The organism is Streptomyces sp. NPDC056161, assembly GCF_042268025.1.
In the GTDB taxonomy this organism is placed as follows: domain Bacteria; phylum Actinomycetota; class Actinomycetes; order Streptomycetales; family Streptomycetaceae; genus Streptomyces.
On sequence record NZ_JBHJUV010000011.1, the window covers coordinates 114,880 to 172,140 of the forward strand.

48 protein-coding genes (1 of these 48 only partly in view) are annotated in these 57,261 nt (G+C 72.1%); 29 read left to right on the top strand and 19 right to left on the bottom strand.

What is annotated here, in order from left to right; genetic code table 11:
- Nucleotides 1–102 precede the first annotated feature (102 nt).
- On the bottom strand, nt 103–1,446 hold the full coding sequence (locus tag ACFC09_RS12880; protein ID WP_376526581.1) for an amidase: 1,344 nt from the start codon (nt 1,444–1,446) through the stop codon (nt 103–105).
- Nucleotides 1,447–1,779: 333 nt separating this feature from the next.
- Here ACFC09_RS12880 and ACFC09_RS12885 point away from each other — a divergent pair, with 333 nt between their 5' ends.
- Nucleotides 1,780–4,152: an alpha-L-fucosidase gene (locus ACFC09_RS12885; RefSeq protein ID WP_376526584.1), complete on the top strand. Its 2,373-nt coding sequence runs from the start codon at nt 1,780–1,782 to the stop codon at nt 4,150–4,152.
- Nucleotides 4,153–4,360: 208 nt separating this feature from the next.
- Here ACFC09_RS12885 and ACFC09_RS12890 read toward each other — a convergent pair whose 3' ends face one another.
- A complete protein-coding gene (locus tag ACFC09_RS12890) occupies nt 4,361–5,407 on the bottom strand; it encodes a LacI family DNA-binding transcriptional regulator (protein WP_376526587.1) in 1,047 nt (348 codons plus the stop codon).
- A gap of 250 nt (nt 5,408–5,657) precedes the next feature.
- On the opposite strand from ACFC09_RS12890, the gene ACFC09_RS12895 reads away from it, so the two are divergent.
- The 5 genes from ACFC09_RS12895 to ACFC09_RS12915 all read left to right on the top strand — a co-directional run bounded on the left by ACFC09_RS12895 (nt 5,658) and on the right by ACFC09_RS12915 (nt 13,383).
- Complete coding sequence (locus ACFC09_RS12895) at nt 5,658–6,950, top strand: ABC transporter substrate-binding protein (protein ID WP_376526589.1); 1,293 nt, start codon at nt 5,658–5,660, stop codon at nt 6,948–6,950.
- Between the two features lie 6 nt (nt 6,951–6,956).
- A complete protein-coding gene (locus ACFC09_RS12900; protein ID WP_376526592.1) occupies nt 6,957–7,853 on the top strand; it encodes a carbohydrate ABC transporter permease in 897 nt (298 codons plus the stop codon).
- Nucleotides 7,850–8,755, top strand: a complete 906-nt coding sequence (locus tag ACFC09_RS12905) for a carbohydrate ABC transporter permease (RefSeq protein WP_376526595.1) — start codon at nt 7,850–7,852, stop codon at nt 8,753–8,755. The genes ACFC09_RS12900 and ACFC09_RS12905 overlap by 4 nt, the downstream gene beginning before the upstream one ends.
- Before the next feature lie 44 nt (nt 8,756–8,799).
- Nucleotides 8,800–10,056 (top strand): glycosyl hydrolase, encoded by a 1,257-nt coding sequence (locus ACFC09_RS12910; protein WP_376526597.1) that lies wholly within the window; start codon nt 8,800–8,802, stop codon nt 10,054–10,056.
- A 306-nt stretch (nt 10,057–10,362) separates the two neighbouring features.
- Nucleotides 10,363–13,383: an alpha-mannosidase gene (locus tag ACFC09_RS12915; protein WP_376526600.1), complete on the top strand. Its 3,021-nt coding sequence runs from the start codon at nt 10,363–10,365 to the stop codon at nt 13,381–13,383.
- Between the two features lie 236 nt (nt 13,384–13,619).
- Here ACFC09_RS12915 and ACFC09_RS12920 read toward each other — a convergent pair whose 3' ends face one another.
- A complete protein-coding gene (locus ACFC09_RS12920) occupies nt 13,620–14,336 on the bottom strand; it encodes a FadR/GntR family transcriptional regulator (RefSeq protein ID WP_376526603.1) in 717 nt (238 codons plus the stop codon).
- Between the two features lie 162 nt (nt 14,337–14,498).
- On the opposite strand from ACFC09_RS12920, the gene ACFC09_RS12925 reads away from it, so the two are divergent.
- From ACFC09_RS12925 to ACFC09_RS12955, 7 genes are all read left to right on the top strand, one after another.
- A complete protein-coding gene (locus ACFC09_RS12925; RefSeq protein WP_376526606.1) occupies nt 14,499–15,578 on the top strand; it encodes a sugar ABC transporter substrate-binding protein in 1,080 nt (359 codons plus the stop codon).
- The gene (locus ACFC09_RS12930; protein WP_376526608.1) at nt 15,575–17,077 is read left to right on the top strand and encodes a sugar ABC transporter ATP-binding protein; all 1,503 of its coding nucleotides are present in this window, start codon (nt 15,575–15,577) and stop codon (nt 17,075–17,077) included. Before ACFC09_RS12925 ends, ACFC09_RS12930 begins: the two co-directional genes overlap by 4 nt.
- Entirely contained in the window at nt 17,070–18,095 is a 1,026-nt protein-coding gene (locus tag ACFC09_RS12935; protein ID WP_376526610.1) for an ABC transporter permease, read from the top strand. The genes ACFC09_RS12930 and ACFC09_RS12935 overlap by 8 nt, the downstream gene beginning before the upstream one ends.
- 33 nt (nt 18,096–18,128) lie before the next feature.
- Nucleotides 18,129–19,469, top strand: a complete 1,341-nt coding sequence (locus ACFC09_RS12940; RefSeq protein ID WP_376526613.1) for an enolase C-terminal domain-like protein — start codon at nt 18,129–18,131, stop codon at nt 19,467–19,469.
- Complete coding sequence (locus tag ACFC09_RS12945; protein WP_376526616.1) at nt 19,466–20,230, top strand: SDR family NAD(P)-dependent oxidoreductase; 765 nt, start codon at nt 19,466–19,468, stop codon at nt 20,228–20,230. Before ACFC09_RS12940 ends, ACFC09_RS12945 begins: the two co-directional genes overlap by 4 nt.
- Complete coding sequence (locus ACFC09_RS12950) at nt 20,227–21,192, top strand: aldo/keto reductase (protein ID WP_376526619.1); 966 nt, start codon at nt 20,227–20,229, stop codon at nt 21,190–21,192. Before ACFC09_RS12945 ends, ACFC09_RS12950 begins: the two co-directional genes overlap by 4 nt.
- Nucleotides 21,193–21,309: 117 nt before the next feature.
- The gene (locus ACFC09_RS12955) at nt 21,310–22,149 is read left to right on the top strand and encodes an amidohydrolase family protein (RefSeq protein ID WP_376526622.1); all 840 of its coding nucleotides are present in this window, start codon (nt 21,310–21,312) and stop codon (nt 22,147–22,149) included.
- On the opposite strand, the gene ACFC09_RS12960 is transcribed toward ACFC09_RS12955, so the two are convergent.
- Complete coding sequence (locus ACFC09_RS12960) at nt 22,137–23,558, bottom strand: lipase maturation factor family protein (RefSeq protein ID WP_376526625.1); 1,422 nt, start codon at nt 23,556–23,558, stop codon at nt 22,137–22,139. The genes ACFC09_RS12955 and ACFC09_RS12960 overlap by 13 nt on opposite strands.
- Before the next feature lie 161 nt (nt 23,559–23,719).
- Here ACFC09_RS12960 and ACFC09_RS12965 point away from each other — a divergent pair, with 161 nt between their 5' ends.
- The 3 genes from ACFC09_RS12965 to ACFC09_RS12975 all read left to right on the top strand — a co-directional run bounded on the left by ACFC09_RS12965 (nt 23,720) and on the right by ACFC09_RS12975 (nt 27,247).
- Nucleotides 23,720–24,202, top strand: a complete 483-nt coding sequence (locus ACFC09_RS12965) for a hypothetical protein (RefSeq protein ID WP_376526628.1) — start codon at nt 23,720–23,722, stop codon at nt 24,200–24,202.
- Nucleotides 24,203–24,264: 62 nt separating this feature from the next.
- Nucleotides 24,265–26,352, top strand: a complete 2,088-nt coding sequence (locus tag ACFC09_RS12970) for a SpoIIE family protein phosphatase (RefSeq protein WP_376526630.1) — start codon at nt 24,265–24,267, stop codon at nt 26,350–26,352.
- A gap of 31 nt (nt 26,353–26,383) precedes the next feature.
- A complete protein-coding gene (locus ACFC09_RS12975) occupies nt 26,384–27,247 on the top strand; it encodes an Fpg/Nei family DNA glycosylase (RefSeq protein ID WP_376526633.1) in 864 nt (287 codons plus the stop codon).
- 109 nt (nt 27,248–27,356) lie between these two features.
- Here ACFC09_RS12975 and ACFC09_RS12980 read toward each other — a convergent pair whose 3' ends face one another.
- From ACFC09_RS12980 to ACFC09_RS12990, 3 genes are all read right to left on the bottom strand, one after another.
- Entirely contained in the window at nt 27,357–28,010 is a 654-nt protein-coding gene (locus tag ACFC09_RS12980; protein ID WP_376526636.1) for a zf-HC2 domain-containing protein, read from the bottom strand.
- A 238-nt stretch (nt 28,011–28,248) separates the two neighbouring features.
- Nucleotides 28,249–28,761, bottom strand: a complete 513-nt coding sequence (locus ACFC09_RS12985; protein WP_376526638.1) for a hypothetical protein — start codon at nt 28,759–28,761, stop codon at nt 28,249–28,251.
- Between the two features lie 134 nt (nt 28,762–28,895).
- Nucleotides 28,896–29,444, bottom strand: coding sequence for a sigma-70 family RNA polymerase sigma factor (locus ACFC09_RS12990; RefSeq protein WP_376526641.1), 549 nt, complete (start codon nt 29,442–29,444; stop codon nt 28,896–28,898).
- Between the two features lie 231 nt (nt 29,445–29,675).
- Here ACFC09_RS12990 and ACFC09_RS12995 point away from each other — a divergent pair, with 231 nt between their 5' ends.
- Entirely contained in the window at nt 29,676–30,833 is a 1,158-nt protein-coding gene (locus ACFC09_RS12995; protein WP_376526644.1) for a CapA family protein, read from the top strand.
- A 46-nt stretch (nt 30,834–30,879) separates the two neighbouring features.
- Here the strand turns inward: ACFC09_RS12995 and ACFC09_RS13000 are convergent, their stop codons facing one another.
- Nucleotides 30,880–32,292, bottom strand: coding sequence for an amino acid permease (locus tag ACFC09_RS13000; RefSeq protein ID WP_376526646.1), 1,413 nt, complete (start codon nt 32,290–32,292; stop codon nt 30,880–30,882).
- A 141-nt stretch (nt 32,293–32,433) separates the two neighbouring features.
- Nucleotides 32,434–32,904: a universal stress protein gene (locus tag ACFC09_RS13005; protein WP_376526649.1), complete on the bottom strand. Its 471-nt coding sequence runs from the start codon at nt 32,902–32,904 to the stop codon at nt 32,434–32,436.
- Between the two features lie 303 nt (nt 32,905–33,207).
- Between ACFC09_RS13005 and ACFC09_RS13010 the strand changes: the two genes are divergently transcribed.
- Nucleotides 33,208–34,047 (top strand): polysaccharide deacetylase family protein, encoded by an 840-nt coding sequence (locus ACFC09_RS13010; RefSeq protein WP_376526652.1) that lies wholly within the window; start codon nt 33,208–33,210, stop codon nt 34,045–34,047.
- A gap of 30 nt (nt 34,048–34,077) precedes the next feature.
- Here the strand turns inward: ACFC09_RS13010 and ACFC09_RS13015 are convergent, their stop codons facing one another.
- On the bottom strand, nt 34,078–34,749 hold the full coding sequence (locus ACFC09_RS13015; RefSeq protein WP_376526655.1) for a class F sortase: 672 nt from the start codon (nt 34,747–34,749) through the stop codon (nt 34,078–34,080).
- A gap of 334 nt (nt 34,750–35,083) precedes the next feature.
- Between ACFC09_RS13015 and ACFC09_RS13020 the strand changes: the two genes are divergently transcribed.
- Nucleotides 35,084–35,668 carry a hypothetical protein gene (locus ACFC09_RS13020; protein WP_376526658.1) on the top strand — a complete coding sequence of 195 codons (585 nt, stop codon included), beginning with the start codon at nt 35,084–35,086 and terminating at the stop codon, nt 35,666–35,668.
- A gap of 175 nt (nt 35,669–35,843) precedes the next feature.
- Here the strand turns inward: ACFC09_RS13020 and ACFC09_RS13025 are convergent, their stop codons facing one another.
- Complete coding sequence (locus ACFC09_RS13025) at nt 35,844–36,416, bottom strand: hypothetical protein (RefSeq protein WP_376526661.1); 573 nt, start codon at nt 36,414–36,416, stop codon at nt 35,844–35,846.
- 252 nt (nt 36,417–36,668) lie between these two features.
- Nucleotides 36,669–37,433 carry a hypothetical protein gene (locus ACFC09_RS13030; RefSeq protein WP_376526802.1) on the bottom strand — a complete coding sequence of 255 codons (765 nt, stop codon included), beginning with the start codon at nt 37,431–37,433 and terminating at the stop codon, nt 36,669–36,671.
- 1,682 nt (nt 37,434–39,115) lie between these two features.
- Between ACFC09_RS13030 and ACFC09_RS13035 the strand changes: the two genes are divergently transcribed.
- Entirely contained in the window at nt 39,116–39,931 is an 816-nt protein-coding gene (locus ACFC09_RS13035) for an SAM-dependent methyltransferase (RefSeq protein WP_376526664.1), read from the top strand.
- Complete coding sequence (locus ACFC09_RS13040; protein ID WP_376526666.1) at nt 39,928–42,072, top strand: putative bifunctional diguanylate cyclase/phosphodiesterase; 2,145 nt, start codon at nt 39,928–39,930, stop codon at nt 42,070–42,072. The genes ACFC09_RS13035 and ACFC09_RS13040 overlap by 4 nt, the downstream gene beginning before the upstream one ends.
- Before the next feature lie 220 nt (nt 42,073–42,292).
- Here the strand turns inward: ACFC09_RS13040 and ACFC09_RS13045 are convergent, their stop codons facing one another.
- Nucleotides 42,293–43,180, bottom strand: a complete 888-nt coding sequence (locus ACFC09_RS13045) for a LysR family transcriptional regulator (RefSeq protein ID WP_376526669.1) — start codon at nt 43,178–43,180, stop codon at nt 42,293–42,295.
- 119 nt (nt 43,181–43,299) lie between these two features.
- Between ACFC09_RS13045 and ACFC09_RS13050 the strand changes: the two genes are divergently transcribed.
- The 5 genes from ACFC09_RS13050 (at nt 43,300) to ACFC09_RS13070 (ending at nt 48,922) form a co-directional block, all read left to right on the top strand.
- Complete coding sequence (locus tag ACFC09_RS13050; RefSeq protein ID WP_376526804.1) at nt 43,300–43,971, top strand: succinate dehydrogenase; 672 nt, start codon at nt 43,300–43,302, stop codon at nt 43,969–43,971.
- Nucleotide 43,972: 1 nt separating this feature from the next.
- Nucleotides 43,973–45,931, top strand: coding sequence for a fumarate reductase/succinate dehydrogenase flavoprotein subunit (locus ACFC09_RS13055; protein WP_376526672.1), 1,959 nt, complete (start codon nt 43,973–43,975; stop codon nt 45,929–45,931).
- Nucleotides 45,928–46,677 (top strand): succinate dehydrogenase/fumarate reductase iron-sulfur subunit, encoded by a 750-nt coding sequence (locus ACFC09_RS13060; protein ID WP_376526675.1) that lies wholly within the window; start codon nt 45,928–45,930, stop codon nt 46,675–46,677. Before ACFC09_RS13055 ends, ACFC09_RS13060 begins: the two co-directional genes overlap by 4 nt.
- Nucleotides 46,678–47,294: 617 nt before the next feature.
- Nucleotides 47,295–48,065, top strand: coding sequence for a GNAT family N-acetyltransferase (locus ACFC09_RS13065; RefSeq protein ID WP_376526678.1), 771 nt, complete (start codon nt 47,295–47,297; stop codon nt 48,063–48,065).
- The gene (locus ACFC09_RS13070; protein ID WP_376526681.1) at nt 48,065–48,922 is read left to right on the top strand and encodes a lysophospholipid acyltransferase family protein; all 858 of its coding nucleotides are present in this window, start codon (nt 48,065–48,067) and stop codon (nt 48,920–48,922) included. Before ACFC09_RS13065 ends, ACFC09_RS13070 begins: the two co-directional genes overlap by 1 nt.
- Nucleotides 48,923–49,105: 183 nt before the next feature.
- On the opposite strand, the gene ACFC09_RS13075 is transcribed toward ACFC09_RS13070, so the two are convergent.
- Nucleotides 49,106–49,297, bottom strand: a complete 192-nt coding sequence (locus ACFC09_RS13075) for an antitoxin (RefSeq protein WP_376526683.1) — start codon at nt 49,295–49,297, stop codon at nt 49,106–49,108.
- Nucleotides 49,298–49,452: 155 nt separating this feature from the next.
- On the opposite strand from ACFC09_RS13075, the gene ACFC09_RS13080 reads away from it, so the two are divergent.
- Nucleotides 49,453–51,930, top strand: a complete 2,478-nt coding sequence (locus ACFC09_RS13080) for an ATP-dependent Clp protease ATP-binding subunit (RefSeq protein ID WP_376526686.1) — start codon at nt 49,453–49,455, stop codon at nt 51,928–51,930.
- Between the two features lie 30 nt (nt 51,931–51,960).
- Here the strand turns inward: ACFC09_RS13080 and ACFC09_RS13085 are convergent, their stop codons facing one another.
- Together ACFC09_RS13085 and rpmF are read right to left on the bottom strand one after the other, a co-directional pair.
- Nucleotides 51,961–52,974: an LLM class flavin-dependent oxidoreductase gene (locus ACFC09_RS13085; RefSeq protein ID WP_376526689.1), complete on the bottom strand. Its 1,014-nt coding sequence runs from the start codon at nt 52,972–52,974 to the stop codon at nt 51,961–51,963.
- 151 nt (nt 52,975–53,125) lie between these two features.
- Nucleotides 53,126–53,296: a 50S ribosomal protein L32 gene (rpmF, locus tag ACFC09_RS13090; protein WP_376526693.1), complete on the bottom strand. Its 171-nt coding sequence runs from the start codon at nt 53,294–53,296 to the stop codon at nt 53,126–53,128.
- 85 nt (nt 53,297–53,381) lie between these two features.
- Between rpmF and ACFC09_RS13095 the strand changes: the two genes are divergently transcribed.
- The gene (locus tag ACFC09_RS13095) at nt 53,382–53,894 is read left to right on the top strand and encodes a hypothetical protein (RefSeq protein ID WP_376526696.1); all 513 of its coding nucleotides are present in this window, start codon (nt 53,382–53,384) and stop codon (nt 53,892–53,894) included.
- Nucleotides 53,895–53,922: 28 nt separating this feature from the next.
- Here ACFC09_RS13095 and ACFC09_RS13100 read toward each other — a convergent pair whose 3' ends face one another.
- A complete protein-coding gene (locus tag ACFC09_RS13100) occupies nt 53,923–54,138 on the bottom strand; it encodes a dodecin (RefSeq protein WP_376526699.1) in 216 nt (71 codons plus the stop codon).
- Nucleotides 54,139–54,385: 247 nt separating this feature from the next.
- Here ACFC09_RS13100 and ACFC09_RS13105 point away from each other — a divergent pair, with 247 nt between their 5' ends.
- The gene (locus ACFC09_RS13105) at nt 54,386–55,642 is read left to right on the top strand and encodes an extracellular solute-binding protein (RefSeq protein WP_376526807.1); all 1,257 of its coding nucleotides are present in this window, start codon (nt 54,386–54,388) and stop codon (nt 55,640–55,642) included.
- A 1-nt stretch (nt 55,643) separates the two neighbouring features.
- Here ACFC09_RS13105 and egtD read toward each other — a convergent pair whose 3' ends face one another.
- Both egtD and egtC read right to left on the bottom strand, forming a co-directional pair.
- Nucleotides 55,644–56,606, bottom strand: coding sequence for an L-histidine N(alpha)-methyltransferase (egtD, locus tag ACFC09_RS13110; protein WP_376526702.1), 963 nt, complete (start codon nt 56,604–56,606; stop codon nt 55,644–55,646).
- Nucleotides 56,603–57,261 carry the 3' portion of an ergothioneine biosynthesis protein EgtC gene (egtC, locus tag ACFC09_RS13115; RefSeq protein ID WP_376526705.1) on the bottom strand. Its footprint extends 118 nt past the window's final position, so only the last 659 of its 777 coding nucleotides appear in the window; its start codon lies beyond the right edge, outside the window; its stop codon occupies nt 56,603–56,605. The genes egtD and egtC overlap by 4 nt, the downstream gene beginning before the upstream one ends.

The window sequence follows — 57,261 nt, forward strand, 5'->3', positions numbered from 1 at the left end:
GCGCTCGGCTGAACGGGACGGGCGACGTCCGCGCCCCCGGCCGGGGAGTGCCGCGCCCTCGGCGTCCGCGGGTGCCTTCGCACCGGTCGCGCCCCGCCCCGCCTACCCGAGGGGCGCCGTCCGCCGCCACGGGCGTACCTCCTCCAACTCCTGCGCGAGGGCCAGCAGATCACTCTCCGTTCCCGGACGGCCGACCAGTTGTACGGCGCAGGGCGCGCCCGAGGGCAGGGTGCCGAACGGGACGGACATCGCGGGCCAGCCGGTCAGGTTCCAGGTCCCGGTGAGCGGCGCGTACCGCCCGTTCACGAGGACGTTGCGCAGCCAGCCCCGCTCGTGCCACGGCCCGGCCGGCGGTGAGTGCCGGGCGAGCGCCGGGGTGAGCAGGATGTCGTGCCCGGCGAAGAACTCGGTCATCCGGGCGCGCAGACGCTCGCGCCCGTCGTCGCCCGGGACCGAGCCGGCGAACCGGTGGCCCATCGCCACCTGCACCCGGGTGCGGCGGGCCAGCCGCGCCGGATCGAGGCCCTCGGCGTCCTCCGCGGTGCCCGCCGTCCAGTACCGCAGCGCGGTGACACCCAGCGAGGCCGGATACGGCGGCTCGGCGCGCCGCACCTGATGGCCCGCCCCGGCCAGCAGGTCCGCCGCCGCGCGGACCGCGTTCGTATACGGTCGGCTGACGAGGACTCCGGCGAGCGGGCTGCGCAGCGACACCGCGATCCGGCGCGGCACCGGCGCGCCCGGGGGCGGGAACGGCACGTCCGCGAGGACGGAGAGCGTCAGCCGCAGATCGCCGACCGTGGTTGCCAGCGGCCCGTTCTCCGCCATGCCGAACCAGTCGCCGCGGCCGATGCCCGCCGGCACCACCCCGGGTCCGGGCTTCAGTGTGACCAGTCCGCAGTTGGCCGCCGGGATGCGCAGTGAACCCATGCCGTCGTTGCCGAGCGCGACCGGTGCCATCGCGGCGGCGACCGCGGCCGCGCTGCCGCCCGACGAGCCGCCCGCCGTGCGCGTGACGTCCCAGGGGTTGCGGACAGTGCCGTGCACGCCCTCCGTGGTGCCGAAGACGCAGAGTTCCGGCACGTTGGTGAGGCCCACGACCAGGGCGCCCGCGGCGCGCAGCCGGGCGACGGTGAGATGGTCCTCGGCGGCGGGCGTGTCGGCAGTGGCGGCGGAGCCGTTGCGGCTCGACTCGCCGCGCACGGCGAGGTTGTCCTTGACGGCCAACGGCACACCTGCGAGCGGGAGTTCGGTCAGATCGGAGCGGGCCTCCAGGTGTTCCGCCTCCGCCAGGACGGCCTCGGCGCGCACCGTCCGGAACGCGCCGATCCGGCCGTCCAGCCGTTCGATCCTGGCCAGGTGCTCGGCCACCACCTCGCGGGGCGTGGCCCGTTTCTCCCGTACGGCGGCGGCGATCTCGGCGGCGGTGCTTCCGACCCAACTCGTCACGGGCTCTCCTGGGGTCCGGGGGCGATGCGGATGCCTACTCGTGAGTACGCACAGAGCACTGTGCCCCGTCCGGGGCTCCGCGTCGAGAGGCCGTGGACCCCGGACACCTGCCCTGTCTGCTGGTTTCGCGCGCCAGGACCGGCGGCCGGCACCGTTCCGACGGCCGGTCACCTGTCGGACGTCCCATGGTCCTCCACCGACCGGCTGTCGATGGTCTGCCGGCCGGTGCGCTGGTCATCCGATCAATGGCTCAACTGCTATGGCTCCAGTACCCATTGACAGTCATCCAGAACCCGCTCAATCATCAGACATCCGATGAATGGGGAGCCGCTCATGAGTACGTATCCCAGACGTCAAGTTCTCGGCGCCACGGCGGTGGTCGCCGCCTCGGCCGCCCTGCCGCTCACCGCCGCCCCGCAGGCCCGAGCCGCTACGCAGGCCCCAGCCGACACGCAGGCCCGCGCCGACGGCCCGCCCGCCCCCTGGGGCACCGTCCCCGACCCGCTGACCGTGCCGCTCACCGGCCTCTTCGACAACGACGGCATCGACACCGCCGCCGCCCGGGGCGGTGACTTCGACGGCTCGGGCTACACCTTCCCGGGCGAGGAACTGCCCGCAGGCCGGGTCGAGGTCGACGGGGTGCCCTTCGACTTCCCCGCCTCGACCGCCGGCACCCCGAACAACGTCGTCGCCCGCGGCCAGCGCGTCGACCTGCCCGCGGGCCGCTACCTGTCCGCCGTCTTCCTCACCGCAGGCAGCTACGGCAACGCCTCCGGCCAGGCCACCGTGCACTACGCCGACGGCACGACCACGACCGCCGGCCTCGGCGGCGCCGACTGGTACGCGGCGGCCGGCTCGCTGTCGGCGCCCTACCGGTACCAGCCCGACGGCACGAAGGACGAGCACAGCGTCGGGATCGGGACCTCGGACGTGTGGATCGACCCGCAGCGGGACGCGGTCGCGATCACCCTGCCGGTCACCGGCCCGGCCGAGGAGGGCAGGACGGCCCTGCACGTCTTCGCGCTCAGCCTGCAACCGGTCGCCCAGGGACGGGCGCTGATCCTGCGGGACGCGCGCTCCACCCAGTCCCTCCTGGAGTCCAGCGGCGCCCAGAGCGTCGAGGCCACCGTCCTCAACGCGGGCACCGTCGCCGTCCTCGCGGCCGACGACGTCGCCGTGCGCGTGGACGTGCCGGGCGCCCGCACCGTCGAGCCCGCCCGCATCCGCCGCCTGGGCCCCGGCGAACAGGCCCGGGTCCGCGTCGGCATCCGCAACGGCGCGGGCACCGCACCCGGCACCGTGCAGGACGGCACGGTCCGCGTGCAGGGGCGGGGCGCCCAGGCCGCCGCGTTGCAGCGGAAGCTGACCCTCGGCACGGCCGACTACCAGGCCACCGACACCTCCCTCGCCGGTCACCAGGCGCCGTACTGGTTCCAGGACGCCAAGTTCGGCATCTTCATCCACTGGGGCGTCTACTCCGTGCCCGCCTGGTCGCCGGTCGGCAAGCAGTACGCCGAGTGGTACTGGAACCACATGCAGGACCCGGCCAACGCCGTCCACGCCTACCACCGGGACACCTACGGCGAGGACTTCGCCTACGACGACTTCATCCCGCACTTCACGGCCGAGAAGTTCGACCCCAGGTCCTGGGTGGAACTGTTCCGGGACGCCGGCGCCCAGTACCACGTCCTCACCTCGAAACACCATGAGGGCTTCGCCCTGTGGGACACCAAGGTCTCCGACCGCAACTCCGTGCGGATGGGCCCGAAACGGGACCTGGTCAGGGAACTCTTCGAGGCGTCCAGGCGCTACACCCCCGAACTCCACCGCGGGCTGTACTTCTCCATGCCCGAGTGGTTCAACCCCGACAACCCCTGGATGGGACACGCCCCGCGCAACCCGTACACCCTCCAGTCCGTCCCGTACACCGGCTACACCGCGGGCAAGGACTACGTGCGGGACTACCAGGCCGCGCAGATGCTGGAGCTGATCCGCGGCTACGACCCGGCGATCATCTGGTGCGACATCGGCGGCGCCAACGACAGCCTGCGGGTCCTCGCCGAGTACTTCAACCACGCCAAGGACCGCGCCCGGCCCGTCGAGGTCGCCGTCAACGACCGTTCGGGCATCTCCTTCCACGACTTCACGACCCCCGAGTACACGACGTACGACAGCACGGTGGTCGCCAAGTGGGAGGCCAGCCGCGGACTCGATCCGCGCAGCTACGGCTACAACCGGGCGACCCCGGACTCCGCCTACATGACGACCGAGGAAGTCGTGCACAGCCTCGTCGACATCGTCTCGAAGAACGGCAACTTCCTGCTCGACATCGGCCCCCGCGCCGACGGCACCATCCCGGAGATCATGCAGACCCGGCTGCGGGAGACGGGCCAGTGGCTGCGGGTCAACGGCGAGGCGATCTACGGGACGACGTACTGGTCGTCGATGGCGCAGCTCGGCGAGGACCTGCGCTTCACGGTCCGCCCCGACGACGCCTTCTACATCCACTCGCTGGCCGAGCCGGGCGCGAAGCTCACCGTCGATGCGCCGGTGCCCGTCCGCAGCGGCGACAAGGTGACGATGCTGGGCCACGACCGGCCCCTGACCTGGCGCGTCAGCAACGGCGCCCTGGTCGTCGACGTCCCCGCGGCCGCCCGGAAGGCGGGCCGGCACGCCTGGGTCTTCAAGGTGGAGTGGCGCAGCTGAGCGCAGGGACAGACCCTCGCGGCCGAGCACCGCGGGCAAAACGGCGGGCCGGCGGCGTTCTCGCCGTCGGCCCACGCGCCGGGACACGGCCCGCCGCCCGGCGCGCACGGCCCGGCTCCTGACCCCGCCGACCCGAGCCGCACGGCCCGGCCGCCGCCCGCCGCGGCGCGTGCACCCCGCAGCGCGTGCACCCCGCGGCGGGCCGGACTCAACCCGCCCGTACGACCGCCGTGCTGTCCCGCTCGATCAGCCGCGGCACCGGGACCCGTACGGTCCGCGCCGGGCCGCCGTCGAGCAGCGCCAGCAGCTCCCGCGCCGCCGTGCTCCCGAACTCCACGCTGTCCCGTGACAGCGCGGACAGCCACGGCTTGACGATGCGGCACAGCGCCGAGTCCTCCCAGGCCACCACCGACAGATCGGCCGGCACCGAGAAACCCAGCTCGGACGCGGCGGCCACGCCGGCGACCGCCATCACGTCGTTGTCGTAGACGAGCGCGGTCGGCGCGGCGGCGGAGTCCAGGACCCGGCGCGTGACGGCGGCGGCCTCCGTGTCCGAGTAGTCGGTGGTCACCGACTCCACCTCGCCGAGGCCGCGCCGCTCCGCCTCCGCCCGCAGCGCGCGGATACGGCGCCGGGTGTGGGCGAGGTCCCGCAGCCCCGCGATGTGCACGATCCGGCGATGCCCCAGCGCGGTCAGCTCGTCGACCACCGAGGCCATCGCGCCCGCGTCGTCCGCCCAGACGGTGGACAGACCCTGGTGACCCTCGTCCGGCGCCCCGCCGATCAGCACCGCGGGCAGGCCGAGCTCGTTGAGCAGACCGGGGCGCGGGTCCTCGGCCCGCGGGTCGACCACCAGGACACCGTCCACCCGGTGCTCCGCCCACCAGCGCCGGTACACCGCGCACTCGTCGCCGATGTCCTCCACCACCTGGAACAGCAGCCCGAGATGGCGTTCCGCCAGCACCTCCTGGATGCCGGAGACCAGTTGCAGGAAGAACGAGTCCACGCCGAGCGTGTGCGCGGGCCGGGCCAGGACGAAACCGACCGTGGCCGCGCCCTCGCCGGAGAGCGCGCGGGCCGCCGTGTTCGGCCGCCAGCCCAACTGCTCGGCGACCCGCTGCACCCGGGCCCGGGTCGTCTCGGAGACCCCGGGTCTGCCATTGAGCGCGAAGGACACCGCGCTCTCGGAGACCCCGGCGCGGCGCGCGATGTCCTTCATCGTCGGCCGGCGCGCCGGTGTCCGCTTGGCTGGCACCCTGCCCCCTTCTTCGCCGACGTCCGCACGGCGATCCACTAATGCGCTTGAGCGCAAGCACTCTAAAGCGCATTAGCGATCGTGGCAATCCCCTTCGTGTACCGGCGGATGTGCCGCTGACAGCGATGTGACCAGGAGCATCCGGCAACTAATGAATTTAGCTGGCGAAATCCGTTGACTTGCTCGCCGAGCGGCGTGCAATGTCTGGCCGGGCAACTTCGGTCCATCCACTGCAAAGGAGCAACGGACTGTGCGCATCTCCCGCAGAACCTTCACGGCGGCCGCTGTCGCCGCTCTCGTCCTGCCGCTGAGCGCCTGCGGATCGGGCGGCGACGGCGGCGGTTCGACCGACGCCTCGGGCAAGGTCGAGGGTGACATCACCTTCCAGACCTGGAACCTGCGCGCCAACTTCAAGTCGTACTTCGAGGGCGTGATCACGGACTTCGAGAAGAAGTACCCGGGCACCCACGTCAAGTGGATCGACCAGCCGGCCGAGGGCTACCCCGACAAGCTCAGCGCCGACGCGGCCGGCGGCACCCTGCCCGACGTCGTCAACGTCTCTCCCGACCTGCTCGCCCCGCTCGCCAAGGCGGGCCTCGCCCTCGACCTCGACAAGTCCGCCGGCCAGTACCGGAAGGAGTACCTGGACGGCGCCTGGGCCGGTAACCGGATACCGGGGTTGACCGGGACGTACGCCTTCCCCTGGTACCTGAACACCGGCCCGATGTTCTACAACAAGTCCCTCTTCGAGCAGGCGGGCCTCGACCCGGAGCAGCCCCCGAAGACCTACGACGAACTCTTCACCGACGCACTGAAGATGGCGGAGCAGAGCAAGGGCAAGGTGGCCACCCTCGCCAATGTGCCCACCATCGAGGACTTCGGCCGCTACGGTGCCCAGCTCATGAACGACCAGGGCACCGGCTTCGCCTTCAACGACGCAAAGGGCGTGGAACTCCTCACGAAGTACAAGGAGTTGTTCGACGCGAAGGCCCTCGACCCGCAGGCGCTGACCGCGACCCCGGAGTCCTCGGGAAAGAAGTTCCTCACCGAGGCCGTCGCCATGAACCCCGGCAGCGCGCTCGACCTCGGAAACTTCAAGAAGAACGCGCCGAACCTGTACAAGAACATCGGCATCACCGACCAGATCACCAGCACCGGCCACGTCAACATGTACGTGATGGGCCTGATGGTCAACTCCCGCACCAAGCACACGCCCGCCGCCGTCGCCTTCGCGCACTACGTGACCGACGCGCAGAACCAGATGTCGTTCGCCAAGCAGGTCGCCATCTTCCCGAGCACCGCGGGCTCCCTGGACGACCCGTACTTCACCAAGGAGGACGGCAGCGACGACACCCGGGTCCGCGTCGCCGCCGCCAAGTCCCTGAAGAACGCCGTCAATTACACACCGGTCCTGTTCAGCGACCAGATGAAGACGGCACTCGGCAACGAGGTCGCCAAGGCGCTCCAGGGCAAGGAGAGCCCCAAGGCGGCTCTCGACAACGCCGTCAAGACCTGCGACCAGCTCCTCACGCAGCAGGGCTGAGCGGACATGGCGAATCTCACGGTACGGATCCGGGTACGGCGCCATCTGCCCACCAGCCCCTGGCTGTTCGCCGCCCCGGGGCTGCTGGTCGCCGGCGCCTTCGTGCTCTACCCGTTCCTCTCCACGCTGGTCAACGCCTTCACCGACCGCCGCACCCTGATCCCGGGCCGCTTCGTGGGCCTCGCCAACTTCCGCGAACTGCTCCACGACGACACGTTCTGGATCGCGCTGCGCAACAGCGCGCTGTACGTCGCCGTCGTCGTCCCGGCCCTGGTCGTCCTGCCGCTGTTGCTGGCGTTGCTGGTGCAGAAGAACATCCCCGGCATCGCCTTCTTCCGGTCCGCCTTCTACACCCCCGTCGTCGCCTCGATCGTCGTGGTCGGGCTCATCTGGGTGTGGATGCTGGACGACCGCGGCCTGATCAACTCCCTCCTGGAGACCGTCGGGCTCGGCAAGGTCGGCTTCCTCAGCGACCAGTGGCTGCTCCTGCTGAGCGCCATGGCCGTCACCGTCTGGAAGGGCCTCGGCTACTACATGATCATCTACCTGGCCGCGCTGGCGAACGTGCCCCGCGAACTGCACGAGGCCGCCGCCGTCGACGGCGCGGGCGCCGTGCGGCGCTTCCGCACGGTCACCGTGCCCGCCGTACGTTCCACCATGGTCCTGGTCGCCGCCCTGTCCTCGGTCGCCGCGTTCAAGGTGTTCTCCGAGGTGTACCTGATGGCGGGCCCGAACGGCGGCCCAGCCGGCGAGGACACCACCCTCGTCATGCTCGTCCAGCGCACCGGCACCGGGCTGACCGGCCGGGTCGGCTACGCCTCCGCCCTGTCCGTCGTGGTCTTCGTGGTCACCGTCGCACTGATGCTGCTGGTCATGCGCGCCGACCGGAGGGAGGAGTCATGAGCGCCACCGAGAAGGCACCGGCCGGGCCACGGCCCGCCACCGCCCGGCCGCCCCGGATCACCGACGAGCACGGTCGCCGGATCCCCGGCTGGGAACTCGTCCTGCGCTACGTCCTGCTGCTGGTCGTCCTGGCCGTCACCGTCGGCCCGTTCGTGTGGCAGCTGTCCACCTCCCTCAAGGGCCCCACCGAGGACATCTTCAGCTCCCCGCCGAAGTTCCTGCCCGGCCACCCCACCCTGCACAACTACACCCGGGTCGCCGACACCATCCCCGTCTGGGACTACGCCCTCAACTCGCTGAAGGTCGCGGCCGCCAGCGTCGTCACCAACTGCGTGGGTTCGGCGCTCGCCGGATACGCCCTGGCGCGGCTGCGCTACCGGGGCCGCCGGGTGGCCGTCCTCGTCTTCGTCCTGGCGATGCTCGTGCCCGTGGAGGGCATCATCATCGCCCAGTTCACGACCATGCGGGACCTCGGCCTGAACAACACGCTGATCGGCGTCCTGCTGCCCGGCTGCGTCAACGCCCTGAACGTCCTGCTGATGCGCAACGCCTTCCGCAACCTCCCCTACGAGATCGAGGAGGCGGCCTTCGTCGACGGCGCCAACGCCTGGCAGCGCTTCCTGCGCATAGCCCTGCCCGCGGTCAAGGGCACCCTCGCCGTCGTCGCGATCTTCGCCTTCATGGGTGCCTGGGACGACTTCCTGTGGCCGCTCATCGTGCTCAGCGACCCGTCCAAGTTCACCCTGACCGTCGGACTCAACTACCTGCACGGCACCTTCGCCAACGACGAACGCCTCGTCGCCGCCGGCACGGTCATCGCCGTCGCCCCGCTGATCGCCCTGTTCGCCTGCTTGCAGCGGTACTTCTTCCGCGGTGTCGGCGAGGGCGCGGTGAAGGGCTGAGACACCCGAACTCCCCACGTACGCACTAAAGAACCGGGAACTCCATGTCCTCTGCCGTGCGCTTCGGCGTCAACTACACGCCCAGCGAAGGGTGGTTCCACCACTGGCTCGACTTCGACCCGGACTCCGTGCGCGCCGACCTCGACTCGATCGCCGCGCTGGGCCTGGACCACATCCGCGTCTTCCCGCTGTGGCCCGTGTTCCAGCCCAACCGCACCCTGATCAGGCCGCGCGCCGTCGAGCACCTGGTGGCGCTCGCCGACGCCGCCGCCGAACGCGGGCTCGACGTCAACGTCGACGGGCTCCAGGGCCATCTGTCGAGTTTCGACTTCCTGCCCGCCTGGACCCGGACCTGGCACCGGCGCAACATCTTCACCGACCCGGACGTGGTCGAGGGCGAGGCCCACTACCTGCGTACCCTGGCCGCCGCCCTCGCCGACCGGCCGAACTTCATCGGCATGACCGTCGGCAACGAGGTCAACCAGTTCGCCGCCGGGCCGCACCCCGACCCCGACCGCATCACCCCCGACCAGGCGGAGCGCTGGCTGACCCGGCTGCTCGCGGCCTGTGCCGAGGGCGCCCCGGACAAGCTGCACCTGCACGCCTCGTACGACGCCGCCTGGTACCAGGACGACCAGCCGTTCACCCCCGCGCACTCGGCCCGCGTCGGCGACCTGACCGCCGTGCACTCCTGGGTGTTCAACGGCACCGCCCAGCGCCACGGACGGGTCTCCGTGCCGACCGAGCACCACGCCGCCTACCTGGTCGAGCTGAGCAAGGCATGGGCCGCCGACCCGCACCGCCCCGTCTGGCTCCAGGAGGTCGGCGCCCCCGCCCCGCTGATCCCGGCCGAGCACGCCGCCGCCTTCACCGAAGCCACGGTCGCGAACGCGCTCGACTGCCCCGGTCTGTGGGGTATCACCTGGTGGTGCTCGCACGACGTCTCCCGTGACCTCGCCGACTTCCCCGAACTCGAATACGGGCTCGGCCTGCTCACCAACGACCGGCGGCCCAAGGACCTCGCCCGCGTCCTCGCGGCGGCGGCCCGGCAGCCGCGGCCGGCGCCCGCCACCCGCGCCACCGCCCTCGTCGTCCCCGCCGATCCGGCCCGGCGTTCCCACTGCGCCCCCGGCGGGCCCGTCTTCGACGCCTTCTTCCGGCTGGTCGCCGACGGCGCCCGGCCCACCACCGTGCTCGACGAGCGCGCGGACCACCGCGACCACCTGGCCGCGCGCGGCATCACCGAAGTCGTCACTCCCGATCAGGTACTCCCCACCCCGCCACGAGGCCCCCGCTCGTGAACCCCACCGGACGCGCCGTCCTGCTCGCCGACCACGGCGGCCCTGGCGCCCGCCCTGCCCGTGGCGGCGGCGGCCCCACGCATCGCCGCCGCCACCGCGCCGTACGCCGCCCACCGGTACCCGGCGCTTTCCCGGCGGCACCTGCCGGCGGGCATACTTCGTGACCGGCCTCCAGTCCGACCAGGGCGAGCGGGGGGCACGATGCGCAGTGCGTGCCGTGGGGGAGCCGTACTCCTCGTCGGCCCCCGCGACCGCCACCCACACCTGGTGACCACCAGCTGACGTACGACCTACGGAGCACCCCGTATGCATGACGACCGAAGCCTCGTAGAGGGCCGTCTCAAGCGCGTCCTCGACGAGCGCATCCGTCCCGCCGTCCACCCCGAGTCCGTGCCGCTCCAGGTCGCGGTCTGGCATGCCCCCGGCGAACCCGTGCCGGTCGAAGAGGGGCTTGCCGCCGAGCCCGAGCCGATCGAGGTGGGCGCGCGATGGGGTGCTCCGTGGGGCACCAGCTGGTTCCGGGTGACCGGGACCGTGCCCGGGACCTGGGCCGGGCACACCGTCGAGGCACTGCTCGACCTCGGCTTCGACGAGAACATGCCCGGCTTCCAGTGCGAGGGCCTGGTCTACCGGCCGGACGGCACCCCGGTGAAGGGCCTCAACCCGCGCAACCAGTGGGTCCGCGTCGGGGCGCCCGTCGCGGGCGGCGAGGAGGTACGGCTGCACATCGAGGCCGCCTCCAACCCCGTCATCCTCGACTACCACCCCTTCCTGCCCACACAGCTCGGCGACAAGGAGACCGCGGGCAGCGAGCCGCAGTACACCCTCACCCGCATGGACCTCGCCGTCTTCGACGAGACGGTGTGGCACCTGGTCATGGACCTGGAAGTGCTCGGCGAGCTGATGGCCGAGCTGCCCGTGGAGTCGGCCCGCCGCTGGGAGATCCTGCGGGCGGTGGAGCGCGCCCTCGACGCGGTCGACCTCCAGGATGTGGGCGGCACGGCGGCCCGCGCCAGGGAACAGCTCGCCGGGGTGCTCGCCGCCCCCGCCGTGCCCTCCGCGCACCGCATCAGCGCCGTCGGTCACGCGCACATCGACTCCGCGTGGCTGTGGCCGCTGCGCGAGACGGTCCGCAAGGTGGCCAGGACCACGTCGAACATGACGGCCCTGCTGGAGGACGAGCCGGACTTCGTCTTCGCCATGTCCCAGGCCCAGCAGTGGGCGTGGATCAAGGAGCACCGGCCCGAGGTGTGGGCGCGGGTGAAGAAGGCGGTCGCGGACGGCCGGTTCGTGCCGGCCGGCGGCATGTGGGTGGAGTCCGACACCAACATGCCCGGCTCGGAGGCGATGGCCCGGCAGTTCGTGCACGGCAAGCGGTTCTTCCTGGACGAGTTCGGCATCGAGAACGACGAAGCCTGGCTGCCCGACACCTTCGGCTTCGCCGCCGGCCTGCCGCAGATCATCCGGGCCGCGGGCGCGACGCGGCTGCTCACCCAGAAGATCTCCTGGTCGCAGACGAACAAGTTCCCGCACCACACCTTCCAGTGGGAGGGCATCGACGGCACCCGGATCTTCACCCACTTCCCGCCGGTCGACACCTACAACTGCTCCATGAAGGGCAGCGAGATCGCCCACGCGGCCCGCAACTTCAAGGACAAGGGCGTCGCCCGGCACTCCCTCGCCCCCACCGGCTGGGGCGACGGCGGCGGCGGCGCCACCCGCGAGATGGTCGCCAAGGCCGCCCGCATGCGCGACCTCGAAGGCTCCGCGCAGGTCGTGTGGGAGACACCGCAGGCGTTCTTCGACAAGGCCGAGGCCGAGTACCCGCAGCCGCCGGTCTGGGTCGGCGAGCTGTACCTGGAGCTGCACCGGGCCACCCTCACCAGCCAGGCGAAGACCAAACAGGGCAACCGGCGCAGCGAGCACCTGCTGCGCGAGGCCGAGCTGTGGGCGGCCACGGCCGCAGTCCGCACCGGGTTCCGCTACCCGTACGAGGAACTGGACCGGATCTGGAAGACGGTGCTGCTGCACCAGTTCCACGACATCCTGCCCGGCTCCTCCATCGCCTGGGTGCACCGCGAGGCGCGCGAGACCTATGCGCGCCTCGCCGGGGAACTGACCGGCATCATCGACGCCGCCCAACGCGCGCTGGCCGGCGAGGGCACGGTCCCGCTGGTGTTCAACGCGGCCCCGCACGCGCGCGCCGGGATCCCCGCGGGCGGCGCCGGTGCCCCGCGGGCGACGGGCGGCACCCGGCTCACGCCCCGGCCGGACGGCGGACACGTCCTCGACAACGGCCTGCTGCGCGTGGAGATCGACGAGCGGGGCCTGGTGGTGTCCGCGTACGACATCGAGGCCGGTCGCGAGAGCGTCGCACCCGGCTGCGCCGCGAACCTGCTCCAACTGCACCCGGACTTCCCGAACATGTGGGACGCCTGGGACGTGGACGAGTTCTACCGCAACACGGTGGTCGACCTGACCGACGCGGACGCGGTCACGGCGGGCGAGGACGGCGGTTCGGTGCGGATCGAGCGGTCCTTCGGTGACTCCCGTGCCGTCCAGGTGCTGTCCCTGCCGCCGGGGGAGCGGCGCCTGGTCGTGGACACCGAGGTCGACTGGCACGAGACGGAGAAGTTCCTCAAGCTGGCCTTCCCGCTCGACGTGCACGCCGAACGGTACGCGTCGGAGACCCAGTACGGGCACTTCCACCGGCCCACCCACACCAACACCTCGTGGGAGGCTGCCAAGTTCGAGGCGTGCAACCACCGCTTCGTGCAACTGGCCGAGCCGGGCTGGGGCGTCGCCGTCGTCAACGACTCGACGTACGGCCACGACGTGACCCGTACGGTCCGCACCGACGGCGACCGCGGCACCACCACCACGGTCCGGGTCTCCCTGCTGCGCGCCCCGCGCTTCCCCGACCCGGAGACCGACCAGGGCGTCCACCGCTTCCGGCACGCGCTGGTGCCGGGCGCGGACATCGGTGACGCGGTCCGCGAGGGCTGGCGGATCAATGTGCTGGAGCGCCGCGTCGAGGGCGCGGGAGAGGTCGCGCCGCTGGTGACGGTGGACGACGACGCGGTCGTCGTCACCGCGCTCAAGCTGGCCGACGACGGCAGCGGGGACGTGGTGGTCCGCTTCCACGAGGCCCACGGGGGGCGGGCCGCCGCCACCCTGACGGCCGGTTTCGAGATCGCTGACGTCGAGGTCACCGACCTGCTGGAGCGCCCGCTGCCCGAGGCGACCGCCCCCGTCCGGGACGGCGCGCGCATCACCGTACGGCTACGCCCGTTCGAACTGATGACGCTCCGCCTGCGACGAGCCTGAACACCGGGGCCGTGGGCCACACCCCACGGCCCCGCACGCACCCCCCCGCCAGAGACACGCCCCATCAGGGACGCGGGGAACTGCGCGCCTAGCCACGACGCGCCCGCGCCCGACGGAGGACCGTCAGCGTTTTAGGGGCGCGGGGAACTGCGCGCCAAGCCACGACGCCGCCGCGCCCGACGGAGGACCGTCACCTCCCACCCGGAGGAACTGCCACGCCTCACCCGGAGGGACTGTCACGCCTCACCCAGCGGAGCGCGCAGCTGGGCCCGCAGCCACTCCTCCACCTCGCCGACGTGCGCCGCCGCCGCGGCCCGGGCCGCCTCCGGGTCGTGGGCCGCCAGCGCCCGGTGGATGGCGGCGTGCTCACGGCGGGTACGAGCGAACGCGCCCTCCTCCTGGTACCCACGCCAGACCCGGGCCCGGAACGTCCGGGAGGACAGGCCGTCCAGGATCGCGGCCATGGTCTCGTTGCCCGCCGCACCCACGATCTCCCGGTGGAAGGCCAGGTCGTGGGCGAGGATCTCCTCGGGGTCGTCGGTCGCGTTCATCGCCGCCAGGTGCTTCTCCACCTCGGCGAGCCGGTCCGGCGTGATGCGCGCCGCGGCCATCGCGGTCGCCGTGGACTCCAGGATCCGGCGCACCTCCAGGAGCTCCACCAGGCGCGGGCCACGGGACAGGTCGGCGACCACCCCGAAGGTCTCCAGCAGGTCGCCGGCCTCCAGCGCGGTGACGTAGATGCCCGAGCCGTGCCGGGCCTCCAGGACGCCGAGCACCGTCAGCGCCCGGATCGCCTCCCGCATCGAACTGCGGGACATGCCCAGCTGGGCAGCGAGATCGCGCTCCGTGGGCAGCCGCTCGCCCGGTTCCAGCCGGCCCTCGGCGATCATCGCCTTGATCCGCTCGATGGCGCGCTCGGTCACGGTGCCCTTCTGCGGGGCTGTCTCGTCCACGCCACTCCTCCTGTCACCGGTGCGCCGCAGTCTAATCACTGATGTGGTCGGACCACTATGGCCGTTCTACGGGAAAGTCAGCGGCGCAGGGGTGTTGTGGATGCCGAGTGGTCTGATAAGTATGCGGGCATCGGCCAGACGACGTCGACTAGGAGCCAGCAGATGCCCGGCGGAACACTGAGGTCACCGAGGAAGCGGAACCGGACCCGGATCATCGGCGCGACGGCCCTGGCCGTCGGTGCCTCGCTCGCGCTCGCCGCGTGCGGCAGCACCAAGGACGACGGCGCCTCCGGCGCCGCAGGCGGCGGCACCGGCAAGGTCGGCGTGATCCTGCCGCTGCTGACCTCGCCGTTCTGGCAGTCGTACAACGACTACGTGCCGAAGATGGCGAAGTCCGAGGGCGTCGACGTGCTGAAGACGGTCAACTCCAACAGCGACCCCTCGCAGCAGATCACCGACATCAACAACGAGCTGAACCAGGGCGTCAAGGGCCTGGTCGTCGCGCCGCTCGACAGCGCCGCCATCGAGGCGGGGCTCGACCAGGCCGAACGCAAGGGCGTGCCGGTCGTCGCGGTGGACGTCGCCCCGGACAAGGGCAAGGTCGCCATGGTCGTCCGCGCCAACAACGTGGCCTACGGCGAGAAGGCGTGCGACTACCTGGGGCAGCACGTCAAGAGCGGCAAGGTCGTGCAGATCATGGGCGACCTCGCCTCGGTCAACGGCCGCGAACGGTCCGAGGCGTTCCGCTCCTGTGTGAGCAAGAAGTACCCGGACCTGAAGGTCCTGGAGATCCCCGCCAAGTGGGAGTCCGACACCGCGGCCTCCAAGCTGGACACACTGCTGAACGCCAACCCCGACATCAAGGGGATCTACATGCAGGCGGGCGGCGTCTACCTGGCGCCCACCCTGCAGACCCTCAAGTCCAAGGGCATGCTGAAGACGGCGGGGCAGCAGGGCCACATCGCCATCGTCTCCAACGACGGCATCCCGCAGGAGTTCGACGCCATCCGCAAGGGCGAGATCGACGCCACCGTCTCCCAGCCGGCGGACGCCTACGCCAAGTACGGCCTGTACTACATCAAGGCCGCGATGGAGGGGAAGACGTTCGACCCCGGGCCGACCGACCACGACTCCACCATCGTCAAGCTGCCCAGCGGCATCCTGGAAGATCAGTTGCCCGCCCCGCTGGTCACCAAGGACAACGTCGACGACCCCAAGCTGTGGGGCAACTCGGTCAAATGAGCACCCCACTCGCCACCCCCCTCGTGGAAGCCCAGGGCATCGTCAAGCGCTACGGGCCCACCGTGGCCCTCGCCGACGGCCGGCTCACCGTGCTGCCCGGCGAGTCGCACGCCCTCGTCGGCCGCAACGGCGCGGGCAAGTCCACCCTGGTCAACGTCCTCACCGGCCTCCAGGCCCCCGACGAGGGCACCGTCCGCTTCGACGGCGAGCCCGCACCCCCGCTCGCCGACCGGGACGCCTGGCGGCGCCGCGTCGCCTGCGTGTACCAGAAGCCCACGGTCGTCCCGGAACTGACGGTCGCCGAGAACCTCTTCATCAACCGGCAGCCGGCCAGCCGGGGGTTCATCAGCTGGCGCCGGCTGCGCGCCGAGGCCACCACCCTCCTGGACACCTGGGACGTGCGGGTCGACCCCGAGGCACGCACCGCCGACCTCAAGGTCGAGGACCGCCAGATGGTGGAGATCGCAAGGGCGCTCAGCTTCGGCGCCCGGTTCATCGTCCTCGACGAGCCGACCGCGCAGCTCGACAACCGGGAGATCGAGCGGCTGTTCGCCCGGATGCGCACGCTCCAGGAGTCCGGCGTCACCTTCCTGTTCATCTCGCACCACCTCCAGGAGGTGTACGAGGTCTGCCAGACCGTCACGGTGCTGCGCGACGCCCGCTGGATCGTCACGGCCCCGGTGGCCGAACTGCCGCGCGCGGCCCTCGTGGAAGCCATGGCCGGGGAGTCGGTCGCGGCCCAGGAGAACACCCGCGACACGGTGGCCGCGGACGCACCCGTCGTGCTCGACGTGCGCGGCCTCACCTCCGCCGCGTACGACGGCATCGACCTCACGGTCCGCCGCGGCGAGGTCCTCGGGATCGCCGGCAGCAGCGCCAGCGGCAAGATCGAACTGGCCGAGTCGCTCGCCGGACTGCACACCCCGACCGGTGGCTCGGCCCGGATCGACGGGCGCGACCTCCCGTTCGGCGACGTACGCGCCGCGCTGCGCGCCGGGGTCGGCTGCGTGCCCCGGGACCGGCACGAGCAGGGCCTGGTCCCCGGCATGACCATCGGCGACAACACCACCATGAGCGTCCTGGACCGGCTCGGCCGCCTCGGCTTCGTCGGCACCGACCGCAAGCGGGGTTTCGCCGGCGAGCTGATCGAACGCCTCGACATCCACGCCGAGGGCCCCGAACAGCCCGTCTCCGACCTGTCCGGCGGCAATGCGCAGAAGGTCGTCATGGCCCGCGCCCTCGCCTCCGAGCCCCGCCTGCTCGTCCTCATCAATCCGACCGCGGGCGTCGACGTGAAGTCCAAGGAATCCCTGCTGACCCGCATGGACAGCGCCCGCGACGACGGCACCGCCGTGCTCGTCGTCTCCGACGAGCTGGACGACCTGCGCCGCTGCGACCGCGTCCTCGTCCTCTTCCACGGCCGCATCGTCGCCGAACACCCGGCCGGCTGGCGCGACCACGAGCTGATCGCCTCCATCGAAGGAGTGGACCATGGCTGACACCAAGGCCGTGCCGGTGGCGCCGGCGCGCGCCGCCGACCCGCGCACGGCCCGGACGGTGCTGCTCCGCCGGGCCCGCGAACTCGCCCTCGTCCCGGCCCTGCTGCTGCTCCTGGTGCTCGGCGCGGTGGTCAACGACTCGTTCCTCACCGAACGCAACCTGATCTCCATCCTCGGCGCCTCGGCCGCGCTCGCGATGGTCGTCCTCGCCGAGTCGCTGGTGCTCATCACCGGCAAGTTCGACCTGTCCCTGGAGTCGGTCGTCGGCATCGCGCCCGCGGTCGGCGCCCTCCTCGTCCTGCCCGCCGCCCAGTCCGGCTGGGGGACGGAGTTCCCGGCGCCGCTCGCCCTGCTGGCGGTCCTGGTGGCCGGCGCGCTGGTCGGCGCCTTCAACGGCGTCCTGGTCGTGAAGTTCCGGCTCAACGCGTTCATCGTGACGCTGGCGATGCTGATCGTGCTGCGCGGCCTGCTGGTCGGCGCGACCAAGGGCAAGACCCTCTTCGGCATGCCGGACAGCTTCTACTCGCTCGCGACCACCACCTTCCTCTCCGTCCCCCTGTCCGTGTGGCTCGCCGCCGTCGCCTTCGCGGTGGCCGGACTGGTGCTGAGGTACCACCGTGTCGGCCGCGCCCTGTACGCCATCGGCGGCAACGTGGAGGCGGCCCGCGCGGCGGGCATCCGCGTCGAACGGGTGATGCTCGGCGTGTTCGTCGTCGCGGGCGTCCTCGCCTCGGTCGGCGGCATCATGCAGACCGGGTACGTCGGCGCGATCAGTGCCAACCAGGGCAACAACATGATCTTCACGGTGTTCGCGGCGGCGGTCATCGGCGGCATCAGCCTGGACGGCGGCAAGGGCACCATGTTCGGCGCGCTGACCGGTGTCCTGCTGCTCGGTGTCGTCCAGAACCTGCTCACCCTCGCCCAGGTGCCCTCGTTCTGGATCCAGGCCATCTACGGCGGAATCATCCTGCTCGCCCTCATGATCGCCCGCGTGACCACGGGCCGGGCCCAGGACTGACCCCCCCACCCTCCACCGACCGAAAGGCATTCTGTGTCCCCGACCCCGGCCCGCGTCATCGCGGTCGACACCCACGACATCCGCTTCCCGACCTCGCGCGAGCTGGACGGGTCCGACGCGATGAACCCGGACCCCGACTACTCCGCGGCGTACGTCGTGCTGCGCACCGACGCCGCCGACGGACACGAGGGGCACGCGTTCACCTTCACCATCGGGCGGGGCAACGATGTCCAGGTCGCCGCGATCGAGGCACTGCGGAACCACGTGGTCGGCCGCTCCGTCGAGGAGATGTGCGACGACCCGGGATCCCTCTTCGCGGACCTGATCGGGGACAGCCAACTGCGCTGGCTCGGACCCGAGAAGGGCGTGATGCACATGGCGATCGGGGCCGTGGTCAACGCCGTGTGGGACCTCGCCGCCAAGCGGGCCGCGAAGCCGCTGTGGCAACTGCTCGCGGACGCCGACCCCGAGTGGATCGTGCGGCAGATCGACTTCCGCTACCTCACGGACGCGCTCACCGCCGACGAGGCGCTGGCCCTGCTGCGCCGCGGCCGGGCCGGCGCCGAACAGCGCCGGGCCCGCCTCCTGGAGCGCGGCTACCCGGGCTACACCACGTCCGCGGGCTGGCTCGGTTACGACGACGAGAAACTCACCCGGCTCGCCTCCCAGGCCGTCGCCGACGGCTTCCGGCAGATCAAACTGAAGGTCGGCGCCGACCTCGACGACGACGTACGCCGCTGCCGCGCGGCCCGCGCCGCCGTCGGACCCGGCATCCGCCTGGCCGTCGACGCCAACCAGCGCTGGAACGTCGACGAGGCGATCCGCTGGACCCGGGCGCTCGCCGAGTTCGACCCGTACTGGATCGAGGAGCCCACCAGTCCCGACGACGTCCTCGGCCACGCCGCGATCCGCCGGGCGGTGGCCCCGGTCAAGGTCGCCACCGGCGAGCACGTGCACAACCGCATCGTCTTCAAGCAACTGCTCCAGGCCGACGCCATCGACATCGTGCAGATCGACGCGGCCCGGGTCGGCGGCGTCAACGAGAACCTGGCGATCCTGCTGCTCGCGGCCAAGTTCGGCGTCCCGGTCTGCCCGCACGCGGGCGGGGTGGGCCTGTGCGAACTCGTCCAGCACCTGTCGATGTTCGACTACCTGGCGGTCTCCGGCACCACCGACGACCGGGTCATCGAATACGTCGACCACCTGCACGAGCACTTCCTCGACCCGGTGGTCGTCCGCGACGGCCACTACGCGGCCCCCACCGCGCCCGGCTTCTCCGCCGCCATGCGGCCCGAGTCCATCGCGCGCTACACCTACCCCGGCGGCACCTACTGGGCCGCCGACCCCGAAACCCGGAAGGGACACGCGGCATGAACGACTTCGAGGGACTGACGGCCCTGGTGACCGGCGGCGCGTCCGGGATCGGCCGGGCCACCGCCGAACTCCTGGCCGCACGCGGCGCCCGGGTCGCCGTCCTCGATCTGGACCCGTCGGCGGTCGACAAGCCGCTGCTCGGACTGCGCGCCGACGTCACCGACGACGCCTCCGTACGCGCCGCGGTGGACGCGGCGGCGGCGGAACTCGGCGCCGACGGCGTCCTGGACGTGCTGGTCAACAACGCGGGCATCGGCGCCCAGGGCACCGTCGAGGACAACACCGACGACGAATGGCACCGCGTCTTCGACGTCAACGTCGTCGGCATGGTCCGCACCGCCCGCGCCGCCCTGCCCCACCTGCGCCGCTCCCGGCACGCCGCCATCGTCAACACCTGCTCGATCGCCGCCACCGCCGGCCTGCCCAGGCGGGCCCTGTACGGCGCCACCAAGGGTGCCGTCCTCTCCCTGACCCTCGCCATGGCCGCCGACCACCTCCCCGAGGGCATCCGCGTCAACTGCGTCAACCCCGGCACGGCCGACACCCCGTGGATCGGCCGGCTGCTGGACTCCGCCGCCGATCCGGCGGCCGAACGCGCCGCCCTGGAAGCCCGCCAGCCCACCGGCCGGCTCGTCTCCGCGGCCGAAGTCGCGGGCGCCATCGCCTACTTGGCGAGCCCGCTGTCCGGTGCCACCACCGGCACCTCCCTCGCCGTCGACGGCGGCATGCAGGGGCTGCGGCTGCGCCCGGAGGCCCGGTGAACACGCTCGGCCGCAGCGGCGTCCAGGTCAGCGCCCTGGCCCTCGGTACCGCGAGCCTCGGCAACCTGTACACCGAGGTCGGCGACGAGCAGGCGCACGAGGCGGTCGCCGCGGCCTGGGAGCGGGGCGTCCGCTACTTCGACACGGCCCCGCACTACGGCCTCGGCCTGGCCGAACGCCGCCTCGGCGCGGCCCTGCGGGAGCTGCCCCGCGACCAGTACACCATCTCCACGAAGGTGGGCCGGCGCCTGGAGCCGTCGACGGCGGGTGGCGACGACCTCGCCCACGGCTTCGCGGTGCCCGCCACCCACCGCCGCGTCTGGGACTTCAGCGCCGACGGCGTCCGCCGCAGTCTGGAGTCCAGCCTGCGACGGCTCGGCCTCGACCGGGTCGACGTGGTCTACCTGCACGACCCGGACCACCACGCCGAGCAGGCGTTCCGCGAGGGCTACCCCGCCCTGGAGGAACTGCGCGCGCAGGGCGTGGTGGGCGCGATCGGCGCCGGCATGAACCAGGCGGAGATGCTCACCCGTTTCGTCCGCGACACGGACGTGGACGTGGTGCTGTGCGCGGGCCGCTACACCCTCCTCGACCAGCGGGCCCGGACCGAACTGCTGCCGGCCGCCGCCCGGCGGGGCGTGTCCGTCGTCATCGGCGGCGCGTTCAACTCCGGTCTGCTGGCCGACCCGAAGCCCTCCGCGACCTACGACTACGCCCGTGTGCCCGCCGAACTGCTCGACCGGGCGCTGCGCATGAACGCGGTCGCAGGCCGGCACGGCATCACCCTCAGGGGCGCCGCCCTCGCCTTCTGCGCCGCGCACCCGGCCGTCGCCGCCGTCCTGGTCGGCGCCCGCTCGGCGGCCGAGGTCCGCGACACCGCCGAGCAGTTCGGCATCCCGGTGCCGGACGCGTTCTGGCACGAACTGCGCGACACCGGCCTGCTGCCCGAGGAGCCGTCGTGACCGCCCGCACCGGCACGAGAACCGAGAAGGAGCCGTCTTGAGAGCCGTCCCGCACACCGAGGTCCACCCGGACCGGACCGCCGCCGCGCCCGAGGCCGCGCACGTCGGGGAGCTGCCGTGACGGTGGACGCCCACCATCACGTGTGGGACCTCGCTGTGCGCGACCAGGAATGGATCACCGGGCCGGAACTCCAGCCGATCCGGCGCACCTTCACGGTCCAGGACCTGGAACCGGAGGCACACGCGGCCGAGGTGGACCGCACCGTCCTGGTCCAGACCGTCACCGCGGCCGAGGAGACACCGGAGTTCCTGGCCCTCGCCGACCGGCACGAGCTGATCGCTGCGGTCGTCGGCTGGACCGACCTCACCCGACCCGACGCCGCCGACGAACTCGCCCGGCTGCGCGCACTCCCCGGCGGCCGGTACCTGAAGGGCATCCGCCACCAGGTCCAGGGCGAACCCGACCCCGAGTGGCTGCTGCGCCCGGACGTCCAGCGGGGCCTCGCGGCGGTGGCCGACACGGGCCTGGTCTACGACCTCGTCGTCCTGCCCCACCAGCTGCCGGCCGCGGTCCGGGCCGCGGCGGCGCTGCCCCGGCTGACCTTCGTCCTCGACCACCTGGGCAAGCCGCCCGTCGCCTCGGGCGGGGCCGGGTCCTGGACGGCGGACCTCCGGGCGCTCGCCGCGCTCCCCAACACGGTCGCCAAGCTCTCCGGACTGGTCACCGAGGCCGACCCGGCGTCCTGGACGACCGATGACCTGCGCCCGTACACCGACACGGCGCTGGCCGCCTTCGGTCCCGACCGGCTGATGTTCGGCTCCGACTGGCCGGTGTGCACCCTGGCGGCGTCGTACGGAAGGGTGCTCGCCACGGCCCGGGACCTGACCGCACAGCTCGCGCCGGCCGAGCGCGCCGCGGTCTTCGAGGGCACCGCCGCCCGGGTCTACGGCATCTGAGCGGTCGCCGCCAGCCGGGTCGGCGGCAGGAACTCGCGGACGTACGTGCGCTCCCAGCAGGCGCCCGTCGCCCGCAGTTCCTGCCAGGTCGTGTAGCGGTAGCGGAAGAGGCGGGCGCGGACGTAGCGCGGCGGCCGGTCCGCCGGGAACGGGGAGCGGCGCAGCAGCCGCAGCGTGTCGCGGTCGTTCTCCAGCAGCCGCTCCACCAGGCCGCCGAACCACTCCCCGGCGTAGGCGGGCGACAGCGCGGCGAACCACATCAGCCAGTCCAGCCGCAGATGGTAGGGGGCGAACTGGCGCGGCCAGCGCCGTGGATCACTCGGTTTGCCCTTGAACTCGTACTCCCGCCACCCCTCGTCCGCGCGCGGTACGGCGTCCAGCGTGCCCTCGACCACCACCTCGTAGCGGATCCGGCTCACGCTGCCGAAGGCGCCGTAGGTGTTGACCAGGTGCAGCGGGTCGAAGGAGCGGTTCATCACCTGGCGCCGGGAGACCATGTTGACCACCGGGCGGTGGCTGAGGAACACGACGAGCGCGGCGGCGGCGAGCACCACGCCCACGTACCAGAGCGGGGCCGCGGGCACCCGCGGGGGTGTGCCCGGGTACCGGATCGCGGAGAGCGCCAGCACGATGGTGATCCAGTTCAGCCAGGAGAAGTTGCCGGACAGCACCAGCCACAGCTGCGTGACGATCATCAGCGCCGCCGCGGCCGTCGCCACCGGCTGCGGGGTGAACAGCAGGACGGGCAGCACGAGTTGGGTGACGTGGTTCGCCGCCGCCTCCACCCGGTGCAGCGGCCTCGGCAGCCGGTGGAAGAACCAGCTCAGCGGGCCCGGCATCGGCTGGGTCTCGTGGTGGTAGTAGAGGCAGGTCAGCTTCCGCCAGCACGGATCGCCGCGCATCTTGATCAGACCCGCGCCGAACTCCAGCCGGAACAGGATCCAGCGCAGCAGGAACAGCACCACCACCGGCGGCGCGACCTCGTCGTTGCCGAGGAACACGGCGAGGAAACCGACCTCCAGCAGCAGCGACTCCCAGCCGAACGCGTACCAGGTCTGGCCGACGTTCACGATCGACAGGTACAGCGCCCAGGGGACCAGCCACAACAGCATCGCGCCAACCAGCGGGAGCCGGGAGTCCAGGCCCGCGAGCAGCGCCGCCGACACGGCGCAGCCCGTCCAGCAGCAGGCGGCGAAGAAACGGTCCGAGTAGTGCAGGTGGAAAAGGCTCGGCGCGCGCCGGAACGGCACCCGCGCCACGAACCGGGGGACCGGCAGCATCCCGCGCTCGCCCATCAGGGCGCGGAACTGGCGGACGGCCGTCAGGAACGCGACCAGGTACACGGCGGCCAGAGCCCGCTGGAACACCAGTCGGCTCAGCCAGTACTCGGGTGCGGTGAACCAGTCCACGGCCGTGCGCTCCTTCCTCCAGTGTCGCCCGCGGGCGACTACCCCACTCGCCGTACCGCACTCTCCGTACCGCACCACTCCGCTTGCGTGACCCGGCGGAGTGACGCAGACAATGGTCACGAAATGCCCCGAACAGTGCCAGAACGAGGTCGGAGAACGCGGTGCGGATACCCACCGGAACCATCGTCACGGTCAGTGTGCTCGCGGTGCGCCCGGCGGCGCCGCTCCTCGCCGGCCCCGGCGGCGGTGCCGGCCGGGTCACCCGGTCGGGCGGCCCGGCCCGCCCGGAGCCGTCGGACGCCCCGGTACCCGGTCCGTCCGCGGACTCCACGGCCACCGCGCCGCCGCCCCCGCTCACCCGGACGGCCCAGCCGGGCCGCGCGGACGGCGCTCCGGCCGCCCGCCCGATTCCCCCGGCGGCCCGCCGGGGGACTCCGGCCGGCCGCCCGGCCACTTCGGGTGCCCGTCCGGTTCCGTCCGCGCCCCGTCCGCTCCCGGCCCCCGCGGCCGAGCAGGCAGCCGCCCCGGGCCGCCGCGGCGGCCCGGACGCGCCCGTCCGGCCCGCAGGCGCCGGCCCGGAGCCGGACGCCGGCACCGTCGTCGGCAGCATCCTCGACGGCCCCGCCGGCGCCCTCGGCCGCTGAGCGTCGCCGTGGCCGCACCGGCACCACTCGAAGAATCGGACGAATCCTGGCAAGGTGGCCCCATGGCTGATCGGGGAGCGAGCGCCCTGTCAGTCCCGGACGACTGGCCGGCCCACCCGGATCCGTTCCTGGCGCTCAACCGCATGGGCACCTTCGACTGGGACCTGGGCACCGGTCTGTACCACATGGATGCCCAGGCATACGAGGTGTTCGACCTGCTCCCCGGGGAATTCGACGGGCGCCTGGAGTCGCTCGGCCTCCGGATCCCCCAGACGGAGGCGAGCCGGATCGACGCCGTGATCTCCCGGGCCATCAAGGACGGCAGCGAGAACTACGGAGCGTACTTCCGCATCCGCCGCCGGGACGGCCGGTACCGCTGGACGCACACTCAGGGCTACATCCGGCGCGACGACACCGGCAGGCCGCGCCGCGTCATCGGCATCGTCCGCGACGCCACCCAGGAGCTGGAGGACAGCGAGGGACGCCGTCTGCGGGTCGCCCAGGAGGCCGCCTTCCGCAGGCAGAGCAACGTCGTGCAGGTCATCACCGCCGCCCTCTCGCACGCCCACAGCGTCCAGGACGTCATCGACGCCCTCAAGGACTCCGACGGCGTACGCCACCTGGGCGCGGCCAGCCTGGTGATGGGCCTGGTGGAGGCGGGCCGCATCCGGCTGGTCGCCGAGGGGCCCGAGGGCAGCTTCGTGCCCGGCACCCTGCTCACCGGGATCGACGAGCAGTACCCGATGAGCGAGGCGGTGCGCATGCTCAGCCCGCGCTTCATCGAGTCGCCGGAGGACTTCGCCGCGAACTACCCGATCCTGTGGCCGCACATCATCGGCCTCTCCATCACCTCCGCCGCCTATCTGCCGCTCATCGCCCAGGGCCGCCCGATCGGCGCCATGGGACTCCTCTACAGCGACCGCCGCGGCTTCTCCACCGAGGAGCGGTCCGTGCTGATCGCGCTCGGCAGCAGCATCGCGCAGAGCCTGCAACGGGCCATGCTCTACGAGCAGGAGCGGGACCTCGCCCAGGGCCTCCAGCAGGCCATGCTGCCGCGTACCATCCCGAGCGTGCGCGGCGCCGACGTCGCCGTCCGCTACCGCGCCGGCTCCGCCGCGGGCTCCCTCGGCCGGGACATCGGCGGTGACTGGTACGACCTGATCCCGCTGCCCGGCGGCCGGGTCGGCGCGGTCATCGGCGACGTCCAGGGGCACGACACGCACGCGGCGGCCGTCATGGGCCAGTTGCGCATCGTGCTGCGCGCCTACGCGGCCGAGGGACACACCCCGGCGGCGGTGATGGCCCGCGCCTCCGTCTTCCTGCACGAGCTGGACACCGACCGGTTCGCCACCTGCCTGTACGCGGAGGCCGACCTGGCCACCGGGGTGGTCCAGGTGGTCCGGGCCGGGCACATCGACCCGCTGATCCGGCACACCGACGGGAGCTGCCGCCGGGTGCCGGTCGACGGCGGGCTGCCGCTCGGGCTGTCCGCCGAGTTCGGGCAGCTCGAATACCCGGTCGCCACCCTCGAACTGGACCCCGGACAGACCCTCCTGCTGTGCACCGACGGCCTGGTGGAGCAGCCCGGCGCCGACCTCGACGACGGCGTGCGGGCCCTCACCGCGCTCATCGCCACCGGCCCGGATGATGTGCGTGCGCTGGCCGACCGGCTCATCGACGTCGCCGAGGAGCGCGGCGGCGACGACGACGTGGCCCTGCTTCTGCTGCGCCGCCGGAGCCCGGACGCCGCCCGGGGCGGCGGCCGGCTCCAGCAGCACGTGGCCCCCGGTGACCCGGACGCCCTGGCGATGGCCCGGCACATGATCCGGGCCGCGGTCCGCGCCTGGGGCGCCCGCGAGCACACCGACGAGATCGAACTGGCCGCGGACGAGCTGATGACCAACGCCCTCATGCACACCGAGGGCTCCGCGACCGTCACCCTCAGGGTGCTCGTCGGCCGTGAGCGCAGAGTGCGCGTCGAGGTCGAGGACTCCTCCAGCGCCCTGCCGCGGCGCCGGGAGGCGGGGGAGTCCGAGGTCTCCGGGCGCGGCCTGCTGCTGGTGGACCGGCTCGCCGACGTCTGGGGCGTGGAGGCGCGGGGCAGCGGCAAGTGCGTGTGGTGCGAGTTCCTGGTGGGGCGGCGCGGCTGACCGTCCCGGCCCCGGGTGGCACTCTGGACGTATGCCGGAACTCCCCGAGGTGGAAGCGCTCAAGGATTTCCTGACCGAGCACCTGGTCGGCCACGAGGTCGTCCGGGTGCTGCCGGTCGCGATCAGCGTCCTGAAGACCTACGACCCGCCGGTCGGCGCCTTCGAGGGCAGCAAGGTCACGGCCGTGCACCGGCACGGCAAATTCCTCGACATCGAGGGGGACACGGGCCTGCGCTTCGTGACGCACCTGGCCCGCGCGGGCTGGCTGCACTGGAAGGACCGGCTGCCGGACGGCCCGCCCCGCCCCGGCAAGGGCCCGCTCGCGCTGCGCGTCGCCCTGGAGAACGGCGCGGGCTTCGACCTGACCGAGGCGGGCACCCAGAAACGGCTCGCGGTGTACGTCGTGCGGGATCCGCAGCAGGTGCCCGGTGTGGCCCGGCTCGGTCCCGACCCGCTCGCCGACGACTTCGACGAGGCCCGCCTCGCGGCCCTGCTGGCCGCGGAGCGGCGGCAGCTCAAGGGCGCGCTGCGGGACCAGAGCCTGATCGCCGGCGTGGGCAACGCCTACAGCGACGAGATCCTGCACGCCGCGAAGATGTCCCCGTTCAAGCTCGCCGCGTCCCTGACGCCCGAGGAGAACCGGCGGCTGTACGAGGCGCTGCGCACCACCCTGACGGAGGCGGTCGCCCGCTCCCGGGGCCTGGCCGCCGGGCGGCTCAAGGCGGAGAAGAGGAGCGGGCTGCGGGTGCACGGCCGCACCGGCGAGCCCTGCCCGGTCTGCGGCGACACCATCCGCGAGGTGTCCTTCAGCGACTCGTCCCTCCAGTACTGCGCCACCTGCCAGACGGGCGGCAAGCCGCTGGCGGACCGCCGGATGTCCCGGCTGCTGAAATAGCCCCCGCACGGGCGGGGCAGCGCCTGCGGAGGGGTGCTGGGAGCCGTGTGTCCGGCCGCCACGGAGCCGCGTGGGGACCACGACGTCCGCGGTCCGGCCGGCCGGGCGCTCAGCGGCCCGGCAGCGTGGCCAGCCGTGCGCCGCCCGCCGTCCGTACCTCGTAGTGGTCGATCTCCTCGGGGTGCAGCGCGGAGGCGCCGCGCAGGGTGTTCGTCCGGGCGTCGTGGCCCGGCACGGTCCAGCTGGTCAGGATCTGCTCGGTGCCGTCCTGGCCGACGGCGACCAGCCGGCAGGAACGCGGACCGGACCCGTCCCGCACCTTCAGTTCGACCCCGCTGCCGTAGCCCTCGTCCTCGCTGGTCACCTGCGCCCACACGCCCGACTCCGGGTCGGTCGTCGCCGTGACCCGTACGGACGGGCCGCCGTGCGCCGCGTGGACGGCGATCCCGGGACCGGCGCCGGCGAACACCACCGCGGCGGCCAGGCCGTACAGGAAGCGCCGGCGCCGCGCCCGGTGCCGTGCCGCCACCTCGCGAAGCAGCCGGTCCAGCAGCCGGGGTCCCGGCTGGGCGAGTGCGTGCACCCGGTGCGGCGTGGCCCGACGGTAGAGCATCAACTGCCGTGTGGTGGGGCCGAATCCGGTCATGTGCGCCGCGCAGCGGGGGCACTCCATGAGGTGGTCCTCGAAGCGGAAGGCTTCCGCCTCGTCCAGCACGCCGAGCGCGTAAGCGCCGACGTCGCGATGCCTTTCCAGGGACCTCATGCCGAATCCTCGTGCCGTCGGGTGCGGGTGGGACCACGTGGTGCACCCACCGGTACGCACCGGGCAGCCGAATCACTCAAGCCAAAAGGTCTCGAAGCAGCCCCCGAAGCAGTCCGGAGCAGGACGGAAGGACGCGGACGCGTCGGCGGGGGAAGCCTCGGCAGCAGAAGCCGGAGCCAGCCTCAGCAGGGGCCACAGGGCCACAGGGCCACAGGGGCCGGAGTTGCCGGAGGGAGTCTCAGAAGAGATGGATGGCGAGATGTCCCAGGGGCAGCCCGAGCCGCCAGGCGGGGGTCCACACCTTAGGGCCGTCCTCCTCGCCGACCACCGGCCCGCCGCCCGGCACCGCGTCCAGGTCCGGGGCGAGCAACTCCGTCTCCTGGAGCCAGCGCCATGCCTCCGCGGCGAGGTCCAGGTCCGGTGAGGAAGCGCCCGAGGCGATCGACGCGGCCGCGAGCTGGGCCAGGCGCTCGCGCACCCAGTCCTGCCACGGCTGGTCGTACGCCGTCAGCGAGAGCCAGGTCTCCAGCTGGGAGACGACCCGGATGCCGGAGAGTTCGCCGTCGGTGTCGGAGAGGAACACGGTGAGTGCCAGCGCGTCCCGGCCGGCTCGGAACTCGAAGGACGTGGGTGGCATCAGATCGCCGGTGCGCAGCAGTTCGTCGGCGATGTACTCGGCGTAGAACCAAGCCATGGGGACGGCCGGCGCGCCGCCGGTGCCGTCCGTGCTCTGTCGACCTCTGTCCAGCATCCCGTCCTGCCTTCCTCCGTCACGTGCGCGTCGCCCGGACCCCGCCCCGGTCCGGAACACGGATGAGGACAGCTGATGGCTCGGGCGGGGTCCTCGGCAAGGCGCTTTGCCGAGGTTTGACCGAGGCTTCGGTTTCACCGCAGTTCGGGCGCGTATCCCGGCAGGACCCGGCGCAGGGCGCGCAGCGCGTAGTACGCGCGGGACTTCACCGTACCGGGTGGGATTCCGAGCGTTTCGGCGGCTTCCGCAACACTCGCCCCCTGGAAGTACACGAGCACCAGGACTTCACGGTGTTCCGGAGTGAGAGTCTTCACAGCCTCGCGGACATCGAGCGTCGCGGCCGAGCGCTCGGCGTGGTCGGCGCAGATCCGGGCGCTCTCCAGGACGGCGTCGCCGACCTCCGGCGGCCGCGCCTGCCGGGCCCGCCGGGCGTCGATCGCCAGTCGCCGGCCCACGGTCAGCAGCCACGGCCGCACCGAGTCGAAGGCGTCGGCGCGCAGTGCCTCGGGGTGCTGCCAGGCGCGTACGTAGGTCTCCTGCACGAGATCTTCGGCGCGTTGCCGGTCTCCGTCGCACAGCCGCAGCAACAGGGCGAAAAGCGGTCGGCCGTGCTCGCGTTGCAGCGTGGCCAGCTCGTGCTCGGCGGTCGTCGTCCCGTGGTCAAGGGTGGTTCCGGCCGTCATGGGCGTATCGCACCGCAGGGTCCGCCGCCGGGACAGAGGGCGCACAGGGCTCTGCGACGGACGGTCGATCGCGTCGGCGAACGGTACGACGAACGGTCCGTCAGTTCCCGCCGTGGACACCGGACGGGCTAAAGAGAGCTGCTGAGTCGTTTGGGGCGCCTGTTGGATTCGTACCCTTTTGTCGGTAAATATTAAATGTGACGGTGAGTCAAAAACAATTGGGGTGAGCTGATGATCGCACGCAGACGACAGGTGGCCCTGGCCCTGACCGCCCTTCTCGCGGCGGCCGCCGCCTGTCAGGCCGAGGCCCGCAAGGACTCCCAGGCGGCCGCCCCCGCGCACCCGGCACCCGCCGTGGCCCGTGGTTTCACCCTGGTCGCCTCCGGCGACGTGCTGCCGCACACCTCGGTCATCGAGCGGGCCAACTTCGACGCGGGCGGCGTCGGCTACGACTTCCGTCCCATGCTGGCCGGTGTGCAGCCCGTGGTGGCGCGGGCCGATCTGGCGCTGTGTCACATGGAGACGGTGTACGGCTCGAACGGCGACTACTCCGGCTACCCCGCCTTCAAGTCCCCGCCGGAGATCGCCCCCAGCCTCGTCGCCGTCGGCTACGACGGCTGCTCCACCGCCTCCAACCACGCGCTGGACGACGGCGCGGACGGTGTCGCCCGCACCCTGGACGCCATGGACCGGTCGGGTCTGCGGCACGCCGGAACGGCCCGCACCGAGGCGGAGGCACGGACCATCACCATGCTCCGGGCGGGCCCGGCACGGGTCGCGCACCTGTCGTACACCTACGACACCAACGGCTTCGCCCCGCCGGCCGGGCAGCCCTGGGCGGTCAACCTGATCGACGAGAAGCGCATCGTCGCCGATGCCCGCACGGCCCGGCGGCTGGGCGCCGACGTGGTCGTCGTGTCGCTGCACTGGGGCACCGAATGGCAGGACGAACCCGACGAGCGGCAACTCGCGCTGGCCGAGCGCCTCACCGCCTCGCGGACCGGCGGGCGCCCCGACCTCGACCTGATCATCGGCACCCACGCCCATGTCCCGCAGGCATACCAGAAGATCAACGGTACCTGGGTGGTGTACGGCATGGGCGACCAGATCGCCGGCGAGATGTACAACCGGCAGGGCCTCCAGGACCCGCGCGGCAACGAGTCCACCCTCGCCCGCTTCACCTTCGCGCCGCCCGCCCGGCCCGGCGCCCGCTGGGAGGTGAGCCGGGCCGAGTTCATCCCGCAGGTGTACGACCTCGACGCGGGCCGCGTCGTCGATGTCAACGCGGCCATCGCCGGCGGCGCCGAACTGACCGCCGTGCGCGACCGGATCCGGGACGTGGTGCTCGCCCGCGGCGCCGCCAAGGACGGTCTGGCCACGGGGCAGTGACCGGAGACGCCGCCGGCAGGCGATCGGCGTACCCGGTGCCGGGGCACTAGCGACCGGCCAGCGCGGACCGCCGGTAGGAGTAGCCGAAGTACACGGCCACCCCGATCAGGAACCACACCGCGAACCGCACCCATGTCTGCCACTGGAGGAACGTGATCAGCCAGATGGAGAAGACGACCCCCAGCGCCGGCACGACGGGCATCCACGGCGTGCGGAAGGTGCGCGGCAGATCCGGCTGCCGGTAGCGCAGCACGATCACCGCCGTGCACACCACCACGAACGCCAGCAGGATGCCGATGTTGGTCAGCTCGGCCGCCTCGCCGATCGGCAGGAACCCGGCGATGGCGGCCGAGGCCGCCCCGACGATCCAGGTCACCCGCGTCGGCACGTGCCGCGTCGGATGCGTCTTCGCGAACCACCTCGGCAGCAGCCCGTCCCGCGACATCGAGAACCACACCCGGGTCACGCCCAGCATGAACGTGAACATCACCGTGAGGATGCCGATGATCGCGCCCACCGCGATCACATCGGCCAGTCCGCTCAGGCCCACCGACTTGAACGCGGTGGAGAACCCGCTCTCCTTGTCGATGTCCCGGTAGTTCTGCATCCCGGTCAGCACCAGGCAGGCCGCCACGTACAGCACCATCGAGATCGCGAGCGAGAGGATGATCGCCTTCGGCATGTGCCGCTGGGCGTCCTTGGACTCCTCGGCGGCGGTGGACATGGCGTCGTAGCCGAAGACGGCGAAGAACACGGTCGCCGCACCGGTGAAGGCCCCGCCGACCCCGTACGGGAAGAACGGGTGGTAGTTGGCGGAGGTGATGTGCAGTACGCCCACCCCGATGACCAGGAGCACCACCAGCACCTTCAGCACCACCACGATCGTCTCGAAGCGGGCGGCGTTGCGGATGCCGAGGGTCAGCAGCCAGGCGATGAGCAGGCACAGCAGCGCGGCGAACAGGTCCACCCGGTGGCCGGCCCCGGTGCCGGGCGCCCCCAGCATCCACGCCGGCAGGTTCGCGCCCATCTCCTCGACCAGGAAGCTGAAGTAGCCGGAGATGCCGATGGCGACCACCGCCACGATCGCCGTGTACTCCAGCAGCAGGTCCCAGCCGATGAACCAGCCGGCGAACTCGCCGAGCACCGCGTAGCCGTAGGTGTAGGCGGAGCCCGCCTTCGGGATCAGACCCGCGAACTCGGCGTACGACAGGGCCGCCGCGGCGCTGGCCAGACCGGCGACGAGGAAGGAGACGACCACCGCCGGACCGGCCACTCCGCCCGCCACCGTGCCGGCCAGGGTGAAGATCCCCGCACCGATGATGCCGCCCACCCCGATCGCGGTGAGCTGCCACAGGCCGAGCGTTCTCGCCAGCCTGGGGCCCTCCCCGGCCTCGGTGTCCTCGATGCGCTCGATGGGTTTGCGGCGGAGGACTCCCTCACCCGCGCGGAACCTTGCCATGAGCCTCACCTCTTAGCCTGCGGCAATCGGCTGACGGCGGTTCATGATGGCCCAGGGGGCCGTGGGGCGGAAGACACCACGCATGGCCCCGGGCGGGCCCGGCACGCGCCCGCGCCCGCACCGCGGGCCGGCCCGGCCGACCTACGGCACCACCGTCACCGGCCACCGACCCGCCTTCACCAGGCGGATCGCCACCGACCCGATGATCCGGTGCCCGGCGTGCTCGGACGCGCCCACCACGACGGCGTCCGCCTTCAGCTCGTCGGCCGCCTTGACCAGGCCGTTGTAGGGATCACCACGGAACGTGTGGAACTCCCAGCGCAGGTCGAATATCCCCTTGACCTGCTCGGCGGCCTCACGGATGTAGGTGACGAGGCCCTCGGCGATCTCGTCCGTCGTCTCCGCCACCGGAGCCCCCAGCGCGGCACCCGCGGCCATCACCGGCTGCACATAGACGAAGGCGAGCAGGGCGCGCTGGCGCCGGGCCAGACCTGCGCCGTAGGCCGCGGCCCGCAGCGAGGACTCGGAGCCGTCCACCCCGACCACGATGACCTTCGGCCCGTCCGTGCCCCGCTCGAACGTGTGCCCGTGCTGTTCGTGCTGTTCCGTCACGGCCGTGAGGCTATCGGAATCCGCAGGTCCCGCCGCCTTGCGCGCGCCTTCGACGGGCGATCCGCCCCCGCTGTGCCCAAAGGTCGCAAGCGCCTGCTTGGGCGCCTTCGGCCCGCTCTGTGTCCTTCTCGCGGCCGGCGCGCCGCCGGGCGCGCCACTCCGCCCGGTCGCCCGCCGCGGTCCGCCGGTGGTCCGCGCCGGTCACGCCGATCGTGGGGATTTCTGGGCCGTGCGGGTGGATTCCGACCGCCGCACCGGGTGTCCCAGTGGTGCCCCGGTGCCTCGTGGGGCGACTGATGAGTCATGAAGAAGGATCAGACGTTCACGCGGCGCCGGATGCTGCTCGCCTCAGCCGCTGCCGCGGGGGCGGCGAGCGCCGCCGGCCTCCTCCTCTCCGGCGGTACGGACCCGGCACCCGCACGGCCCGCCGCGCCCTTCGCCGGACCCGGCGGGCACCCGGCGATGAAGTCCTCCGCCTTCCGTCTCCAGCCGCTGACCGGTGACGGACCCCCGCGCTCCGTACCCGCCAGGACACCGGTCCGGGACGAGCCGATCCTGCGCATGCCAGGCAGCGGCCGCCGCATGCTGCTGACGTTCGACGACGGTCCCGACCCGCAGTACACCCCGCACATCCTGGACACCCTCGCGAAGTACAACGTCCGGGCCACGTTCTTCGTCTGCGGCGAGATGGCCGACTGGAACGGGAACCTGCTGGCCCGGATGGCCGGCGAGGGGCATGTCGTCGGCAACCACACCTGGTCCCATCCGCTGCTCACCGAACTGAGCCGGGCGCAGATCCGCTCCGAGATGGAACGCACCACCGAGGCCATCGAGCGCGGCTACGGCGAGCACCCGCGCTGGTTCCGCGCGCCCTACGGCGCCTGGAACCGGGCCGCCTTCCAACTGGGCTCGGAAATGGGCATGGAGCCGCTGGCCTGGACGGTGGACAGCCTCGACTGGACCGAACCGGGCACCGGCACCATCATCGACCGGATCGAGACCGGCGCCGCCCCCGGTGTCGTGGTGCTCTCCCACGACGCCGGGGGAAACCGCTCGCAGAGCGTCAGCGCGCTGCGGCGCTATCTGCCGCGGCTGCTCGACGCCGGCTACCACCTGACCATCCCCAGACGCCCGTACCCCTGACCGCCGTGCCGCCCGCCCGGCCGGGACCGCTCAGTGGACCTCGACCAGGCGGGCGAAGACGACCACGTTCCCCTCGTAGCCGTTCTGCTTGGAGAAACCGCCCCCGCAGGTGATGACGCGCAGTTCGGGGGTGCCTTTGGAACCGTAGACCCGGTCGCTGGGGAAACTGTTCTTCGAGAAGACCTCGACGCCGTAGACCTCGAAGACCGCCGTTTTCCCGTCCTTGCGCCGGATCTCGACGTGATGCCCTTTCTTCAGGGACCCGAGTCCGTAGAAGACCGCGGGCCCCGCCTTGTTGTCCACATGCCCGACGACCACGGACGTTCCCTTTTCGCCGGGCGAGACGGCGCCGTTGAACCAGCCGGCCAGATTCGGGTTCTCCGGTGGCGGTGCGGCGACCCAGCCGTCGCCGTCCAGACCGACCGGCACGACCGGGGCGTTCACCCGGATCGCGGGGATCGTGATCCGCTCCGCCTCGGAGAACGGCAGCGACGTCGGCGCGGGGGCGAAGGTGGCACCGGGCACCGGCCGGTCGACGGCCGCGGCCTGCGCGGGTTGCGGCGGTCCGACGTCGAACTCCCCTGACCCGTTCCGAATCAGCGCGAGGCCGGTCAGCAGAACAAGCGCTATCACGCCCCACGGAGCGCGCTTCTTCCGCCGTTCCTCCCCTTCGGAAAGCTCGGACAGCTCGAACGCAGACATTCGCCATCCCCTTTCGACACGGCCGTCGCCGTGTCATTCGCGCATACGAGAACGCTAAGTCCCGCGCACACGCGCGGCGACGGGGAAAGCGGCGAACGGGTGGCCGGAAGGTCCTTCGGTGCGCCATCCGAGTTGCGGCCGACAGGAAATTTTCTGACGGTCTGTGACCTGCGACAACATCCGATTATGCGCTTATCGTTCACCGTGTCCGATCACCGGGATGGACCATTCTCGACATGCGGGCGTGTTCCGCACATCTGAAGGTCGACTCCGGAGGTGCTTTTTCGCCGATCGACCGGGGACGGGTCCCGGGGTGCCTCTCGCGGAGGATCACATGGGTAACACTCGCGCCCTGGCGGCCACGGCAATCGCCGTCGCCGCCCTTGGGCTCGCCGCCCCCACGGCCGTCGCGGACAGCGTGGGCAACGGGGGCGGACCGAGCAACACCGGCGGTGTAGGCGGAACCGGCATCGCCCCCGGCACCGGGGTGGCCCCGGGCGGCGTCGTGCCGGGCGGCGGAATCGGCCCAGGTGGCGTCGTGGGGGGTGGCGGGGTCTTTCCCGGCGGCGGAGGCTTTGTCGGCGGTGGGGTCTACCCGGGTGGCGGGGGCTTCGCCGGCGGTGGGTTCTATCCGGGCGGTGGGGTCTTTCCCGGCGGCGGATTCTTTCCCGGCGGGGTCGGTCCGGGCGGTGGCTTCCTGCCGGGCAACGGCCGCGAGGGCATCCGGCCGGGCAACGGCCGCGAAGGCATCCGGCCCGGGAACGGAAACAGGCCGGGCCCGGTCCACGGCGGCCTCGGCGGCTCCAGCACCTCAGGGGCCACGCCCACCGACATGGCCATCGGCGGCGGCCTGGTGGCGGCGGCCGTGGTCGGCGGCAGCGTGGTCTGGGTGCGCCGCCGGTTCGAGAAGCGGGTCTGACCCGGCGACCCGCCCGTGCCGGACGGCTGCCGCGCGCCGAAGCGGAGCGCATCCGGCCGGACCTCCGCCCCGCATCCCGTACCGGATCGGGGCGGAGGCCCGGGAGCGCGGGCGGGCGGCCGGGCGCTCAGGTGCCGTCGCCGGTTCTCGCCCGGGCGTCGCCGCCGACGCCCGGTCAGGCATCGTCACGGGTGGTGCGGCGGGCGATCCGGTAGGCCGTGCCGAGCGAACCGGCGATCAGCACCGTGCCGAGGCCGATCTCCCCGAGGTCGAACCCGGCCAGGCTGCCGCCGTCGCCGGCCTGCACCGCGCCCGGGACCGTCGCGTCCGAGGAGTGGCCGTCCCCGCGCGACTCCTGCGCCGTCCCGGAGTCCCGGCCGCCGTCGCCACGGCCGTCCGCGACCCGCAGGTCCGTCGAGCCGCTCGTGCCGTCGCAGTCGAAGGTCACCCGGTACGACGAGCCGGACTGGGCGTGCGCGTCGATCGTGGTCGTGGCCGACGACCGGCCCGACGGGATGCGGACCGTCTCGAAGACGTCCGAGGTGACCGTGGCGCCGCCCTTGCAGCCGTCGTTGCGGGCCAGGCGCAGAGTGAGCTTGCTGCCCGCCGTGATGGTGGACGGCTCGACCCCGAAGCCGAAGGGCGCGCCGGCGTGCTTGCCGCCGTCCTCCGCCACGGCGGCGGGCGCGCCCAGAGCGAGGGCGGCGGCGCCCAGCAGTGCGGCCGAAGCGACGCGTATCGCGCACATGGATGTTTCCTCCGGTCCCCGAGGAGCAGCCCGCGGACCTTCTGCCGCTTGCGCCGTGCGTGCACCTCGATGTCCGGAACGCTAGGAAGAGTGGCGCAGGCGCGCGAACGCAGTAGCGCGAACGGGTTAACCGTGTCGGCCGGTCGGGCGACCGCGCTGCTGCGGACGGGGGACGCGCGCGGCGCGGCGCGCACATCCCCCCTCGACCGGTCGGCGCAGGACCGCCCGGCGCCTCTCGGACCTGCCGGACGGTCAGCCCTTGATGTTCGGGAAGAGGTCCAGGAACGGCTGCGCGGTCGCGTCCATGCCCCGACTGTAGGGGGCGTCGAAGACCCAGATCAGGAAGAGCATGAACGCGATGGTGGCGGAGAACAGCCCGCCGAGGACGAGTTCCCGCGTGGTGCGTCTGATCTGCAGGGCGAAGATCATGCCGACGGTGATCACGGCCCCGAAGACCAGCCCGAACCACACCACGCCGGGCATGGTCGCCCCCGTGGCGTCGGCACGGGCGCTGCGCGCCTGGTCCGCGGCCGCCACCTGATCGAGGAGCGGTTGGTACGCCTGCGCCTCGAAGTCCGTCTTGGGCTGGTAGTCGGTGACGTCGCGGCGGACGCGTGCGAGCAGTTGGGTGCCGGTGTCGGTGAGGCGTTGGTCCTCCGCCATCGTCTTCCACTCGGTGTGTACGACGTGTCCGACATAGGCGTTGACATCCGCCCGAATTCCGTCACGGACGTCGGGTGGATAGACCCGCACCCGTTCCGAGATCTCGTGCAGTGCCTGGGCCTCCGCCTGCACGTGGTCCTGCGCCGCGCTGCGCGCCTCCCAGACCCCGGCGATGGCCAGGCCCAGCACGATGGCGTAGACGACGCCGATCCACATCGTCATGTACTCGATGACGTCGGGGGTCTCGCTGGGGTCGTCGTCGTCCGAGGCGGCGCGGTTCCTTACCACGGTGACCGCGACCACCACGGCGCACGCGCCCAGCATCGCGAGGACGAGAACAAGCCAATCCGACAACAGATGCCTCCAGGGACGGGTGAATCGATGCGTCGGCGTGCCGTGGCACGTCAGCGGGGACGCAGCGCGGCGACGGCGACGATCGCGGGGATGGTGATGAGCAGGACGTAGGTGACCGGTGAGGTCCGGTTGGGCGCCGGGGAGCCGGTCGGCCGCGGGTGGTAGCTCGGATAGGTGACCGGGGTCGTGGAAGGCCGTGGACTGGGCTTGGGCGACGGCTTGGGCGCCGGAGGCGGTGTGCGGGGCGGCGCCGGCCGGGGGGCCGGACGCGGCGGGGCCGGAGCGGGCGGCACGGCGCGCGGCGGTGGCACGGGCTTCGGCCTCGGCGGTGGCGTCGGCTTCGGTGTCGGCTTGGGTTTCGGTGTGGGTGTGGGTGTGGGCTTCGGAGGCGGCGGTGGCGGGGGAGGGGGCGGTGGGGGCGGTGTCGGGGTGGGTGTGGGCGTCGGGCACGGCGGGTGCGTGGGCTTCGGGCAGTGCGGCGGCGTCGGCCAGGAGCCGCCCGCGACGGCCACCGCCACCGTGCCGTCCGGGCCCGTCGAGGCGTACGCGCAGGCGTCGGCCCTGGCCGTGCCGACCGGACAGCCCACGAGGGTCCACACCAGCGTCACCAGAGCCAACACCCGTACGACGGGCGGGATTCGGGTCGCTTCGGGTCCATGCACGACCGAGATCATGGGTCGTTCGGCCCCTGGCCACGCCGAAGAGAGCGCGGATTGGCCCGATCGAGGGACTGTGGCCCTCGGGGGGTTTGAACGGGGGGATCCTGGTTTCCGGCGGACGGGCCCACCCGCGCGCGGGGCGCGGACCGGGCTTCGGGGCGGTTGGGCACGGCGCCCCGGCGGGTCCGTACCCAGCGTCGTACACCGGCCCGGCAGTCGCCACAACACCATTGTGGCCATGGGGAGTTCGGGGGGGGCGAGGATACAGACCTCCTGGCGGACCGCCTCATCACCGACGCCGGCCGCCGCGGTGCCGGCACCGACGACGGCGCGCGGCACGGTCCACCCCTTCATGAAGGTCCACGAATGACCATCGGCACCACCAGGACCACGAACGACCATTGGCACCACCAGGACCATGAAGGACCGTGAAGGACAGGGCCTGGCCGCAGCCCGTCTCGCACCGCACCGGCGACTGCCCGGAGAAGCGGCCGGTGGCCGTTCCGGTGAAGGCCGGCGACACCAAGGGCGTACAACAGAAGGTCCTGATGGGCTTCACCCGGACTGACGGCTTCCAACAGAAGGCCGTCGACCGCCGGTCGATCCACACCTCTGCGGGTGACCGGCCCCGAGCGAAGCCAACGGGCAGGACGTCGACGGCACCTGGTACTCCGTGTGCTCCGGCGCGCCCGACGGCAAGCCGGTCCGCGCGCCGAAACAGGGACCGCATCTCCGGGGCCGACCGCCCCGCCCCCAGCCGGCATAGGACCACCCCGGAACGGCGGACGAGGCCAAGTGCGGGCCGGACGTGCGGCAACCAGTCCTGCGGCCACGGGTTCGTCCCCTGAGCACCGAAGGGGCGGGCCGTTGTGTGCCCGTGTGCTCACGCTGCGGCACCGTTCCGGCACGTGCCGCAGGCAGTGACCGGGAACGGACGGTCAATTTCCGTTTCGGGTCGCTCCATTGGCGGACGATCAGTAGCCTCTGCTCGAACACCGGATCGCCTACGCCTTGGAGCGATAGATGGAGCGTCCCGCCTGGGCCCCACGGAGCATCGACATCTCGGTGCCGAGCGTTGCGCGCATCCACGACTTCTACCTGGGCGGTTCGTACAACTTCGAGGTCGACCGGCAGGCGGCCCGCAAGGCCATGGAGTTCCTGCCGGGACTCCCGAAGATCATGCAGGCGAACCGGGCGTTCATGCGTCGTGCCGTGCGTTTCGCGGCCGGGGAGGGCGTCACGCAGTTCCTCGACATCGGCTCCGGCATCCCCACGTTCGGCAGCGTCCACGAGGTGGCCAGGAGAGCCCGGCCCGACGCCCGCGTGGTGTACGTCGACCACGACCCGGTGGCGGTGGCGCACAGTCAGACGGTGCTGGCGGGCGAAGAGGACGCGGGCGTCGTCGCCGCGGACCTCCGCAAGCCCCAGGAGATCCTTGCGAGCCCGGAGATCCGGCGGCTCATCGACCTGAATCGGCCAGTGGCGCTGCTGCTCGTTGCCATACTGCACTTCGTGGAAGACGCGGACGACCCCTATGGAGCGGTGGCCGAACTGCGCGAGGCACTCGCGCCGGGCAGCCTGCTGATCCTCACGCACGCCTCGTACGAGGGAATGCCGCTGCCGCCGGAACGGGCCCAGGGTGCGGTCGACGTGTACAGGGACATTCGCAACCCGCTGATCATGCGCTCGCGCGACGAGATCGCGCGGTTCTTCGAGGGGTACGACATGGTGGAACCCGGAATGGTGGCGATGCCGCGCTGGCGCCCGGAGGAGTCGGAGCCGGACGACGAGGATCCGTTCGCCTTCTCCGGGTTCGCCGGCGTGGGGCGTACGGCGTGACCGCGGAGCCGGACGGGCCGGAGGACAGACTGCAGCGGTTCGCGACCATCTGGAGCCGGGCCGTGTTCCCGGTGACCTCGACGTCGCTGACCCGGCCGGAGCTGGAGGAAAGGCTCCTGCCGCTCGCACGCCGGCTGAGCGGGGCGCTGCGGCAGCACGGCTTCGACGCGGAGGAGGGCAAGGCGGTCGGTGCCGCGCTGATCGACGCGCACTGCACCGACCCGGAGGCACTCAGCCGCACCCTGGACTGCGTCGACGCCTACCTGGTGCTCTACTGCGGCGAGAACGGCCCGCAGGAGGAACTGCGGATGCGCTGCTCACGGTTGCAGCACGCCATGGCGGCCGGATTCGCGCAGGCGCTGCGCGAGCGGACCCTGGCCGAGCAGGAGGCCATCGGCCGGGCCGCGTTGCAGGCACAGGGCGTGGTGGCGCAGGCACTGCACGCCAGCGAGGCCCGTTTCCGTGCGGTGTTCGAGGGCGCCGCCATAGGGATCGGCATCGCCGACCTCGACGGCCGGGTGCTCCAGGTCAACGAGGCGCTGATGCGCATGTTCGGGCTCTCCGAGCAGTCGTTGCGCGGTCGCCGGGTGCTGGAGTGGACCCACCCCGAGGACGCGCCGCACACCTGGCGGCTCTACGACGAACTCGTGCGCGGCGAGCGTGAGCACTACCACGTGGAGAAAGCCTTCAACCGCACCGACGGAACGGTGCTGTGGACCAATCTCACGGTCTCCCTGCTGCGTGACGCCGACGGCAACCCGCAGTACCAGCTCGCCCTCATGGAGGACACCACCGAGCGGCGGCTGCTGAACCTCCGGCTGCGGTACGAGGCCACGCACGACGCGCTCACCGGGCTGCCCAACCGCACCCTGTTCTTCGAACGTCTGGAGAAGGTGCTCGCCGCGGGCGAGGGCCAGCGCTTCGGCCTGTGCTATCTGGACCTGGACGGCTTCAAGACCATCAACGACAGCCTCGGCCACGCGGCCGGCGACCGGCTGCTCGTCGAGGTCGCCGACCGGCTCCAGGCATGCGCCACCGCGCCCGGCGAGATGGTCGCCCGGCTCGGCGGCGACGAGTTCGTGGCGCTGACCACCGGACCCGGCACCGAGCGCGAGGTCGACGAACTGGCGGAGCGCATCATGAGCGCGCTCGTCACCCCGGTCAGCGTGGACGGCCGTGAACTCCTCGTGCGCGGCAGCATCGGCATCGTCGAGGGCCCGGCGGGCGAACGCACCGCGGCGGAGGTACTGCGCAGCGCCGACATCACCATGTACCGGGCCAAGTCGGCGGGCGGCAACCGCTCCGAACTGGCCGACCCGGAGGCCGATGCGCGCGCCATCACCCGGCACGGGCTGACCACGGCGCTGCCCACGGCCCTGGAGCGCGGCGAGTTCTTCATCGAGTACCAGCCGCTGGTGCACCTCGGTGACGGCAGCGTCCGCGGTGCCGAGGCGCTGGTGCGCTGGCTGCACCCGCAGCACGGCGTCCTCGGCCCCGACCGGTTCATTCCGCTCGCCGAGCACACCGGGCTGATCGTCCCGCTGGGCCGCTGGGTCCTGGAACAGTCGGTGCGGCAGGCCCGTGACTGGCGGGAGAGGTACGGCGAGCACACGCCGACCGGCCCGCTGCGCATCAACGTCAATCTCTCGCCCTGCCAGCTCAGCCATCCCGGGCTGGTCCAGGACACGGTCGAGATCCTGGAACGCACGGGCGTCACCCCGGACGCGCTGTGCCTGGAGGTCACCGAGTCCGCGCTGATCGGCGCCGACGACGACCTGCTCAAGCCGCTGCGCCGGCTCGCCGAGATGGGCGTCGACATCGCCCTGGACGACTTCGGCACCGGCTACTCCAACCTGGCCAACCTGCGCCGCCTGCCGGTGAGCATCCTCAAACTGGACCGCTCCTTCACCCAGAGCATGCAGCAGTTCCCGGCCGACCCCGTGGACCTCAAGATCGTCGAGGGGATCGTCTCACTGGCGCACAGCCTGGACCTGGCGGTCACCGTGGAGGGCGTGGAGACCGGCGCCCAGGCCGAACAACTACGCATACTGGGCTGCGACACGGCCCAGGGCTGGTACTACGCCCGCCCCGGCCCCCCCGACCGCCTCCACCACCTGGCCCTGGTGGACGCAACAGCCTGACCCCCGCGCCCCTCCCAGGGGCGCGGGGAACTCCGCGACCAGCCACTCTCGACCCGCACTTCCCGACACCGCACGGGCAAACGCCTCCCAAAGGGGCGCGGGGAACTGCGCGACCAACCACCCCCAACCCGCACCCCGGACACAAACCCCAGAAATCCACCCCGAACCGCCCCCGCACTCAACCCCCGCACCACCCCCTGCAAAAGCGGCGCAGCCACCGTCATCGCTCAAGCAACATCCGCTGCAACTCCCGAGCGGCCCGCGGCGGCGCCACGTCACTACGATGTGCAAGCGCGATCGTCCGGTACAGCCCCGGCCGAGCCAACGCGGTGACCCGCAACCCCCGCCCCGACCGCGTGGCGACCATACGCGGCACCACGGCCACCCCCAGCCCGGCCCGTACGAAGCCGAGCACCGCGTCCATCTCGCCGCCCTCCACCGCGAAGTCCGGCTCGAAGCCCTCGGCGCGACACGCGGCGACGGTCAGCTCCCGCAGGTCGTAGCCGTGCCGGAACATCACGAGCCGCGCGCCCTCCAGATCGGAGATCCGGACGTGCCGGCGCCCGTCGCGGCTCGGGGGCTCAGCCTCCGGTGAGGACACCACCACCAGGTCCTCGCGCAGCAGCTCCACCGTGGTCAGGGCGGGCGACGGCGTCGGCAGCGGCAGCACGACCAGGGCCAGGTCGAGCGCGCCGCGCGCCAGCTCCCGTACGAGGTCGTGGGAGCCGCCCTCCTCGATCAGCAGCCGGATGCCGGGATACCGGTCGTGGAAGGCGCGCAGGACGTCCGGGAGCAGGCCCGTGCACACGCTCGGCGTGGCGCCCAGCCGCACGCGCCCGCTGCGCAGCTGCACCAGTTCCTGCACCTCGTGCCGGGCGGTGTCCGCATCGGCCAGGATCCGCCGGGCCAGCGGCAGCAGCGCCTCGCCGGCGTCGGTGAGTGTGATGTTGCCCCGGGCCCGCAGGAACAGATCCGCGCCCAGCTCCCGCTCCAGCGCCCTGATCTGCTGGGACAGCGACGGCTGGGCGACATGGACCAGCTCCGCGGCCCGGGTGAAGTGCCGGGTCTCGGCGACCGCCACGAAGTACTGGAGCTGCTGGAACTGCACCCGACCAGCATAGTCCCTGCCTATGGAAACAAGCTGGACCATGTCTTGGACCGATGGGTGGCCCGGGCCCTAGCGTGCAGGCCATGGCACTGGCAACGCGGACGGACCGGCGGCCGTCCATGGCGCGCACGATGTGGGACAGCTCCGTCGGCAAGAAGACCGTGATGGCGGTCAGCGGCCTGATCATGCTGCTGTACCTGGTCGTGCACATGTACGGCAACCTGAAGATCTTCTTCGGGGCGGGTACCTTCAACGACTACGCACACTGGCTGCGCACCATCGGCGAGCCCTTCATGCACTACGAGTGGACGCTCTGGGTCATCCGCGTCGTACTCGTCGTCGCCGTCGTCGCGCACGCCGTCTCCGCCTACCAGCTCAGCCGCCGCGACCTCAAGGCACGCCCGAGCAAGTACGTGCACAAGAAGCCCCGGGCGAGCTACGCCACGCGCACCATGCGCTGGGGCGGGATCATCCTCGGCCTGTTCATCGTGTGGCACATCCTGGACCTGACCACCGGCACCGTGCACTCCGGCGGATTCCAGCCGGGCCACCCCTACCAGAACGTCGTCGACACCTTCTCCACCTGGTACGGCAACGTCATCTACATCGTCGCGATGCTCGCGCTCGGCCTGCACGTCCAGCACGGCTTCTGGAGCGCGGCCCAGACCCTCGGCGCCGGCAGCCGCACCCGCGACCGTGCCCTGAAGACCGTCGCCAACGTACTCGCGCTGCTGCTCACGGCCGGTTTCATCGCCGTACCCGTGGGCGTCATGACCGGAGTGGTGAGCTGACATGACAATCCCCACCGCATACACGGACTACGCGACCGGCGAGCCGGTCGCCGACACCCGGGCCCCGGACGGGCCGATCGCGGAGCGCTGGGACCGGCGCCGCTTCGAGGCCAAGCTGGTCAACCCGGCCAACCGGCGCAAGCACACGGTCATCGTCGTCGGCACCGGCCTCGCCGGCGGCTCCGCCGGGGCCACGCTCGCCGAACAGGGCTACCACGTCGTCCAGTTCTGCTACCAGGACTCCCCGCGCCGCGCCCACTCCATCGCCGCCCAGGGCGGCATCAACGCCGCGAAGAACTACCGCAACGACGGCGACTCGATCCACCGGCTGTTCTACGACACCGTCAAGGGCGGCGACTTCCGTGCCCGCGAGTCCAACGTCCACCGGCTGGCCGAGATCTCCGTGGAGATCATCGACCAGTGCGTGGCGCAGGGCGTGCCGTTCGCGCGCGAGTACGGCGGCCTGCTCGACACCCGCTCCTTCGGCGGCGTCCAGGTCTCCCGCACGTTCTACGCCCGCGGCCAGACCGGGCAGCAGTTGCTGCTCGGCGCCTACCAGGCGCTGTCCCGGCAGATCGCCGCCGGCACCGTGGAGATGCACCCGCGCACCGAGATGCTCGACCTGATCGTCATCGACGGGCGGGCCCGCGGGATCGTGGCCCGTGACCTGATCACGGGCAGGATCGACACGTACGTCGCCGACGCCGTCGTCCTGGCGAGCGGCGGTTACGGCAACGTCTTCTACCTGTCGACGAACGCCATGAACTCCAACGCCACCGCGATCTGGCGGGCCCACCGCCGGGGCGCGTACTTCGCCAATCCGTGCTTCACCCAGATCCACCCCACCTGCATCCCGCGCACCGGTGACCACCAGTCCAAGCTCACCCTGATGAGCGAGTCGCTGCGCAACGACGGCCGGATCTGGGTGCCGAAGGCCAAGGGCGACACCCGGGCGCCGAACCAGATCCCCGAGGACGAGCGCGACTACTACCTGGAGCGCATCTACCCGTCCTTCGGCAACCTGGTCCCGCGCGACATCGCCTCCCGCGCCGCCAAGAACGTCTGCGACGAGGGCAGGGGAGTGGGCCCCGGCGGGCAGGGCGTCTACCTGGACTTCGCCGAGGCGATCCAGCGGATGGGCCGCAAGGCGGTCGAGGCGAAGTACGGCAACCTCTTCGACATGTACCAGCGGATCACCGACGAGGATCCCTACCAGGTGCCGATGCGCATCTACCCGGCCGTGCACTACACCATGGGCGGCCTGTGGGTCGACTACGACCTGCAGACGTCGATCCCCGGCCTGTTCGCGATCGGCGAGGCCAACTTCTCCGACCACGGCGCCAACCGGCTCGGCGCGTCGGCGCTGATGCAGGGGCTGGCCGACGGGTACTTCGTGCTGCCGGCCACCATCAACGACTACCTGGCCCGCAACCCGCACCAGGAGGCGGTCACCGCCGATCACCCGGCGGTGCGGGAGGTCGTCACGGAGACCGAGAGCCGGCTCGGACAGTTGCTCGCCGTCGACGGCGACCGCACCCCCGACTCCTTCCACCGCGAAGTCGGCGAACTCATGTGGGAGTTCTGCGGCATGGCGCGTACGGACGCCGGACTGCGCAAGGCGCTGGAGCGCATCCCGCAGATCCGGGAGGAGTTCTGGCGGCGCATCAAGGTGCCCGGCACCGGCGAGGAACTCAACCAGTCGCTGGAGAAGGCCAACCGCATCGTCGACTACCTGGAACTGGCCGAGCTGATGTGCCTCGACGCCCTGCACCGCGACGAGTCCTGCGGCGGCCACTTCCGTGAGGAGTCCCAGACGCCCGACGGCGAGGCGGCCCGCAAGGACGAGGAGTACTCGTACGCGGCCGCCTGGGAGTTCAACGGCACCGGCGAGGCGCCCGTCCTGCACAAGGAAGACCTGGTCTTCGAGTACGTCCACCCCACTCAGCGGAGCTACGCATGAAGCTCACCCTGCGCGTCTGGCGACAGCCGAACGCCGACGCCGAAGGCGCCATGTCCACCTACGAGGTGGACGGGATCTCCTCCGACATGTCCTTCCTGGAGATGCTGGACACGCTCAACGAGGAACTCATCCTCAAGGGCGAGGACCCGGTCGCCTTCGACCACGACTGCCGCGAGGGCATCTGCGGCGCGTGCAGCCTGGTGATCAACGGGGACGCGCACGGCCCCGAGCGCACCACCACCTGCCAGTTGCACATGCGGTCCTTCGAGGACGGCGACACGATCGACATCGAACCGTGGCGGGCCTCGGCCTTCCCGGTGATCAAGGACCTGGTGGTGGACCGGTCGGCGTTCGACCGGATCATCCAGGCCGGCGGCTACATCACCGCGCCCACGGGAGCCGCCCCCGAGGCCCACGCCGCCCCGGTGCCCAAGCCGGACGCCGACTTCGCCTTCGAGCACGCGGAGTGCATCGGGTGCGGGGCGTGCGTGGCCGCGTGCCCGAACGGTGCCGCGATGCTGTTCACGTCCGCGAAGATCAATCACCTGAACGTGCTGCCGCAGGGCGCGCCCGAGCGGGAGACGCGGGTGCTGGACATGGTGGCGCAGATGGACGAGGAGGGCTTCGGCGGCTGCACCCTCACCGGGGAATGCGCCACCGCGTGCCCGAAGGGGATCCCGCTGATGTCCATCACCGGCATGAACCGGGAGTGGCTGCGGGCTGTGCGCAAGTCCACGCGGCGCTGACCGCTTGGGTTGGGCCGTCGGGGTGCGTTGTTCTTGTTGACGGCGGTCGGGTGCGGGTGAGGGGTGGCTGGTCGCGCAGTTCCCCGCGCCCCTTGGGGGGCGTTCGGGTGTGGGTGGGTGTGTGGATTCCCGTGTTCTTCGGGGGTGTGGGGTTCGGTGCGGGTGGGGGGTGGCTGGTCGCGCAGTTCCTCGCGCCCCTTGGGGGGCGGTCGGGTGTGGGTGGGTGTGTGGATTCCCGTGTTCTTCGGGGGTGTGGGGTTCGGTGCGGGTGAGGGGTGGCTGGTCGCGCAGTTCCTCGCGCCCCTTGGGGGGCGGTCGGGTGCGGGTGGGTGAGTGGTTCCCCGCGTCCCCGGGGGTGCTGCCACGGGGTGCTTCTGCGCCGGGTGATAAGACGTTCGCCGATGGGTGCGGACGGGCGGGGTCGGGAGTGGTGCTCATGCCCGGCCCCGCCAGGCATCCGCACGCGGGCCCGCGGGTGACCGGCCGTTCAACATACCCACATCCGTTCTCCTGGCTCAGGTCACGCGGCGGCCAACCGGTGTCGGAAGAACAGGATCGGCAGGCCGAAGCCGGTCTGCCGGTCGTTCGCCGACCCGGCCCGTGACCAGGAGAGAGCCATGACCGGCGTTTCCACCCTCGACCGCCCCCCGCAGCCCGCGGCGCCCACCCGCTACACCGTCACGCTCGCGGCCGACGAAGCCGACGTGCGGGCCGCGCAGCGGCTGCGGCACGAGGTCTTCGCCGGGGAGATGGGTGCCCTGCTGTCCACCCCGCAGCCGGGTTACGACATCGACGCCTTCGACGCGTACTGCGACCACCTGCTCGTGCGGGAAACCGTGACCGGGCAGGTCGTCGGCACCTACCGGCTGCTGCCGCCGGAGCGGGCCGCGGTCGCGGGCCGGCTGTACTCCGAGGGCGAGTTCGACCTGAGCGCGCTCGACCCGATCCGGCCCGGCCTGGTCGAGGTCGGCCGCTCCTGCGTGCACCCCGACCACCGCGACGGCGCCGTCATCGGACTGATCTGGGCGGGGATAGCGCGCTACATGGTGGACCGCGGCCACGACTGGCTGGCGGGCTGCTGCTCCATCCCGCTCGCCGACGGCGGCGCCCTCGCCTCCGCCACCTGGCAGCGGGTCAGCGCGAAGTACCTGGCCCCCGAGGAACACCGGGTACGCCCCCTGCTGCCGTGGATCCCGAACGCCCAGGTGACGGCCGAACGGACCGAGCTGCCCGCGCTGCTGCGCGGCTACCTCCGGCTCGGCGCCTGGGTCTGCGCCGAGCCCGCGCACGACCCGGACTTCGGGGTCGCCGACCTGTACGTGCTGCTGTCGATGCGCCAGGTCAACCCGCGCTATCTGCGGCACTTCCTCTCGCTCGTACCGTCCTGATGAGCGTCTGGCTGCCCAGCGCGCCCTGCACCCCGGCGGCGTGCGTGGAGCCCACGTGGCCCGCGGTGGCCGCGCCACGTGCCGTGCTGCGGATCGCCGGCGTCGTCCTCCTGCTGCTGACCGGGATCGTGCTGACCCCGCTCGGCGGGAGGATCCCGGCCGGGCTGGTCGCGCGGTGGTGCCGGACGATCGTGCGGGCCGCCGGGGTCCAGGTCCGGGTCACCGGCGCCGCCGCGCCCACCGGCGGCCTGCTCCTGGTGGCCAACCACATCTCCTGGCTGGACATCCCGTTGCTGGCCGCGGTGCGCCCGGCGCGGATGCTGGCCAAGACCGAGATCCGCCAGTGGCCCGTGGCCGGGGCGCTGGTGGCGCGGGCCGGTGTGCTGTTCATCGAACGCGACCGGCTGCGCGCCCTGCCCGGCACCGTCGCCCGTATCGCGCAGGCGCTGCGCGGCGGTGCCGCGGTCGCCGTCTTCCCCGAGGGCAGCACCTGGTGCGGACGGGCCCACGGCCGCTTCCACCGGGCCGTCTTCCAGGCCGCCCTCGACGCCGGCGTCCCGGTCCAGCCGGTGCGCCTGCACTACCGGGTCGCGGGCGGCCCGGCCAGCACCGCGCCGGCCTTCGTCGGCGAGGACACCCTGCTCGCCTCGGTGTGGCGGGTGGCGACGTCGCGCGGGCTGGTGGCCGAGGTGGAGGTCCGGCCGGTGATACCGGCCGGCAGCCACCCCGACCGCCGTTCCCTCGCCCGCGCCGCCGAGCCGGCCGCGCACGGGCCCGACTGGACCCACGCGGCCCTGGTCGCCGGTGGCCCGCCGATCGAACCGGCGCGCCCCGTCCAGCCCGCCGAAGCGGCCTGATCCCGATCGTCTGCCCGGCCCGACCCGTTCGCACCGCCGCACGCGACCGACGCCCGTGAGACCGTGCTCACGGGCGTCGCGTCGGCGGACGTACGGGGGTGGCCGCGGGGCCGGGCCGCGGGGGACTCCGTACGGGGTCGGCCAGGTGGGGACAGTCGCGGTCCCGGCCCCTCGCCCCGGTGACTACGGATGCGGAGGGATGTCCCTGTCCTGGCCGCCCATCTCGTCCTTCATCCTCTGCTGGGCGGTGTCGACCTGGGACTGGTACTTGTTGCCGGTCCGCTCGTCGACGTAGTCGCCGGCCTTGTCGACGCCCTTGCTCGTCTGGTCCTCGTGACCTTTGAGCATGCCTTTGAGCTTGTCCATGAGGGACATGACAACCCTCCTCGCTGATAGGTGCTCCGTCTCTCAGGTTCACCGTCATGGGCGCGGTTCGCATCTCGGGAGCGGGATCGTACGGATGCACGCCTGTGACCTATGTGTCAATTTGGAACCAAGGTATGCCTTCCGCCGCAGAAAGGCCCGCGAGGATGACTACTCCCGGTTTCGGATTCGGACGCAGTCCCTTCGAGGAGTTCGACGAGTTGATGTCCCGCTTCTTCGGCGGGACCGGTCAGGCCGCACCCGCCCGGCGGGTCCAGCGGGTCGACATCGGCAGCCTGCTGTCGGAGCGGGGCCGCGAGCTGGTCGCGGAGGCGAGGGACATCGCCGCCGCGGAGGGCAGCGAGGACCTCGACGCCCGGCATCTGCTCGCCGCCGCCACCGAACACGATTCGACCCGGCGCCTGATCAGCGAGGCCGGCGCGGATCCCGACGGCGTCCGGGAGCGGCTGGGCACCGCCGGGGGCACCGGCGAGAAGACCGAGCCCGCCACCCTGACCCCGGCCGCCAAACGCGCCCTGCTCGACGCCTACCAGATCTCGCACGCCGAGGGCGCCTCGTACATCGGCCCCGAGCACCTGCTGCGGGCGCTCGCCGCGAACCCGGAGTCGGCGGCCGGCCGGGTGCTCGCCGAGAGCGGCTGGGAACCCACCCGGATGCCCGTGGAGACCGCCGCCGAGCGGCGGGGGCCCAGCAACACGCCGACCATCGACGAGTACGGCCGCGACCTCACCGAGGACGCCCGCGCCGGCCGCCTCGACCCGGTGATCGGCCGCGACGACGAGGTCGAGCAGACCATCGAGGTGCTGTCGCGGCGCAGCAAGAACAACCCGGTCCTCATCGGCGACCCCGGCGTCGGCAAGACGGCCATCGTCGAGGGGATCGCCCAGCGGATCGCCGCCGGGGAGGTCCCCCAGACCCTCAAGGACAAGCGGCTGATCGCCCTGGACCTGGCCGGTCTGGTGGCCGGGACGAAGTACCGCGGAGAGTTCGAGGAGCGGCTGAAGAAGCTGCTCGACGAGGTCGGCGAGCACGGCGACGAACTCGTCCTCTTCCTCGACGAACTGCACACCGTCGTCGGCGCCGGCTCGGGCGGCGAGAGCGCCCTGGACGCGGGCAACATGCTCAAGCCCGCCCTCGCCCGCGGCGAACTGCACCTCATCGGCGCGACCACCGTCGACGAGTACCGCAAGCACATCGAGAAGGACGCCGCCCTGGAGCGCCGCTTCGCGCCCATCCTGGTGGGCGAGCCCACCGTCGACGACACCATCGCGATCCTGCACGGCCTGCGCGACCGCTACGAGGCCCACCACCAGGTCCGCATCACCGACGAGGCGGTCGTCGCGGCGGCCGAGCTGTCCGACCGCTACATCACCTCCCGCTTCCTGCCGGACAAGGCGATCGACCTGATGGACCAGGCCGCCGCGCGGGTACGGCTGCGCGCCAAGACCCCGCTCGCCGACACCCGGGACATCGAGGACCGGATCGCCGCCCTGGGCCGGGAGAAGGACCAGGCGGTGGCCGACGAGGAGTACGAGCGCGCCAAGGAACTGCGCGACCGGATCAAGGAGGCCGAGACCCGGCTGGCCGAGCTGACCAAGGGGGAGGAGCGCACGCCCCGGGTCACGGCCGAGGACATCGCGGAGGTCGTCTCCCGCACCACCGGCATCCCCGTCGCCCAGCTCACCGAGGAGGAGCGGGAGCGGCTGATGAAGCTGGAGGAGCACCTGCACGAGCGGGTCGTCGGCCAGGACGAGGCGATCACCGCCGTCGCCCGCGCCGTCCGCCGGGCCCGTGCGGGCATGAGCGATCCGGGCCGGCCCGTCGGCAGCTTCCTCTTCCTCGGGCCGACCGGCGTCGGCAAGACCGAACTGGCCCGTGCCCTGGCCGCGGCCCTCTTCGGCGACGACACCCGGATGATCCGGCTGGACATGAGCGAGTTCCAGGAGCGGCACACCGTCTCCCGCCTGGTCGGCGCCCCGCCCGGATACGTCGGTCACGAGGAGGCCGGCCAGCTCACCGAGGCGGTGCGCAGGCAGCCGTACGCGGTGCTGCTGCTCGACGAGGTGGAGAAGGCCCACCCGGACGTCTTCAACACGCTGCTGCAACTGCTGGAGGACGGCCGGCTGACCGACGCCCAGGGCCGCACGGTCGACTTCAAGAACACCGTCGTCATCATGACGTCGAACATCGGCGCCGACCGGATCCTGGCCGCCGGGGTGGAGGACTACAAGAAGGTCCGCGAGTCGGTGATGCCGCTGCTGAACCAGCACTTCCGGCCGGAGTTCCTCAACCGCATCGACGAGATCATCGTCTTCCGCGGTCTGGACCGCGTCCAGCTGCGGCAGATCGTCGACCTGCTCCTTGAGCACACCCGGCGGCGGCTGCACGCCCAGGACGTCGCCCTGGAGGTCACCGACGAGGCCGCCGCGCTGCTCGCGAACATCGGCTACCAGCCCGACTTCGGCGCCCGCCCGCTGCGCCGCACCATCCAGCGCGAGGTCGACGACCGGCTCGCCGACCTGCTGCTGTCGGGCCAACTGGTCGCGGGCGACCGGGCCGTGGTGGACGCGGCCGACGGCGCGGTGACGATCCGCACGGACAAGCCGGCGGCCGTGGAGGGCTGAGGCCGACGCCGCGTCTTCCGCGCCCGGCGGTCACTCGGGGACGGCCGCCGGGCGCACGAGGCGGGCCAGCCGGCGGTAGGACTCCAGCAGCGCCGCCCGGTCGTACGTGCTGGTGGTGACCAGGACCTCGTCTGCCCCCGTCTCCTTGAGCACCGTCCGAAGTTCGTGGGCGACCTGGTCCTCGGTGCCGGCGATGTGCCCGCTCAGACCGGATGCGTAGAGGTCCCGTTCCTTCGCTGTCATGGCGCGGGACTCCACGGCCTCGGCCGGGAGCAGCGGCGGGAAGGATCCGTGGGTGCGGGAGTACGCCATGGACCAGGCCTCCGGGACGAGGAGCCGCCGGGCCTCCTCCTCGCTGCCGGCCACCGCGACCGTGCCGGAGATCACGACGTACGGCTGTGCCGCCCAGGGCGAGGGCCTGAAGTGCGTCCGGTACTCGTCGATGCCGCGCAGCATCCGCTCCCGGCCGCGCAGGTCGCCGATGACCATGGGCAGCCCCGCGTGCGCCGCGATGCCGGCCCCCTCGCCCATGGCCAGCACGAACGGTGGCACGTGCAGCCCCTCCGCCGGGCGGGCGTGCACCCCGCTCGGCGAGCCGCCGCGGAACCAGCCCAGCAGTTCACCGAGTTGCGCCGCGAAGTCCTCGGCGGCGCCCTTGTCACGCCCCAGGGCCTTGCGCACCCCGTCGGTGAAGCCCACGGACCGGCCCAGGCCCATGTCGATCCGCCCCGGGTACAGCGACTCCAGCACGCCGAACTGTTCGGCCACGACCAGGGGGCGGTGGTTGGGCAGCATCACCCCGCCGGTGCCCACCCGCATCGTGCGGGTGGCGGCGGCCACGGCCGCGGCCAGCACGGTCGGCGCGGAGCCCGCGACTCCGGGCACCCCGTGGTGCTCGGAGACCCAGAAACGGTGGTAGCCGAGCGGCTCCAGCTCCCGTGCCAGCGTGACCGTGTCGCGCAGCGCCTCGGCGTGGGTGTGTCCGGCGCGGGTGCGGGAGCGGTCGAGGACGGAGAACCGGGTGGCGGGGATCAGCGCGTTCACACCGGTGTCAACGCGCTGGCGGCGCCGCGATTCCCGCCGGGCCGGGTCCCGGCGGACCGCGGGGCGTGCGCGTGCTGCGCCCGTCCGTCCGTCGCCGGTGGGCCTCGGGCCCCGGTCGCTGACGAAGGTGATCTGCGAGCCGGATCGGCGGTCAGCCGGCGGGGCGCAGCAGTCCGCGTTCGTACGCCCTGACCAGCCGCTGCGGTACCAGGTGACGGACTCCGTCGATGGTGACCGGGACCAGTGCGACCGGTGCCGCCTGCCAGCGGGCGCGGCGGTGACGGGTGTTGCTGCGGGACGTCTTGCGCTTGGGGACGGCCATCGTGACTCCTCCTCGGGTCGGGGACCGCACGCTACATGAAAATGGATCCCATTAACAATTGCGTCCAGTGGCTAGGGTGGGCCGGGTGGCAGACAGCAGTGGACGTCCGATCGCCGTGTTCGACCTCGACAACACCCTGGCCGACACCGCGCACCGGCAGCGGTTCCTGGAGAGCAGGCCGCGCGACTGGGGTGGCTTCTTCGCCGCGGCGCCGCAGGACCCGCCGCTCGCCGAGGGCGTGGCGCTGGTCCGGGAACACGCGCGGGAGTGCGACATCGTCTATCTGACCGGACGGCCCGAGCGCTGCCGGCGCGACACGCTGGAGTGGCTCGCCGCCCAGGGGCTGCCGCCGGGCCGCGTCCTCATGCGGCAGGACGCGGGGCGCGGGGGCGGGAGAGGGGACCGCAGGCCCGCCCGCATCGTCAAGCTGGAGGTCCTTCGCGGGCTCGCCCGTGACCGTACGGTCCGCGTCCTCGTGGACGACGACGAGCTGGTGTGCGACGACGCCGAGCGGGCCGGGTTCACCGTCGTGCGCGCCCGCTGGGCCGACCGGTCCGCCGCGCTGGCGGACGCCCAGGAGCGGGAGGGCCGGACCTGAGCGGGCCGGGACCGTGCCGGGCGGTGCCTCAGTCCTCGCCCTCGATGCGGAAGCCCACCTTGAGGCCGACCTGGTAGTACTCGATCTGCCCGTTCTCGATCTGCCCCCTGACCTGCGTCACCTCGAACCAGTCCAGGTTGCGCAGGGTCTGTCCGGCGCGCGCGATGCCGTTGCGGATGGCCTGGTCGACGCCCTCCTGCGAGGTGCCGACGATCTCGGTGACCCGGTAGGTGTGGTTGGACATGCGGGTGCTCCTCTCGGCGCTGACGCGTGCCCCGTCCCCCGTGGCCGGTGTGTCGCACGTCACTCCACGGTGCCGTATGCGGAAGCGGAGCGCGAGGCGTCACAGCCGTACCACCGGCACCACTTGACCCGCGCATTGGTCCATACCAAAATCAGCACACCCGTACGAGCCCGTCGCTCGTCCCCCCACGTCGGGCCCCTCCCCCCTGTCCGTAGACAGAACAGGACCCCTCGTGAGACAGGTTCCGGTGCGACGCCGTCTGCTCGCCGTCTGCTGTGTGTCCGCTTTCCTCGCCGCGGGCTGCGGCCTGCTGCCGGGTGGCGACGAACGCCACACCGTCACCGTGTGGCTGATGAAGGGCAGTGCCTCGCAGGACTTCCTGGACCGCTTCGCCGACGACTTCGAGCGGGGCCACCAGGACATCCGCCTCGAATTCCGCATCCAGGAATGGACCGGGATCGTCGAGAAGGTGCAGAAGACGCTCAGGGGCGACCCCGGGTCGGGTCCCGACGTCATCGAGGTCGGCAACACCCAGGTCTCGCAGTACGTCGAGGGCGGGCGGCTGACCGACCTGTCGCTGGAGTCGCTGCGCGACTGGGGCAAGCAGGACTGGCTGCCCGGCCTCGCCGAACCCGGCCAGGAGGGCTCCCGCCAGTTCGGCGTTCCCTGGTACGCCGCCAACCGCGTCGTCATCTACCGCAAGGACCTGTTCCAGCAGGCAGGTATCGGCCGGCCGCCCAGGACCCGCGACGAATGGCTCGCCGACACCGAGAAGCTGGACCAGGGCGGCACCCAGGGCATCTACCTCGCCGGCCAGGACTGGTACACGCTCTCCGGGTTCATCTGGGACGAGGGCGGCGAACTCGCCGAGGAGAAGGACGGTGTGTGGAAGGGCGCCCTGGACAGCCCGGCGGCGCTGCGCGGCATGGACTTCTACCGTCGGCTCCAGTCGCTCGGCGCGGGCCCCGTCGGCGCCGACGAGGAACACCCGCCCCAGGCAGGCGTGTTCGCGCAGGGCGAGGTCGCGCAGATCGTGGCCGTACCCGGACTGACCCAGACCATCCTCCAGCACAATCCCGAACTCAAGGGCAAACTGGGCTACTTCCCGGTGCCCGGCCCGACCGCCGACCGGCCGGGGGCCATGTTCACCGGCGGCTCCGACCTGGTCGTGCCGGAGAACACCGACGACCGGGACGGAGCCGTGGCCGTCGTCGCCGCGCTCACCGGGGCCAAGTGGAACACCGAACTGGCCCGCGCCATGAACTACGTGCCCAACAAGGCGACGCTGGCGAGCGCGGTCGACGGCTCGGAGGGGGCCGCCGCCATGGCGGCCGGTGCCGCGCACGGCCGGGCGACCCCCAACACGCCTCAGTGGACCGAGGTCGAGGCGGAGAACCCGATCAAGCCGTACATGACCGAGGTGCTCGGCGGCGCGGACCCCGCGACCGCGGCCCGCCGCGCCTCCGAGCAGATCACGCAGAAGCTCGCCCCGGCCTTCGGGTGACTCACCGGACGGTGCTGAGCGACAGGGCGAAGCGGCCAGCGGTGTCGGTCCACCAGTGGGTCAGCTCAAGCCCGGCGGCTGCCAGTTCCGCACTCACGCCGCTCTTGCGGAACTTCGCCGACACCTCGGTGCGCAGTTCCTCGCCCGCCGCGAAGTCCACGGCGAGGTCCAGCGCCGGGACCTTCACCGTCTGCGCCGTGCGGGCGCGCAGCCGCATCTCGATCCACTCGTGCCGCGCGTCCCACACGGCCACGTGGTCGAACGCCTCCGGCTCGAAGTCGGCGCCCAACTCGCGGTTGACGACGGCCAGTACGTTCTTGTCGAACTCGGCCGTCACCCCCGCCGCGTCGTCGTACGCGTGGACCAGGGTCCGTTCGTCCTTGACCAGGTCCGTGCCGAGCAGCAGGGTGTCGCCCGGCGACAGCAGACGGCGCACCGAGGCCAGGAAGGCGGCCCGTTCCGCGGGCAGCAGGTTGCCGATGGTGCCGCCGAGGAACGCCAGCAGCCTGGGGCCGGGCGTCGACGGCAACGCCAGATCTGCCGTGAAGTCCGCGATCAGGGCGTGCACGGCGAGGCCCGGCCGCTCCTCGATCAGGGCCCGGGCGGCCTGGGTGAGCGCGCTCTCGCTGACGTCCACCGGGACGTAGACGCGCAGCGCGGTGAGGGCGTCGATCAGGTGCCGGGTCTTCTCCGAGGAGCCGGAGCCCAGCTCGACCAGGGTGCGGGCGCGGGCCGCGGCGGCGATCTCGTCGGCCCGGGCGAGCAGGATCTCCCGCTCGGCCCGCGTCGGGTAGTACTCGGGCAGTTCGGTGATCCGCTCGAACAGTTCGCTGCCCTTCGCGTCGTAGAACCACTTCGGCGGCAGCGTCTTGGGGGTCGAGGTCAGGCCGCGGCGGACGTCGGCGCGCAGCGCCGCGTCCGTGGCGTCCTCCGGGAGGGTGCGGGTGACGTGCAGGGAAGTCACGTGCAGGGCTCCTTACGTGCGGGTGCCGGGTCCTTGAGCGAGGTGAGCCGGACCTCGGTGCGGTCCGCCCTGAGCAGGGTGCGGTCGGGGACCTCCCGCCAGCGCGGATCGTCGTCGTACGGTTCGGAGGCGACGACGGTGGCGCCGTCCGGTTCGGTCAGGTACCAGAGGGTGTCGCCCCAGGCGGTGGCCAGGATCGCGGTGCCGTCGGTCAGCAGCAGGTTGAGCCGGGAGGCCGGGGCCGCCTCGGCCAGCTCACGGACCGTGCCGGCCAGCGCGCCGCCGGGGTCCTCACCCGCGCGCAGCCGGTGCAGCAGCAGCGCCCAGACGAACGCCGAGTCGGTGCGCGCGGCCAGCGACAGCATCTCGACCGGCGGCAGATCGGGGACCAGCGGCGCCGCCGACGCGGGCCAGCCGGCCACGGCGCCGTTGTGGCTGAACAGCCAGCGGTCCCCGGCGAACGGCGCCGCCGCGGCCTCCCCGTCCGCGCCCGGCAGGGTCGCGTCGCGTACGGCGGCGAGCAGCGCGCCGGTGCGCACGACCCGGGCCAGGTCGGCGAAGGACGCGTCGGCCCAGATCGGCCCCGACCGCCGGTAGCGGGCGGGCACCGGGTCGCCCGGCGCGTACCAGCCCACCCCGAAACCGTCCGCGTTGA

What these genes read in the sequence shown, in the direction of transcription:
- ACFC09_RS12925 (WP_376526606.1), top strand. Translation starts at nt 14,499, where the DNA reads ATGCCCGGCGGAACACTGAGGTCACCGAGGAAGCGGAACCGGACCCGG.
- ACFC09_RS13065 (WP_376526678.1), top strand. Translation starts at nt 47,295, where the DNA reads ATGACCGGCGTTTCCACCCTCGACCGCCCCCCGCAGCCCGCGGCGCCC.
- ACFC09_RS13075 (WP_376526683.1), bottom strand. Translation starts at nt 49,297, where the DNA reads ATGTCCCTCATGGACAAGCTCAAAGGCATGCTCAAAGGTCACGAGGAC.
- ACFC09_RS13055 (WP_376526672.1), top strand. Translation starts at nt 43,973, where the DNA reads ATGACAATCCCCACCGCATACACGGACTACGCGACCGGCGAGCCGGTC.
- ACFC09_RS12980 (WP_376526636.1), bottom strand. Translation starts at nt 28,010, where the DNA reads ATGAGGTCCCTGGAAAGGCATCGCGACGTCGGCGCTTACGCGCTCGGC.
- ACFC09_RS13050 (WP_376526804.1), top strand. Translation starts at nt 43,300, where the DNA reads ATGGCGCGCACGATGTGGGACAGCTCCGTCGGCAAGAAGACCGTGATG.
- ACFC09_RS12915 (WP_376526600.1), top strand. Translation starts at nt 10,363, where the DNA reads ATGCATGACGACCGAAGCCTCGTAGAGGGCCGTCTCAAGCGCGTCCTC.
- ACFC09_RS12975 (WP_376526633.1), top strand. Translation starts at nt 26,384, where the DNA reads ATGCCGGAACTCCCCGAGGTGGAAGCGCTCAAGGATTTCCTGACCGAG.
- ACFC09_RS12970 (WP_376526630.1), top strand. Translation starts at nt 24,265, where the DNA reads ATGGCTGATCGGGGAGCGAGCGCCCTGTCAGTCCCGGACGACTGGCCG.
- ACFC09_RS12945 (WP_376526616.1), top strand. Translation starts at nt 19,466, where the DNA reads ATGAACGACTTCGAGGGACTGACGGCCCTGGTGACCGGCGGCGCGTCC.
- ACFC09_RS13070 (WP_376526681.1), top strand. Translation starts at nt 48,065, where the DNA reads ATGAGCGTCTGGCTGCCCAGCGCGCCCTGCACCCCGGCGGCGTGCGTG.
- ACFC09_RS13080 (WP_376526686.1), top strand. Translation starts at nt 49,453, where the DNA reads ATGACTACTCCCGGTTTCGGATTCGGACGCAGTCCCTTCGAGGAGTTC.
- ACFC09_RS13060 (WP_376526675.1), top strand. Translation starts at nt 45,928, where the DNA reads ATGAAGCTCACCCTGCGCGTCTGGCGACAGCCGAACGCCGACGCCGAA.
- rpmF (WP_376526693.1), bottom strand. Translation starts at nt 53,296, where the DNA reads ATGGCCGTCCCCAAGCGCAAGACGTCCCGCAGCAACACCCGTCACCGC.
- ACFC09_RS13035 (WP_376526664.1), top strand. Translation starts at nt 39,116, where the DNA reads ATGGAGCGTCCCGCCTGGGCCCCACGGAGCATCGACATCTCGGTGCCG.
- ACFC09_RS13025 (WP_376526661.1), bottom strand. Translation starts at nt 36,416, where the DNA reads ATGTGCGCGATACGCGTCGCTTCGGCCGCACTGCTGGGCGCCGCCGCC.
- ACFC09_RS12905 (WP_376526595.1), top strand. Translation starts at nt 7,850, where the DNA reads ATGAGCGCCACCGAGAAGGCACCGGCCGGGCCACGGCCCGCCACCGCC.
- ACFC09_RS13010 (WP_376526652.1), top strand. Translation starts at nt 33,208, where the DNA reads ATGAAGAAGGATCAGACGTTCACGCGGCGCCGGATGCTGCTCGCCTCA.
- ACFC09_RS12985 (WP_376526638.1), bottom strand. Translation starts at nt 28,761, where the DNA reads ATGCTGGACAGAGGTCGACAGAGCACGGACGGCACCGGCGGCGCGCCG.
- ACFC09_RS12885 (WP_376526584.1), top strand. Translation starts at nt 1,780, where the DNA reads ATGAGTACGTATCCCAGACGTCAAGTTCTCGGCGCCACGGCGGTGGTC.
- ACFC09_RS12935 (WP_376526610.1), top strand. Translation starts at nt 17,070, where the DNA reads ATGGCTGACACCAAGGCCGTGCCGGTGGCGCCGGCGCGCGCCGCCGAC.
- ACFC09_RS12995 (WP_376526644.1), top strand. Translation starts at nt 29,676, where the DNA reads ATGATCGCACGCAGACGACAGGTGGCCCTGGCCCTGACCGCCCTTCTC.
- ACFC09_RS13020 (WP_376526658.1), top strand. Translation starts at nt 35,084, where the DNA reads ATGGGTAACACTCGCGCCCTGGCGGCCACGGCAATCGCCGTCGCCGCC.
- ACFC09_RS13000 (WP_376526646.1), bottom strand. Translation starts at nt 32,292, where the DNA reads ATGGCAAGGTTCCGCGCGGGTGAGGGAGTCCTCCGCCGCAAACCCATC.
- ACFC09_RS12990 (WP_376526641.1), bottom strand. Translation starts at nt 29,444, where the DNA reads ATGACGGCCGGAACCACCCTTGACCACGGGACGACGACCGCCGAGCAC.
- ACFC09_RS13100 (WP_376526699.1), bottom strand. Translation starts at nt 54,138, where the DNA reads ATGTCCAACCACACCTACCGGGTCACCGAGATCGTCGGCACCTCGCAG.
- ACFC09_RS13015 (WP_376526655.1), bottom strand. Translation starts at nt 34,749, where the DNA reads ATGTCTGCGTTCGAGCTGTCCGAGCTTTCCGAAGGGGAGGAACGGCGG.
- ACFC09_RS12910 (WP_376526597.1), top strand. Translation starts at nt 8,800, where the DNA reads ATGTCCTCTGCCGTGCGCTTCGGCGTCAACTACACGCCCAGCGAAGGG.
- ACFC09_RS12930 (WP_376526608.1), top strand. Translation starts at nt 15,575, where the DNA reads ATGAGCACCCCACTCGCCACCCCCCTCGTGGAAGCCCAGGGCATCGTC.
- ACFC09_RS12900 (WP_376526592.1), top strand. Translation starts at nt 6,957, where the DNA reads ATGGCGAATCTCACGGTACGGATCCGGGTACGGCGCCATCTGCCCACC.